This window comes from Bradyrhizobium sp. GCM10028915 (genome assembly GCF_042666195.1).
Lineage (GTDB): Bacteria > Pseudomonadota > Alphaproteobacteria > Rhizobiales > Xanthobacteraceae > Bradyrhizobium > Bradyrhizobium canariense_D.
Window position 1 is genome coordinate 139,435 of record NZ_JBHTFN010000043.1, and the last position, 56,768, is coordinate 196,202.

At 64.8% G+C, this 56,768-nt stretch carries 51 protein-coding genes and 1 pseudogene (2 of these 52 only partly in view); 23 read left to right on the forward strand and 29 right to left on the reverse strand.

Features of this window, described 5'->3' with window-relative positions; translation table 11 throughout:
* From ACFQX9_RS18920 to ACFQX9_RS18935, 4 genes are all read left to right on the forward strand, one after another.
* On the forward strand, positions 1-210 hold the end of the coding sequence (locus ACFQX9_RS18920) for a glycosyltransferase family 2 protein (RefSeq protein WP_026232850.1). Its footprint begins 738 nt before the window's first position; the window shows 210 of its 948 coding nt (coding positions 739-948); its start codon lies off the left edge, out of view; the stop codon is at positions 208-210.
* 67 nt (positions 211-277) lie between these two features.
* The gene (locus ACFQX9_RS18925) at positions 278-793 is read left to right on the forward strand and encodes a GNAT family N-acetyltransferase (protein WP_018454963.1); all 516 of its coding nucleotides are present in this window, start codon (positions 278-280) and stop codon (positions 791-793) included.
* Between the two features lie 37 nt (positions 794-830).
* Positions 831-1,532: a methyltransferase domain-containing protein gene (locus ACFQX9_RS18930; RefSeq protein ID WP_018454962.1), complete on the forward strand. Its 702-nt coding sequence runs from the start codon at positions 831-833 to the stop codon at positions 1,530-1,532.
* Between the two features lie 30 nt (positions 1,533-1,562).
* Positions 1,563-2,720: a hypothetical protein gene (locus ACFQX9_RS18935; RefSeq protein WP_240543335.1), complete on the forward strand. Its 1,158-nt coding sequence runs from the start codon at positions 1,563-1,565 to the stop codon at positions 2,718-2,720.
* A 22-nt stretch (positions 2,721-2,742) separates the two neighbouring features.
* Here ACFQX9_RS18935 and ACFQX9_RS18940 read toward each other — a convergent pair whose 3' ends face one another.
* The 7 genes from ACFQX9_RS18940 to ACFQX9_RS18970 form a co-directional block, all read right to left on the reverse strand.
* Entirely contained in the window at positions 2,743-5,103 is a 2,361-nt protein-coding gene (locus ACFQX9_RS18940) for a TonB-dependent receptor (protein WP_018454960.1), read from the reverse strand.
* Positions 5,104-5,250: 147 nt separating this feature from the next.
* A complete protein-coding gene (locus ACFQX9_RS18945; protein WP_018454959.1) occupies positions 5,251-5,655 on the reverse strand; it encodes a DUF2946 family protein in 405 nt (134 codons plus the stop codon).
* A gap of 221 nt (positions 5,656-5,876) precedes the next feature.
* Complete coding sequence (locus ACFQX9_RS18950; protein WP_026232849.1) at positions 5,877-6,890, reverse strand: alpha/beta fold hydrolase; 1,014 nt, start codon at positions 6,888-6,890, stop codon at positions 5,877-5,879.
* Between the two features lie 261 nt (positions 6,891-7,151).
* Complete coding sequence (locus ACFQX9_RS18955) at positions 7,152-9,215, reverse strand: hypothetical protein (protein WP_377790053.1); 2,064 nt, start codon at positions 9,213-9,215, stop codon at positions 7,152-7,154.
* A 7-nt stretch (positions 9,216-9,222) separates the two neighbouring features.
* On the reverse strand, positions 9,223-12,036 hold the full coding sequence (locus tag ACFQX9_RS18960) for a DUF4159 domain-containing protein (protein ID WP_377790055.1): 2,814 nt from the start codon (positions 12,034-12,036) through the stop codon (positions 9,223-9,225).
* On the reverse strand, positions 12,033-12,977 hold the full coding sequence (locus tag ACFQX9_RS18965; RefSeq protein WP_018454955.1) for a DUF58 domain-containing protein: 945 nt from the start codon (positions 12,975-12,977) through the stop codon (positions 12,033-12,035). The genes ACFQX9_RS18960 and ACFQX9_RS18965 overlap by 4 nt, the downstream gene beginning before the upstream one ends.
* Positions 12,977-13,975, reverse strand: coding sequence for a MoxR family ATPase (locus ACFQX9_RS18970; RefSeq protein ID WP_018454954.1), 999 nt, complete (start codon positions 13,973-13,975; stop codon positions 12,977-12,979). Before ACFQX9_RS18970 ends, ACFQX9_RS18965 begins: the two co-directional genes overlap by 1 nt.
* A gap of 280 nt (positions 13,976-14,255) precedes the next feature.
* Between ACFQX9_RS18970 and ACFQX9_RS18975 the strand changes: the two genes are divergently transcribed.
* From ACFQX9_RS18975 to ACFQX9_RS18995, 5 genes are read left to right on the forward strand one after another with little or no spacing between them, the layout of a single operon-like run.
* Positions 14,256-14,867 carry a DUF1285 domain-containing protein gene (locus ACFQX9_RS18975; RefSeq protein ID WP_377790058.1) on the forward strand — a complete coding sequence of 204 codons (612 nt, stop codon included), beginning with the start codon at positions 14,256-14,258 and terminating at the stop codon, positions 14,865-14,867.
* Positions 14,864-15,535: a CoA pyrophosphatase gene (locus tag ACFQX9_RS18980; RefSeq protein WP_027568565.1), complete on the forward strand. Its 672-nt coding sequence runs from the start codon at positions 14,864-14,866 to the stop codon at positions 15,533-15,535. The genes ACFQX9_RS18975 and ACFQX9_RS18980 overlap by 4 nt, the downstream gene beginning before the upstream one ends.
* Positions 15,532-15,795: a DUF6111 family protein gene (locus tag ACFQX9_RS18985; protein WP_018454951.1), complete on the forward strand. Its 264-nt coding sequence runs from the start codon at positions 15,532-15,534 to the stop codon at positions 15,793-15,795. Before ACFQX9_RS18980 ends, ACFQX9_RS18985 begins: the two co-directional genes overlap by 4 nt.
* Positions 15,796-15,804: 9 nt before the next feature.
* The gene (locus tag ACFQX9_RS18990) at positions 15,805-17,061 is read left to right on the forward strand and encodes a CCA tRNA nucleotidyltransferase (RefSeq protein ID WP_085352647.1); all 1,257 of its coding nucleotides are present in this window, start codon (positions 15,805-15,807) and stop codon (positions 17,059-17,061) included.
* The gene (locus ACFQX9_RS18995) at positions 17,058-17,825 is read left to right on the forward strand and encodes a sulfite exporter TauE/SafE family protein (protein WP_085352646.1); all 768 of its coding nucleotides are present in this window, start codon (positions 17,058-17,060) and stop codon (positions 17,823-17,825) included. The genes ACFQX9_RS18990 and ACFQX9_RS18995 overlap by 4 nt, the downstream gene beginning before the upstream one ends.
* 50 nt (positions 17,826-17,875) lie before the next feature.
* On the opposite strand, the gene ACFQX9_RS19000 is transcribed toward ACFQX9_RS18995, so the two are convergent.
* Entirely contained in the window at positions 17,876-18,295 is a 420-nt protein-coding gene (locus ACFQX9_RS19000; protein ID WP_240543334.1) for a nuclear transport factor 2 family protein, read from the reverse strand.
* Between the two features lie 41 nt (positions 18,296-18,336).
* Here ACFQX9_RS19000 and ACFQX9_RS19005 point away from each other — a divergent pair, with 41 nt between their 5' ends.
* A complete protein-coding gene (locus ACFQX9_RS19005) occupies positions 18,337-22,086 on the forward strand; it encodes a LuxR C-terminal-related transcriptional regulator (protein ID WP_377790061.1) in 3,750 nt (1,249 codons plus the stop codon).
* Positions 22,087-22,185: 99 nt separating this feature from the next.
* Here ACFQX9_RS19005 and ACFQX9_RS19010 read toward each other — a convergent pair whose 3' ends face one another.
* A complete protein-coding gene (locus ACFQX9_RS19010) occupies positions 22,186-22,401 on the reverse strand; it encodes a hypothetical protein (protein ID WP_018454947.1) in 216 nt (71 codons plus the stop codon).
* A gap of 390 nt (positions 22,402-22,791) precedes the next feature.
* Here ACFQX9_RS19010 and ACFQX9_RS19015 point away from each other — a divergent pair, with 390 nt between their 5' ends.
* Entirely contained in the window at positions 22,792-23,865 is a 1,074-nt protein-coding gene (locus ACFQX9_RS19015) for a TauD/TfdA family dioxygenase (protein ID WP_377790063.1), read from the forward strand.
* Between the two features lie 112 nt (positions 23,866-23,977).
* Here ACFQX9_RS19015 and ACFQX9_RS19020 read toward each other — a convergent pair whose 3' ends face one another.
* The 6 genes from ACFQX9_RS19020 to ACFQX9_RS19045 all read right to left on the reverse strand — a co-directional run bounded on the left by ACFQX9_RS19020 (position 23,978) and on the right by ACFQX9_RS19045 (position 27,695).
* Positions 23,978-24,184, reverse strand: a complete 207-nt coding sequence (locus ACFQX9_RS19020) for a YodC family protein (RefSeq protein WP_018454945.1) — start codon at positions 24,182-24,184, stop codon at positions 23,978-23,980.
* A 371-nt stretch (positions 24,185-24,555) separates the two neighbouring features.
* Positions 24,556-25,308, reverse strand: coding sequence for an HAD family hydrolase (locus ACFQX9_RS19025; RefSeq protein ID WP_231188798.1), 753 nt, complete (start codon positions 25,306-25,308; stop codon positions 24,556-24,558).
* A complete protein-coding gene (hemF, locus tag ACFQX9_RS19030) occupies positions 25,299-26,198 on the reverse strand; it encodes an oxygen-dependent coproporphyrinogen oxidase (protein WP_204513834.1) in 900 nt (299 codons plus the stop codon). Before hemF ends, ACFQX9_RS19025 begins: the two co-directional genes overlap by 10 nt.
* A 4-nt stretch (positions 26,199-26,202) precedes the next feature.
* The gene (locus ACFQX9_RS19035; protein ID WP_204514105.1) at positions 26,203-26,568 is read right to left on the reverse strand and encodes a 6-carboxytetrahydropterin synthase; all 366 of its coding nucleotides are present in this window, start codon (positions 26,566-26,568) and stop codon (positions 26,203-26,205) included.
* Between the two features lie 17 nt (positions 26,569-26,585).
* Positions 26,586-27,218 carry a 7-carboxy-7-deazaguanine synthase gene (gene queE / locus ACFQX9_RS19040; RefSeq protein WP_085352640.1) on the reverse strand — a complete coding sequence of 211 codons (633 nt, stop codon included), beginning with the start codon at positions 27,216-27,218 and terminating at the stop codon, positions 26,586-26,588.
* 18 nt (positions 27,219-27,236) lie between these two features.
* Positions 27,237-27,695, reverse strand: coding sequence for a tRNA (cytidine(34)-2'-O)-methyltransferase (locus ACFQX9_RS19045; RefSeq protein WP_018454940.1), 459 nt, complete (start codon positions 27,693-27,695; stop codon positions 27,237-27,239).
* A 288-nt stretch (positions 27,696-27,983) separates the two neighbouring features.
* On the opposite strand from ACFQX9_RS19045, the gene petA reads away from it, so the two are divergent.
* From petA to ACFQX9_RS19070, 5 genes are all read left to right on the forward strand, one after another.
* On the forward strand, positions 27,984-28,514 hold the full coding sequence (gene petA, locus ACFQX9_RS19050) for a ubiquinol-cytochrome c reductase iron-sulfur subunit (protein WP_026232845.1): 531 nt from the start codon (positions 27,984-27,986) through the stop codon (positions 28,512-28,514).
* Between the two features lie 62 nt (positions 28,515-28,576).
* Positions 28,577-30,649: a cytochrome b/c1 gene (fbcH, locus tag ACFQX9_RS19055; protein ID WP_018454938.1), complete on the forward strand. Its 2,073-nt coding sequence runs from the start codon at positions 28,577-28,579 to the stop codon at positions 30,647-30,649.
* A 144-nt stretch (positions 30,650-30,793) separates the two neighbouring features.
* Positions 30,794-31,468, forward strand: coding sequence for a dienelactone hydrolase family protein (locus ACFQX9_RS19060; protein ID WP_377790067.1), 675 nt, complete (start codon positions 30,794-30,796; stop codon positions 31,466-31,468).
* Between the two features lie 314 nt (positions 31,469-31,782).
* Positions 31,783-33,945, forward strand: coding sequence for an anthranilate synthase component I (locus ACFQX9_RS19065; protein ID WP_018454937.1), 2,163 nt, complete (start codon positions 31,783-31,785; stop codon positions 33,943-33,945).
* Positions 33,946-33,957: 12 nt separating this feature from the next.
* Entirely contained in the window at positions 33,958-34,497 is a 540-nt protein-coding gene (locus ACFQX9_RS19070) for an adenine phosphoribosyltransferase (RefSeq protein ID WP_007595035.1), read from the forward strand.
* Positions 34,498-34,520: 23 nt separating this feature from the next.
* Here ACFQX9_RS19070 and ACFQX9_RS19075 read toward each other — a convergent pair.
* The 9 genes and pseudogenes from ACFQX9_RS19075 to ACFQX9_RS19115 form a co-directional block, all read right to left on the reverse strand.
* Positions 34,521-34,852 (reverse strand): annotated as a pseudogene (locus tag ACFQX9_RS19075) (GIY-YIG nuclease family protein).
* 86 nt (positions 34,853-34,938) lie between these two features.
* Positions 34,939-35,607 carry a hypothetical protein gene (locus ACFQX9_RS19080; protein ID WP_018454935.1) on the reverse strand — a complete coding sequence of 223 codons (669 nt, stop codon included), beginning with the start codon at positions 35,605-35,607 and terminating at the stop codon, positions 34,939-34,941.
* A 60-nt stretch (positions 35,608-35,667) separates the two neighbouring features.
* Positions 35,668-36,423 carry a hypothetical protein gene (locus ACFQX9_RS19085; protein WP_018454934.1) on the reverse strand — a complete coding sequence of 252 codons (756 nt, stop codon included), beginning with the start codon at positions 36,421-36,423 and terminating at the stop codon, positions 35,668-35,670.
* Positions 36,424-36,628: 205 nt separating this feature from the next.
* Positions 36,629-37,873 (reverse strand): M48 family metallopeptidase, encoded by a 1,245-nt coding sequence (locus ACFQX9_RS19090; RefSeq protein ID WP_085361328.1) that lies wholly within the window; start codon positions 37,871-37,873, stop codon positions 36,629-36,631.
* Positions 37,874-37,905: 32 nt separating this feature from the next.
* Positions 37,906-38,466: a LemA family protein gene (locus ACFQX9_RS19095; protein WP_085352637.1), complete on the reverse strand. Its 561-nt coding sequence runs from the start codon at positions 38,464-38,466 to the stop codon at positions 37,906-37,908.
* A 138-nt stretch (positions 38,467-38,604) separates the two neighbouring features.
* Positions 38,605-39,585 (reverse strand): small ribosomal subunit Rsm22 family protein, encoded by a 981-nt coding sequence (locus tag ACFQX9_RS19100; protein ID WP_018454932.1) that lies wholly within the window; start codon positions 39,583-39,585, stop codon positions 38,605-38,607.
* Positions 39,586-39,645: 60 nt separating this feature from the next.
* Positions 39,646-43,110: a chromosome segregation protein SMC gene (gene smc / locus ACFQX9_RS19105; protein WP_085352635.1), complete on the reverse strand. Its 3,465-nt coding sequence runs from the start codon at positions 43,108-43,110 to the stop codon at positions 39,646-39,648.
* A gap of 217 nt (positions 43,111-43,327) precedes the next feature.
* Positions 43,328-44,002 carry a DsbA family protein gene (locus ACFQX9_RS19110; RefSeq protein WP_085352634.1) on the reverse strand — a complete coding sequence of 225 codons (675 nt, stop codon included), beginning with the start codon at positions 44,000-44,002 and terminating at the stop codon, positions 43,328-43,330.
* Between the two features lie 126 nt (positions 44,003-44,128).
* A complete protein-coding gene (locus ACFQX9_RS19115) occupies positions 44,129-44,623 on the reverse strand; it encodes a DUF721 domain-containing protein (RefSeq protein ID WP_018454929.1) in 495 nt (164 codons plus the stop codon).
* Positions 44,624-44,745: 122 nt separating this feature from the next.
* On the opposite strand from ACFQX9_RS19115, the gene mutY reads away from it, so the two are divergent.
* The gene (gene mutY / locus ACFQX9_RS19120) at positions 44,746-45,861 is read left to right on the forward strand and encodes an A/G-specific adenine glycosylase (RefSeq protein WP_377790071.1); all 1,116 of its coding nucleotides are present in this window, start codon (positions 44,746-44,748) and stop codon (positions 45,859-45,861) included.
* A 52-nt stretch (positions 45,862-45,913) separates the two neighbouring features.
* On the forward strand, positions 45,914-46,336 hold the full coding sequence (locus ACFQX9_RS19125; protein WP_018454927.1) for a PaaI family thioesterase: 423 nt from the start codon (positions 45,914-45,916) through the stop codon (positions 46,334-46,336).
* Between the two features lie 206 nt (positions 46,337-46,542).
* Here ACFQX9_RS19125 and ACFQX9_RS19130 read toward each other — a convergent pair whose 3' ends face one another.
* Positions 46,543-47,820, reverse strand: a complete 1,278-nt coding sequence (locus ACFQX9_RS19130) for a flavin-dependent oxidoreductase (protein WP_204513843.1) — start codon at positions 47,818-47,820, stop codon at positions 46,543-46,545.
* Positions 47,821-47,948: 128 nt separating this feature from the next.
* On the opposite strand from ACFQX9_RS19130, the gene ACFQX9_RS19135 reads away from it, so the two are divergent.
* A complete protein-coding gene (locus tag ACFQX9_RS19135) occupies positions 47,949-48,569 on the forward strand; it encodes a glutathione S-transferase family protein (RefSeq protein WP_026232844.1) in 621 nt (206 codons plus the stop codon).
* A gap of 125 nt (positions 48,570-48,694) precedes the next feature.
* On the opposite strand, the gene ACFQX9_RS19140 is transcribed toward ACFQX9_RS19135, so the two are convergent.
* Positions 48,695-49,612: a LysR family transcriptional regulator gene (locus ACFQX9_RS19140; RefSeq protein WP_377790074.1), complete on the reverse strand. Its 918-nt coding sequence runs from the start codon at positions 49,610-49,612 to the stop codon at positions 48,695-48,697.
* Between the two features lie 90 nt (positions 49,613-49,702).
* On the opposite strand from ACFQX9_RS19140, the gene ACFQX9_RS19145 reads away from it, so the two are divergent.
* Positions 49,703-50,146, forward strand: a complete 444-nt coding sequence (locus tag ACFQX9_RS19145) for a nuclear transport factor 2 family protein (RefSeq protein WP_085352627.1) — start codon at positions 49,703-49,705, stop codon at positions 50,144-50,146.
* Positions 50,147-50,486: 340 nt separating this feature from the next.
* Entirely contained in the window at positions 50,487-52,496 is a 2,010-nt protein-coding gene (locus ACFQX9_RS19150; RefSeq protein WP_377790076.1) for a methyl-accepting chemotaxis protein, read from the forward strand.
* A 59-nt stretch (positions 52,497-52,555) separates the two neighbouring features.
* Here the strand turns inward: ACFQX9_RS19150 and ACFQX9_RS19155 are convergent, their stop codons facing one another.
* The 3 genes from ACFQX9_RS19155 to ACFQX9_RS19165 all read right to left on the reverse strand — a co-directional run bounded on the left by ACFQX9_RS19155 (position 52,556) and on the right by ACFQX9_RS19165 (position 54,952).
* A complete protein-coding gene (locus ACFQX9_RS19155) occupies positions 52,556-53,242 on the reverse strand; it encodes a glutathione S-transferase family protein (protein WP_317244901.1) in 687 nt (228 codons plus the stop codon).
* A 132-nt stretch (positions 53,243-53,374) separates the two neighbouring features.
* Entirely contained in the window at positions 53,375-53,701 is a 327-nt protein-coding gene (locus ACFQX9_RS19160) for a hypothetical protein (RefSeq protein ID WP_018454920.1), read from the reverse strand.
* A 120-nt stretch (positions 53,702-53,821) separates the two neighbouring features.
* Positions 53,822-54,952 carry a site-specific DNA-methyltransferase gene (locus ACFQX9_RS19165; protein WP_085352624.1) on the reverse strand — a complete coding sequence of 377 codons (1,131 nt, stop codon included), beginning with the start codon at positions 54,950-54,952 and terminating at the stop codon, positions 53,822-53,824.
* Between the two features lie 400 nt (positions 54,953-55,352).
* Here ACFQX9_RS19165 and ACFQX9_RS19170 point away from each other — a divergent pair, with 400 nt between their 5' ends.
* Both ACFQX9_RS19170 and moaB read left to right on the forward strand, forming a co-directional pair.
* Positions 55,353-56,288, forward strand: a complete 936-nt coding sequence (locus tag ACFQX9_RS19170; RefSeq protein ID WP_085352623.1) for a neutral zinc metallopeptidase — start codon at positions 55,353-55,355, stop codon at positions 56,286-56,288.
* 134 nt (positions 56,289-56,422) lie between these two features.
* A protein-coding gene (gene moaB, locus ACFQX9_RS19175; RefSeq protein ID WP_018454917.1) for a molybdenum cofactor biosynthesis protein B crosses the window boundary here: on the forward strand, positions 56,423-56,768 show its 5' portion. Its footprint extends 218 nt past the window's final position; the window shows 346 of its 564 coding nt (coding positions 1-346); it begins with the start codon at positions 56,423-56,425; the stop codon falls past the right edge of the window.

Genomic DNA, 56,768 nt, shown 5'->3' on the forward strand with positions numbered 1-56,768 from the left:
CTGTCGATCGCTTTCGGATTGCCCGTGGTGATCACCTTCCTCGAAACCGGCCTGGTACCGCGCCTGCCGACCGCCGTGCTTTCCATGGGTCTGATGATCATGGCGCTGCTTTCGGCTTCGTCGGGGCTCGTGCTCGACACCGTGACGCGCGGGCGGCGGGAAATGAAGATGCTCGCCTACCTGTCCCAACCACCGCTCGGGCGGAGCTGAAATTGCCCCGGGGGCCGGGCGCAATCGTATGGACCGCTGCCCTCCAAGGTGATATCCCGCCGACGCGATGAACGATCTTTCCCTCACCATCCGGTCGGAAGCCGTCGGCGATGCTCAGGCGATCGAGCGGCTGCACGAACGCACCTTCGGACCGGGCCGCTTCGTGCTCAGCGCGTACCGCATCCGCGAGCACGTGGACCATGTGCTCGATCTATCCTTCACCGCCCGCGTCGGTACGTTGCTGGTCGGATCCGTCCGGCAATTGCCGATTTGCGTCGGCGACACGCCGGCGTTGCTGCTCGGGCCCCTGACGGTCGAGCCTCCGTTCCGCAGCCGCGGCGTCGGCCGGCTGCTGCTCGAGCGCGCGCTGAAGGATGCCAAGGCGCAGGGCCATCGCCTGGTGCTGCTGGTCGGCGACGAACCCTATTACAGCCGCGTCGGCTTCAAGCAAGTCCCCAAGGGACGCGTCACCATGCCGGGCCCGGTCGATTACAGCCGGCTCCTCGTCATCGAGTTGGTCGAGGGCGCGTTCGAAGGCGTATCGGGGCCGGTCGGTCCCGACTGGAGCAAGACGCGAACCTGACGCGCCCTCGCTTCGAAGCTCACATGAAGGTAGGGCAGTGCCGGTCGATCAGCAATATTACCGGGAAGTGGCGTCCGGGAGCACGGCGGAAAAGCTGCTGATCGCGGCGCGCGACCGCATCTACCAGGATTTCATCGCCCAGATGCAGCCGTCCTCGGCGGACGAGATCCTGGATGTCGGCGTGTCCGACGTGATCAACGACGGCGCCAACGTGCTGGAGCGAAGCTACCCGCATCAGCACAAGATCACGGCTTGCGGGCTCGGCGAAGGTATCGGGTTCAAGGCGGCTTTTCCGCTTTGCCGTTACGTGCAGATCGAACCGAATACACGGCTGCCGTTTGACGACAATGCGTTCGACGTCGCGACGTCCAATGCCGTGCTCGAGCATGCCGGCAGCCATGAAAACCAGGTGCTCCTGGTCGAGGAGCTTGGCCGCGTCGCGCGGCGGGTCTTCATCACGGTGCCCAACAGGTTCTTTCCGGTTGAGCACCACACGGCCATCCCGCTGGCGCACTATCTGGACGGCACCTTCAGGATCGCCTGCATGATCGCCGGCAAGTCGGAATGGACCGACGAGCAGAACCTGATCCTGATGACGCGAAAACGGCTGCTGGGGCTCGCCGCGCTGGTTGCCGAGTCTGCGAGTGCCAAGTCGTCCAACCCCATGTCCGCGGCTGTGGGCTACACCGGTTTGTCGCTCGGCCCGCTATCGTCCAATCTCTATCTTGCATTCCGCTGAAGCAGCGCCTCCCGCCCCAGCATGATCCCGATGAAGAAGATCCACACCAGCAAAGCCTTCTTCGTCGTGTTGTTTCTCGCGGTGCTGGTCGGCCATTTCTGGACCATGATGCGATGGAACGAGGCGCGCGGCGTCTATGACGACATCTGCTACCTGCGGCAGGCGCATCTGTTCCAGAGATTCGGGCTGGTGGAGGGATTCGACACCAGCCTCACCCGCGACGACGATGGCTATCAGAAAGCAAAGCTGAAGGAGATCGGCTACCCCGACTGGAACGATACGACCGCGGCGCCATGTCACAATCTGATGCCGGCCACGGGGAAGGTCGTCATTCAATACCCGCCGGGCGTCGGCCTCGTGTTGGCGTTGTTTCCGCCAGGGCACCAGGTCGCGCCCATGTACATGCTGGCGACCATTGTCGTCCTGGGCTTTGCGCTGTTTGCGCTTTCTCTCGCGCGCAGCATGAGGTTGGTCCTGATGGCCGGGACGTTCGGCTGTCTTGCGATCTACCTGATGGTCAATCCGGTCAAGGCGAGCTATTCGATGGCCCCGACGGTCGTCGTGTGCGCGCTCGTAGGATGTCTCACGGCGCGATGGCTGGCGGGCCCGCGATCTCAACCGAATATCTGGCTGCTGGCGCCAATCGGTTTCCTGCTCGGATTGACCGTCGACTTTCGATTGGCCAACCTTTTCCTGGCGTCGGGCTATGGTCTCTTTCTCCTCGTCGCGTTTCTTGCGAAGCGGACGATGTCCCGGTTCTTGCAGGGGCTTGTGTTCGGCGTCGCGTTGCTGGCCGGCGTGATCCCGACCATCGTCTCTTACGCCGTCAACGCCGGCAGTCCGTTCGCATCGACCTACGGCAACAATCCCGATGTCAGGCCACTGGATTTTTCGTTCGCGGTGGTCCGGGACTATCTGGCCGATCCGCTCCAGACCTTGCTGATCGTCATCGGAATCGCAGGCTCGATCTGGCTGTTGCGGCAGGCGAACGGCATTCGCCGCGTCGCGCTGCTCACGATCGCCAATCTGGCGCTCAACCTCGCCTTCTTCTTCACCTATCCGATCGCGACGCCGTACTACACGATCCCTATTTCTCTCCTGACATTGTGGACCCTGCTGTTTGCCGTGCTGTTTCAGGAGGCATCAGAGGGGGCCCCCGAAGCGGCCGCCTCAGCCACAGCACGATGAAGTCCGGCTAGCAATCGCGCTTTCAGAACTTGAAGTTCGCGAACGCCCGTACCCCGATGCCGGGCATCAACACCTCGTCCTTGGTGTAGGACACCGAGTTGCGGATGTTTTCGTTCAACAGATTGTTGCCGACGAGGCCGAGCAGCATCTCGCGCGCGCCGAATGCATTCGGGTTGAGCTTGGTCTTGTAGCTCACCTCGGCCTTCAAGAGATTGTAGCCCGGCGTCGGCGTCTCCGCGATCACCGCGACGTTGTTCTGAGCGAAGGCGTGCAACAGATTAACGCGCATCAGCCAGTTGTCGTCGCGCCAGAACACGCCGCCGCCCAGTCTCACCGGCGGAATGCGCGGCACATTGGTGCCGTCGGTGAAGGTGGCCCGGACCACGTCGAACTGGTTCTCGATGCCCCAGATGCCGCCCTGGAATGCACCGACGTCGAGCTGCGACTGGAATTCGCCGCCGCGGAAGTTCGCGTCCCGCTGCGAATAGACCGCCTGGTTCACCTCGGCGCCGGGCGTGCCGCACGAGGCAAAGTCGTCGTCGCACATCACGCCGGTGAGACGGCGATAGATGAAGTTGTTGAAATGCGTGTAGTAGACCGTCGCCTCGAAGCGGAACGGCCCCGTTGCCTTGCGCAGGCCGACCTCCACGGATTTCGCGGTCTCGATGGTGAGGTTGGGGTTGCCGATGTCGAAGGTCGCGGTCGCATCATGTGCGCCGCGCGAGAACAGCTCCGCCGCCTTCGGCGCGCGCTCGACGTATTGCGCGGTGATGCTGCCGACCAGGCCGCCCGGCAGGTCCTGCAACAGGCCGATGCTGCCGCTCTTCGGCGTGAAGGACGGATTGCGACCGATACCCGCCTGTGGCGTGCCGTCGGGCAGGAAGTCCGCGGGAAAATCCGGCGTCGTGCCGTGCAGCTCGACATGCTCGATGCGGCCGGCGATCTGCGCCCGCGTCGCTTCCGTGAACTTGAACTCGTTGAAAGCATAGCCCGCAACGCGCGTGCTGTTGTTCGGGTCCCACAGGCCGTTAAACAGCGTGCCCGGATTGTCCGGGCTCGGCGCGCTCAATTCCTGATGGCCGACCTGGAAGCCCAGCGCCGTCGTTACCTCGGCGAAGCGCGCGTTGAACGGCATCAGCTGCACCTCGGTGCGGATCTCCTGCTCCTTGTTGGTGAAGGTTTGCCGCACGCCGTCGGTGTTGGGATCGGCGGGATCGGCAAGCCCGATCTCGTTGTGTCGGTAGTCGGTCGCGCCGGCCCAGAAGCGAACGACATCGATGGCCGTAGCGTCGGGATGGTACTCGCCCTTGACGTTGATCTTGGTCTGATGGCCGTCGATGCGCGTGTTGTGGTCGGCGCCGTCGACGCCGGGGATGTGGTAGAGCGCGTCGTTCTGCGTGATCGCCGCACCGATATAGCCGCCCTGGAAGAAGTAGGAGCCGCCGATCGAGGCGCCGTCCGAGCGCGTCGCCGAGTTGGGCTGGCGTCCGTTGGCGACGGACCGGGTCTGGTCATTCAGGTACGGGTAGCTCGGGATGCTATAGTCGGTGGTGTTGCGGCCGTAGACGTCGGCATGGAAGGCAAAATTGCCGCCGCCGGTGTCGAGCAGCACGCCGCTTTCGACGCCGCGGTCGACCGAACTGAACGCGCTGCGCGTCTCGGCGCTGACGCAAGGCGAAGTCGCGGCCGCTGCGAGCGGCGCCTTGACCGGCAGGCCGAAGCTCTGGAACGGCTGGGCACCGCAGTTCGGCAGCGCATCCGGAATCCGGTTGTTGGTGGCGCTGACGACGCCGCCGATCGAGGTCGAGCCATAGCGCAGCGCAGCCGGCCCGCGTACCACCTCGACCTGGTTGGTCGCGAGCGGATCGATTGGAACGAAGTGATCCTCGCCGAGATCGGAGGCGCCGCCGGCATTGGTGCCGTTCTCGACGATGCCGACGCGGTTGACGTCAAGTCCCCGGATGATCGGCCGGCTGGAGGCGCCGGGCGCGAAGCTCGATCCGGTGATGCCGGGTTTCGAGAACAGGAGGTCGCCGAGCTGGCCGCCGCCCTCGCGGCGGATCTCTTCGTTCGGCACCACCGTGACCGTCGCGAACTGGTTGGTCACGATGGGCAGCACGCCCTGCTGAGGTGCGGCCGGCGTGGAGGTTGCCGGCGTGGCGTCCGCAGCGCGTTGGTGGCTGCGTGCCCGCGCGGTTCGGGTGGGACGACCGGGGTTGCGGGTCGGCACCACCGCCCTGCGCACGATGGGGCTCGGAGCCGTCACGGTGACGGCGGGGATCTCGGTCGATGACTTATCCTCGGCCAGCGCCGAGGTGGCGGCGCCGAGCAGGAGCAGGCTTGCTCCGCCAAGGCGCTGCGCGCGCCGCAATTTGAATGACATGGTCCTGATTCCAGTCAGGCGCCGTCCGCATGTTCGTCTGCTGATCGGAGGCGGCCTGCCGTCGCTGCGCGACGGAATTCGACTTCAGCTGCTCCCGGGAATGCGCCTGAAAGCGGCGAGCCCGGGCGTGATCAAGCGTTGTGGAAGTCAGGACGCGGGAGGGGCGCGGGGCTGGAATGCCGTACCGGCCGATTTCAGGTGGACGAATTCGGCGTCGGTGGTGCGGTAGAGCAGGTCGATCGCCTGCGGCAGCAGCAACACAGGCGGCGCCGCGAACAAGACGGTGCCCGCCATCGCGACCAATGCGCAGATCGCGCAATTGTCCTCGCCCGGTTGCTCCCTGTCGGGAGCCAATGGCGATTGCCTCTCGACCGCGGAACGGTCGATCGAAGCGGGAGCTTGGGCGCCGTCGGTCTGCTGCAGCGAGGACTGGGCGAGGGGAGCCGCCTGGGCGAACCAATGGCTGTGGCCGAACGTCAGCGCGAACTGCACCAGCATCGCGAAGATCGCGAGCCGGGCGCCGTGCCTGATATTCGACCGGAACCACTTCATCTGGAAACGCCACCCCACATCGCGAGGTATCATCCCCTGATCCCGCGATGTTATAATGTAACATCGCGCAATCCGTCAGCGGATGTCAACCGCTGTCGAGCCGACCCGAGCGGGCCGGCTCCTTGCCGTGTCGTGCAGGCAACTGAAAGCCTAGGCTGAGGACCTGTCAAACGGCTTACGCGGACGGCGATTGGACTCAGTGTCAGCGCGAGCAGGTGGCATCAGAGCTTTTTGCTCCGGAGCCAGGTGCGGATGGCCTCGATGTGTTCTGCCTTGCGCTCCAGCGGCAGCCAATGCCCTGCGGGCATGCTCGTTACGGTCAGGTCCGGGCAGGTGGCGCGCATCGGGTCACCTTGGCGATTTCCGGTGATGCTGCAGATCTGATCAAAGTCGCCGTTAACGAACAGCACCGGCTGCGACAGGCGGCCGCCATTGAGTGCCTTGCGCGCATAGGCGATGTTGGCGTCGTCGTTCATGTACCACGCGCAGGATGGGCGGAAGCCATGAGCCTTGAACGTCTGCACCAGCACGTCGAAGTCCGCCGGCGGCCAGAGAGCCGAATCGGGCTCAGTCGGCGGAGCGCGGTGCGCGGCGCCAAAGCGCCCTCCATTGCGCGTGACCATCGCATTCGGCGAAACCTTGCCGATGCCGGCGGGGTCGCCTGGCCGAAAGATCGACGCCAGCGATGCTGCCAAGTCTGCATCGAGGTCGGCGACTGCCGCCTCGAAGTGCGTGTTGTAGTAACGGTAGTAATCCCATTGGCCATCCGGATATTGGTCGACCGGATAAATCGTCCGGTCGACCAGCGGGACGACTGTGCGCAGGGCGTGCCCGTCGGGTTGATATGCCAGCGAGGTCAGCACGACTCCGCGGCTGCGCTTTGGCTGATGCGCGACCAACTCACCGACCACAACACAGCCCCAGTCGTGGCCAACCCAGATCGCAGGCTTGCCGCCCAGGTGATCATGGAGTTCGGCCATGTCCGTCACGATTTCCTCGATGGTATAGGCGTCGTTGGCTGCAGGCGTGGAAGAGCCGCCGTAGCCGCGCAGATCGGGAGCGACGCAGTGCCAACCGTCGGCGGCAAACGCTTCCATCTGCGCGCGCCACATCAAACTGATGCTCGGCCAGCCATGGACGAAAATCATCAACGGTCTGTCGACCGGCCCGCACTCGATATAGCGCGTTGTCTGACGAGGCGAGCTGAACGTGCGCTGGTGAAGTGGGTCTGTCATGGTCGAGTAACTCCGCTTCTCATCGAACGCTCGCACTGTTTAAGTGCTGCGAAGGGCTGCGTTCAGAACTGCTCTTGTCCGCTGCGGGCGATGCCTGGACAGGGACACGCCTGCCCAGGGTCGAGGAAGAACCGCCTCCAGATTTCACAACGTGCTACATGCGACCGAGTTCGGGGTCGAAGGCGTTATGGAGCTTCCGGCGAAGAAGTGACGATGGGATTTATCCGACTAACGGGAAGCGAAGGGACGCGCGTAAGCCGCCTAGCGCCCCTCGCGCATCCACGTCGCAGCAAACGCGCCGAGCAGCAGCAACAGCCCGATCAGGCCGGCGAAGATCGGCAGCACGCCGACGCCCTTCACCACGCTGGCGTCGCGCATCCGCACGCCCATCCAGCCGTCGCCATGGAAGACGCTCGCCGAGCGGACCGGCAGAATGCGCGGCAGCTCGACGCTGGCGCCGTCGACCACGCGCACGGCGTCACCGCCGGTCGCCTGGGTCAGCGGCTTCAACGTTTCGGTGGTGGAGGTGACTTCCGAAAACTCCTTCGGATTGGTCGGGCCGACATTGATCAGCGCCTTCAGCGTGCCGTCGGTGGCCTGCCACAGCCCGAGCTCGCTCGCCGGCAGGCTGGCGCGCCATTCGCCGGGATCTCCGGCTGCAAGCGTCAGGTCGCGCGACACGCCCGACGGCGAGGTCACACTCACCGGCTGGACGCTGTCCGCCATGGTCTGGCGCACCACCACGAGATTCTTGCCCTGCACCTGCAGGCGCAACGCTTCCTCGTCCAGATCAGGCTGCTTCATCAGCCAGTGCGACATCCGCCGCAACAGGTCGAGATGCGGACCGCCGCCTTCATAGCCGCGCGCCCACAGCCAGATGTGGTCGGAGAGCAGCAGCGCGACGCGGCCCTCGCCGAAACGCGACAGGAACAGCAGCGGCTTGCCGTCGACGCCCGTCATGACGGGCGGGTTGACCGCATTGCGGGTATCGACGGTGCGGAAGAACCTGCTCCAGCGCGGCGGCTCGGAGGCGGAGCCCTCGAGGCCACGCGTGACGGGATGGCGTTTGCCGACGTCGGACAGATGCGCGTAGAACGGCTTTTCCGTCACCCCGACCGGTTCGGCGGGCAGCACCGAATCCAGCGGCGTGCGCCAGATGCTGGTGTTGGAGGCGTAGTCGGGGCCGGCCGAGACCAGCACCGCGCCGCCGGAACGCACGTAGCGTGCGATGTTGTCGAAATAAGCGATCGGCAGCACGCCCTGGCGGGCATAGCGGTCGAAGATGATCAGCTGGAATTCGTTGATCTTCTGCTGGAACAGCTCCCGGGTCGGAAACGCGATCAGCGACAATTCGTTGATCGGCGTGCCGTCCTGCTTCTCCGGCGGCCGCAGAATGGTGAAGTGGACGAGATCGACGCTGGCATCGGACTTGAGCAGATTGCGCCAGGTGCGCTCGCCGGAATGCGGCTCGCCTGAGACCAGCAGCACGCGCAGCTTGTCGCGCACACCGTCGATGGCGACGACGGCGCGGTTGTTCACCGGCGTCAATTCCCGCTCGAGCGGCGAGGCCTCGATCTCGACGATGTTCGGCCCGGAATGCTTAATGTCGACGTCGACGCTTGCGGCCTGGCCGCTCGAAAGCGTGCGCTCGTTGATGACCTCGCCGTCCCTGCGGACGGTGACCTTGGCGCGCTCGCCGCTGACGCCCTGGTCGTCGAGGCGGTAGGTGATGGTCTGGGGCTGCCCGACGATACCGAAGCGCGGCGCGGCGATGACCGCAATACGGCGGTCGCGCTCGTCCTTCTGCCCCGTGATCAGCGCATGCACCGGCGCCTGGAAGCCGAGCCCGGCGGCGTTGGCCGGAATGTCGTGGACGCGGCCGTCGGTGATCAGGAACGCACCGGCGACGCGGTCGACCGGCACGTCCGACAAGGCCGAGGCCAGCGCCCCGAACAGCTTGGTGCCGTCGGTCTCGCCGTCAGCCTGTCCGGCATCGACGACGCGGACCTCGAGCCCCTTGATCTTCTTCAGGCTGTCGACCAGCGCTTCCTGCGCCGTTGCGGCCTCGCGATTGCGATTGCCGAAATTTTGGCTCGGGCTCTTGTCGACGACGATGGCGGCGACCGAGGTGAGAGGATCGCGGTCCTCGCGGGTGAAGGAGGGATTGGCGAGCGCCAGCAGGAACAGCGCCAGCGCGGCCACGCGCACGGCAGCGCCGCGCGCACGCGCCAGCAGCAGCACCAGCGCGATGACGACGATTGCGGCCAGCGCGAGCCACAGCACGATCGTGGGAACAAGCGGCGTGAATGCGATGCCGTAATTCATATCGATCCTACTGCCCCAGCCGTTCGATCAGGGCCGGTGCGTGCACCTGGTCGGCCTTGTAGTTGCCGGTCAGCGTGTACATCACGATGTTGGCGCCGGCGCGGTAGGCGAATTCGCGCTGGCGGGGGTCGCCGCCGATCACCGGCAGCATGGACTGGCCGTCGGGCCGCACGGCCCAGGCGCCGGCCAGGTCGTTCGAGGTGATGATGATCGGCGAGACGCCGTCGCCGCCGCGTGCCGGCCGCTGCGCGCTGTCCTCGTCGTCTTCGCGCGGCAAGGTCTCGACCCAGGTCTGGCCGGTGCTGAAGCGGCCGGGGAAGTCGCGCAACAGATAGAAGGTCTTGGTCAGCACGTGCTCCCGCGGCACCGGCTCCAGCTCGGGCACGTCGAGCGAGGACAGGATCTCGCGGAGCGTCTGCATGGCCGGGGTCTGCGCGGCGCCGTTCGCGCCGGGCGGGGCTTCGACCGCGTCGCGGGTGTCGAACAGCACGGTGCCGCCCTGCTTCATATAGGCGTCGATCTTGTTGATGGCGTCCCGCGACGGCTTGGGCGCGCCCGGCACGATCGGCCAGTAGATCAGCGGGAAGAAAGCGAGTTCGTCGCGCGCCGGGTCGATGCCGACGGGATCGCCGGCCTCAAGCGCGGTGCGCTGCGCCAGGAACAGCGTCAGTCCGGATAGCCCGGCCCTGACGATGGAATCGACGTCGGCATTGCCGGTCACGACATAAGCGAGGCGGGTCTGCGACACCGCCTTCATCGCGAACTCGTCGGACCCGCTGTCCGCATGCGACGGCGTCGGCACGAACGAGGCGAGACCTGCGAGCACCAGCCCAAAGACGATCATCGCGGGCGCGGCGCGGCGGCGCACCAGCGCGGCAAGGCCGCCGCCGAGTACCGCGACGATGATGGCGTCGATCAGGAACAGCGCGAGCGCCGTCGATAGCAGCCAACCGCGCAAGTCCTGCGGCTCGGCGTTGGTGTAGGTGGCATGCCGGGCGCGCAGGCTCGCGGTGTTCAGGGCTGCGATACGGTCGGCGCTGGCAAGCGTGTTCACGGCGAGCGGTCCTTCTGCCGGACCATAGAAGCCCGGCGGATGATCGGGTGTGGCGCGGTCGCGATAATCCGCGGGCAGCGGCTTTGCGGCGGCCGGCGGCGGGCCGAAGGCGCCAAAGCCATCGAGGATGTGCAACGGCGCCACCGTTTCCGCGCTCGCCTCAGTGGCAACGCCTGGGCCCGGCTTGGCGGTATAGCCGGACATGTCGACGACACGTCGCAGGATTTCGACGAAGGTGCCCGACATCGGCAGATCCGACCAGCGCATGTCGGCGCTGACGTGGAACAGGCTGACGACGCCCTTGCCGCGATGCTCGCCTGTTACCAGCGGCGTGCCGTCTTCCAGCGACGCCCAGCTTTTGGTGGCGAGCACGGCGTCGGGCTCGGCCAGCACCTGGCGGCTTATGGTGACGTCCTTGGGGACCACGACGCCGGCAAACGGACCATCGGCGGCAAAGGAGGCAAGATGTTGCGGCTTTTCCCAGGTCAGGCTGCCGCCGAGCGTCCGGCCGCCCTTGCGCAGCTTGACCGGGACGAGATCGTCCTCGGCCTGCGCCAGCCGCGGACCGGCGAACCGCACCAGCACGCCGCCCTGGTCGATCCAGGCATTGAGACGCTCGCGGATTTCAGGGGCGATGGTGCCGACATCGGCAAGGATGATCATCGGCAGCTTCTGATCGAGGAACTGCGTGATGCCCTGCTGCGGCGAGCCCTTGTCGGCAAGCCGCACGTCGGCGAACGGCGCCAGCGCACGGGTGAGATAGAAGGTCGGCGCCAGCAGCGGCTGCGCGGTCTCGCTGGTCGAGCCCGAGACGATGCCGATGGCGCGGCGGCGCCAGCGCTTGTCGAGCAGCTGCACTGCGCCGGCGGAGCGCTCACCGGCAATTTCCAGCCGCGTGATGTCGTTGCGCAGCTCGACCGGCAGATCGAACGACGCTTCGGTTTCCTTGTCCTGCGGGCCGAACGAATAACGCGCCTCGCCGATCGGCGAGGCCTTCTGGTCCAGCGCGCGCACGGTGCCGATGGCGATGCCGCCGTCGGTGCGCAGCACCTTCACCGTCATCCTGGCTGCGGCGTTCTCGGCCGCGACCAGGGCTAGGGCTGAGGAGGTGCCGCCTTCGAACACGGTCAGGCTGCGATCGCCGATGGTCTTGCCGAGGCCAGTCACGAATTCCTCGCCGCGACCGGTATCGACGCTGTCGGAGAGCCAGGCGATCTCGCAGTCGCCGGTTGCTTTCAGGAAGCGATCGATTGCGGTCAGGGTCTCGACGCGTTCGATCGAATACGGCTTTGGCGTCAGCTGCCGCAGCGCGACGCGCGCGGCGCCCGCCGGCATCAATGTGATATCGCGGTTCGGCTCGGACAGCGGCACCAGCGCGATCGCACGGCGGTCGTTCTCGGCACTGGCGATCAATTCGTCGGCGGCCCTGATCCGGATGTCCCAGTTCGAGGCCGCGCTCCAGCCGTCGTCGAACATGATCATCAGCGGCGCCTTGCTGGCGGCCGCGCCTGTTTGCGGATTCCAGATCGGACCGGCGGCGGCGAAAATGACCAGTGCCGCAGCCAGCAGCCGCAATGCGGTCAACCACCACGGCGTTCGCGACGGGGTCTCTTCGCGCGGTGCGATGTCGAACAGCAGGCGCGTCGGCGGAAACTCGATCCGGCGCGGCCGCGGCGGCATCACGCGCAACAGCCACCACAGCACCGGCAGGCTGACGAGGCCGATCAGGAGCAGCGGTTCGGTGAAGGCGAGCGGCAGTCCCATCATGCTGCCGGCCCCGCCTTGATCGTTGTGGTGCGCGCGCCCGATTTGCTCACCTGCATGCCGGCATGCAGGAACAGCAAGAGCTCGGCGGCCGAGCGGTCGGTCGCATGCGTCGTGAACAGCCAGTCGAGCTTGTTGGTCTCGGCGCGGATCTGGTCGCGGTGCAGCGCGAGCCGCGCGGTGTAATCCTGCGCCCAGCTCTCGGCGCGGCCGGCGGTGATCACGCCGAACCCCTCGGGCTCGACGAACTCGACGCGGCCGGAATAGGGAAATGATTCCTCGGCGGGATCGACGACCTGCACCAGCGTGCCATGCGCGCCGGAGCCGGACAGGCCGGCGAGCGTGGTCCTGATCTCGGAGAGCGGCGACCAGAAGTCCGACAGCACGATCGTCTCGGCCAGCGCCGCGGGCACGAAGGAGGGCGGCAGGCTCAAGCGATCGGCATCGTCATGCAGCATCGCCTGCGCCATCTTGTCGATGACGCTGCGGCTCGCGGTCGGTGCCATCAGCCCGGGAATGCCGACGCGTTCACCGCCGGAGACCAGCAGCTCGGCCAGCGCGAAGGCGACGATCAGCGTCCGCTCGAGCTTGGATTCACGCGCCTGCTTTGACGCGAACGCCATCGACGGCGAGCGGTCGGGCCAGATCCAGACCGTGTGCGAGGCTTCCCATTCGAGCTCGCGGACATAGAGGAGATCGTCGCGCGCCGAGCGCCGCCAGTCGACATTCTGCGACGGTTCGCCGGAGACGAAGCGGCGGTATTGCCAGAAATTTTCGCCGGAGCCGGCGCGGCGGCGGCCGTGCAGGCCGTGGATGACGTTGGCGGCGATACGGCGGGCCTCGAGCACCAGGCGCGGCAGCGAAGCGGCGAGCGTGCGGCTTTCGCCATCGGCACGTCGGATCGCGATGACCTCCTTTGCTGTGTGCCCGTTCTCCGCCGCCATCAACCGATCCGTGTCTTCAATTGCCGGATCACGTCCGGAATCGTGCGGCCTTCGGCGCGCGCCTGGAACGTCAGCGCCATGCGGTGCTTCAGCACGGGCTCGGCGAGGTCGAGCACGTCGTCGATTGAGGGCGCGAGGCGGCCGTCGATCAGCGCGCGAGCGCGCACCGCGAGCATCAGCGATTGGCTGGCGCGCGGGCCCGGTCCCCAGGCGATGAACTTGCTGGTGTCGCCGCCGTCCGGACCCGGACGGGCCGAGCGCACCAGCGACAGGATCGCCTCGACCACGGAATCGCCGACCGGCAGGCGCCGGATCAGTCGCTGCGCGGTGATGAGTGCATCAGGTGTCATCGAGCCCTTCGCCAGCGTCTCGTCGGCGCCGGTGGTCTCGAACAGGATGCGGCGCTCGGCGTCGCGGTCGGGATAGTCGACGTCGATCTCCATCAGGAAACGGTCGAGCTGGGCTTCAGGCAGCGGATAGGTGCCTTCCTGCTCCAGCGGGTTTTGCGTGGCGAGCACGTGGAACGGCTTCGGCAGATCGTGACGCGCGCCGGCAACGGTGATGTGCTGCTCCTGCATCGCCTGCAGCAGCGCCGACTGCGTGCGCGGGCTGGCGCGGTTGATCTCGTCGGCCATCAGCAGTTGCGCGAACACGGGGCCGGAGATGAAGCGGAAGGCACGCTTGCCGGAGGTGCTCTCGTCCAGCACTTCGGCGCCGAGAATGTCCGACGGCATCAGATCGGGCGTGAACTGGATGCGCTTGGCATCGAGGCCGAGCGTGATGCCGAGCGTCTCGACCAGCTTGGTCTTGGCGAGACCGGGGACGCCGATCAGCAGCGCATGGCCGCCGGAGAGGATCGTAACCAGCGTGTTCTCGATCACGCGATCCTGGCCGAAGATGACGGACGCGATCGCATCCTTTGCCGCGCGAATCTGGCTCGACACCTGCTCGGCCGAACGGACGATTCCGTCTTCGAGCTTCTCGACACTCTCCGCCATCCGTTAGCTCCTTCAGCCTGCCATGCAGCTCGCTTGCGTCGTCATGTCATCACGTCCTCAACTCAAGACGTGGGCCCTATGCTAGACTTGCAGGAAGGCCATGTATTCGTTGAATTAACCTATCCCCACCTTATCGGCTTAGGGATATGTAGGGCATCACGAAGTGGCGACCTCCACACCGGACGAATGCGGGGTGGAACCGAGTACCCGGATACAACGTAAACCTGCACCAATCGTGCCAAATGACCGATCGTGCCAAATGACAAAGTCAGGGCAAACCATGGCGAACCAAGGGCAGAGCGCCGATCGCGGTCTTGATGGGCTGACTGCCGCTGCCAAAACTGCTGCCGATGCCGAAGGCGCCAAAAAGGGCCTGCCTCCGGTGCATTTGTGGAATCCGCCGTTTTGCGGCGATCTCGACATTCGAATCGCGTCAGATGGTACTTGGTTCTATTTGGGGACGCCAATCGGCCGTCATGCCTTGGTTCGCCTGTTCTCGACCATCCTCAAGCGCGAAGGCGACAAGCATTTCCTCGTCACGCCGGTGGAGAAGGTCGGCATTCGCGTCGACGACGCGCCGTTCATGGCGGTCGAGATGCAGAAGGACGGCGATGCCAACCATCGCGTGCTCCGCTTCCGCACCAATGTCGACGACTGGGTCACCTGCGATGCGGCGCACCGGCTGCGCTTCGAGCAGGCCAAGGACGGCGGGCTGACGCCCTATCTGCATATCCGCGCCGAGCTCTGGGCCAAGGTCACCCGCGCGCTCTATTACGATCTGGTTGACATGGGTGAGGAGCGGATGGTCGATGGCCAGCCGATGTTCGGTGTCGAGTCGGCCGGCGAGTTCTTCGCCATGGCCGATGCGGAGCAGGTGAGGGCCGCGCTTTGAACAAGCCTATCTCCAGGAACGATCCCGCCGTGATCGGTGCGGCGGATTTCTTCGCCCGCTCCGCCGCGCGGCTCGGCTTCGACGTTCCGCCCGGCCTCTACGATCCCAACATCATTCCGGCCTCGGGCGATCCCGGCACCGACAAGATGCTCGAGATCATCGCGCGCGAGCAGCCGGTGCGGCCGGCGGCGGTCTTGATCGCGGTGGTCGATCATCCCGAGCCGACCATTCTGCTGACGCAGCGTTCGGCGCATCTGAACGACCATGCCGGCCAGATCGCATTCCCCGGCGGCAAGATCGACGCAACCGACCGCTCGCCGCTCGATGCGGCGCTGCGCGAGGCCGAGGAGGAGGTCGGGCTGTCGCGCGACTTCGTCGAGCCGATCGGCTATCTCGATCTCTACGGCACCGGCTTCGGCTTCCGCATCCTGCCGACGGTGGCCAGGGTGCGCCCGGGCTTTGAGCTGACGATCAACCATTCCGAGGTTGATGATGCGTTCGAAGTGCCGCTATCCTTCCTGATGAACCCGGCCAACCACCAGGTGCACAGCAAGGAATTCCGCGGCATGGAGCGGTCCTACTACGCGATGCCGTTTGCCGAACGCTACATCTGGGGCGCGACGGCCGGCATGCTCCGTGTGCTCTATGAGCGGATCTATTCGTCATGATTCGGCCGATCCTGACCGAGATCGGAATCTTCCTCGTTCCCTTTGCCGTCTATGCGCTGTTCCTGGCCGCCACGCGTTCCGGCCTGTTCGTGCAATCGTCCTGGCCGATCACCATCGTCGCGCGTCTCATGCTGGCGGCGCTCGTGCTGGTGATCGCCGGGCTGATCGGCTTTGCGCATTTCTCCGGCGCCGCACCGGATTCGACCTATGTCCCCGCCCATGTCGAGAACGGCAAGCTCGTGCCGGGCGTGGAAAGATAGGGCCGGCCGATGAGCGCGGTGCCCATGCTCGCCGATGCGCCCTGGCTGATTTCGGGTGGCACCGCGCGCGTCCTGCAATTGCTCAATGCGGATGGCGAGGAGGCGCGGGTTGTCGGCGGCGCCGTGCGCAACGCGCTGCTCGGCCTCGTCCCCGGCGACATCGACATCGCGACCACGGCGCTCCCGCACGAGGTGATGCGGCGCGCCAAAGCTGCCGGCATCAAGGCTGTGCCGACCGGCATCGACCACGGCACCGTCACCCTCGTCATCGACGGGCAACCTTACGAAGTCACGACGTTGCGCGAGGATACCGAGACCTTCGGCCGCAAGGCCAAGGTCGCGTTCGGCCGCGACTGGGTGAAGGACGCCGAGCGCCGCGACTTCACGATGAACGGGCTCTCGGTCGATGCCGACGGCGTCGTCCACGATTACGTCGGAGGCATCGCGGATGCGGCCGCGCGGCGCGTGCGCTTCATCGGTGATCCCGACCAGCGCATCGCCGAGGATTTCCTGCGCATCCTGCGCTTCTTCCGCATCCACGCCGCCTTCGGCGCCGGCGATCCCGACCGCGACGGCTATCTCGCCTGCATCCGGGGACGCGCCGGCCTCGCGAGCCTCTCGGCCGAGCGGCTGCGCATGGAGACGCTGAAGCTTCTGGTCGCTCCCGGCGCGTCCGCCGCCGCGCTTGCGATGGCCGATGGCGGATTGCTGCAGGCGCTGACCGGCGGCGTGGTCTACACCGGACCGCTCGCGGCGATGATCGTGATCGAGCGCGAGCTCGGCCTCACCGCAAGCAGCACGCGGCGCCTCGCCGCGCTGGCGATCGCGGTGACTGAAGACGCCAAGCGCGTCGCCACGCGCCTGAGGCTCTCCAATGCGGAAACCAAGGCGCTGGATTCGATGGGGCACCGCTGGTGGCGCTTGGCCACCAAGGACGAAGCCGATGCGCGGCGGCTGCTCTACCGGCTCGGTGCGGATCGCTATCACGATCGCGTGTTGCTGGGCTGGGCGAGAGCCGGCGGTGACGTCGGCTCGTCGCGATGGCGTGCGCTCGCCGAGCTGCCGCAGCGCTGGACTGCGCCGAAATTTCCGCTTCGCGCCGCCGACTTCATCGCGCGCGGCATGGCGGAAGGACCCTCGCTCGGACATGTGTTGACGCTCGCGGAGGACGCTTGGCTTGCGGCGGATTTTCCCCTAGAGGAAGCCGCACTCGCTTCCATCGCCGATCAAGCTGCGGCACGCGTCAGCCGCGATGAGAGAACGTGACCATCGTCTCAGGCTTCGCCGACATCTCGATCTTTCAGCTCCTGCTGGTCGCGTTGATGGCGTTGTTTGCTTCGATTATCGGTGGTCTCGCCGGCTACGGCACCGGCGCCTTGATGCCGCTGGTGCTGGTGCCTCTCGTCGGCGCCGAACCGGTGGTGCCGATCATCGCGATCTCCGCGATCTTCACCAATTCCAGCCGCGCGCTCGCCTATCTCCGCTATGCCGATCGCCGCCGCGCGCTGATCGTGCTGGCCTGTGCCGCACTGACGACAGCGCTTGGTGCCTACGGCTACACACGGCTGACCAATGCGGGCGCGGCGCTGGTGATCGGCTCCATGCTGATCCTGAGCGTGCCGCTGCGCCGTGTGCTCCGCCGCCGCCAGGTCAAGATCGGCGACACTGGGCTTGCGGCCGGCTCGGTCGGCTATGGCGTGCTGGTCGGCGGCACCTCCGGCTCCGGCGTGATCCTGCTGTCGCTGCTGATGGCCGCGGGCCTGGAAGGCGCGGCCGTGATCGCGACCGATGCCATGATCTCGCTCGGCACCGGCCTCATCAAGATCTCGGTGTTCGGCCTCGCCGGCGCCGTGACCGCACAGGTGCTCGCCTTTGCGCTGCTGATCGGAGCAATCGCAATCCCCGGCGCGTTCCTGGCAAAAGCCTTCGTCGAGCGGATGCCGGTGCACATCCACACCGCGATCCTCGACGTCGCGGTGATCACCGGCGGCGTAGTGATGATCTCGGCTGCGGCGAGGCAGCTCATCTAATCAATCGGATGTGGCGCTGTCCCGCTGCCAGTTTGGTTCACGCCGCGGGTCTAGTGTGAGGGACTGCAGTCCAGTTCCTTGATCCTGCCGGCGGCGTCAAATGCCAAAAGTGCACTCATGACGCCAGCACTGGTGAGGTACGAGATAATGGTGCCGTCGTTGCGCCAGGGATTGAGATCATCCAACGTGCCTGCCGGATATTTCCGGAGGTGATCGACCCAATAGGCACGAAGTGCTTCGCGGCCGGTGATGGTTTGGCTGCCGGCGCAGCCGCAGTGGACCACGGCGTCCTCGGCATGAAGTTCCAAAATCGCTTCGATATCGCCCGCGCGATAGGCATCAAGCCAGTCGACCGCAACGGCCATCGGGTCAAAGGACATATTTTTCACTCGCATCGCGTCCAAATCTGGGTCAGGCTCTGGAACCGCCAGGCCTTTTTTGATTTTAATATCCCACCCGGGCACGGCCATATGGCGAACGACATAGGGGACCGGGCCGAGGGCCAAAGTCGATGTTGGACACGTCCGCCAGGCAGGGGATACTCAAGCCCATCCGGCTCGTGATCGTCGATCCACAGCCGATCGTTCTGCAGGGACTGAGGTCGGTCCTCGGGACGCAGCCGGACTTCGACGTTGTCGCATCGTCCAGCGATCGGACAAGCTGCCTCGAAGCAATTCGGAAGCTGACACCTGACGTCGCGCTTCTTGCCGACAAGGTGCCGGATCTGACGGTCTCCGAGATCCTCGCGATTGTGAAGGCGGAGAAGCTCTCCACGCGCCTGGTGTTCTTCACCGAGTCCGATACCGACCACGATCTGACTTCAGCCATCGCAGCCGGCGCCTGCAGCGCAATTTCGAAGTATGCCTCTCCCGCCACGATGCTGCGATCGCTGCGGCTGATGACGAAGAGCGGCGTGGCACTGGAGAAGTCCGATCTCTCCGCACCCGGCAAGGAGGCGGACGGCGATAGCAAAGTCGAAGGGATGCTGGAGCTGTTGACGCAACGGGAACGTCAAATCGCACGACTCGTGGCGGAAGGAATGTCGAACAAGGAGATCGCGCGTCAGCTCAACGTTTCCGACGGGACGGTCAAGGTCCACTTGTACAATATTTTCCAGAAGCTTGAGATCACCAACAGAACTGTGCTCGCGACCATCGCATTGCTGCAACGGCCCTCCGGTCTGGCCGCGCTCTCCCTGGCATTTCTGGCGCTCGCAATTGCGGACGAACTCAAGGCGTCGGAAGCGAACGACATCTTCCCGGATGAGAACGGCGTCGGCCACGTGGACGAGCACGCGGGGTACGAGCCCTGGAAAAAAGGGATTCTCCGGCACCTCGTCGTCTGGGAATCCGGCGAGCCGCCCACGCAGGCCCAGAGAGACTTGTTCGCCAAGGCCGCCCAAATCACCAACCCGGCGGCGGCAATGGAAGCGCTACGCGCGGCCGAGCAATCCGGGGGCGCGAAAGCGTGGACGCACCACGCTCCTGCTGGATCGGGCGCGCCCGATCTTCCCGTGCCCTTACTGCGAGGAGCAAACGACATACAGGTCGGAGTTGACCCGGCCCCGGAACATCAATTCCCGCGGCTTCTTTCCAATGCGATGTCGATGCATGGAGGGTATGGCAACTTTGCTATTCTCACCGGTGCGTTGATCTACGCACTGGAGGATCCCCATCTCGCCGCCCACGCGCATGACCTTCGTCAAGCGTCGATCGACAGCATCCTGGCCGTCACTGAAGAGAGTGCGACCACAAAACTGGCCGCGATCACCCATGCTGCCGCCAATCATGCCGACAATTCAGCCCCGGGTTTCCTTTCGCACGATGTCCGCCTGTCTTTCGCCGCTGTGACCACTGGAAACGGCAACCTCGCTGAAGGCGCTCTGGGCGAAAAGGGCCCGGGCGATGCGGGTGACAATCTCCATAAATTTGTTGGCGCGGACCCTGGTCACGATGCCGGTGTCGGCGGGGGCGGCGACGTTGAAAAAATTGTTTATCGCTCCCCGATTGACTCCGAGTCTAACCAGTTCAAGTCGACCTCTTCCGACGCCGTGTTCGATTTCGCATCTGGGCCGGGCAGGATCAATCTTGCGGCTTTCGGAGCGCTTGCCTGGCTGCACATGACGGCGGCAACCAAGTCTATACCGCCACATACACTCGCCTGGGTCTACGACTCCGCAAGCAACGAGACGATCGTCTATGTGAATGCGACCGATCATATCCTTGATATCGGCGATCGCGGCCTGCTGGAAATCCATCTCGAGGGGATTGTGGCCGTTGCGGAGGCGGATGTCGGCTCCGAGCCAGATGGCGCGGCTGTTGCGACCACCTTGGAGCAGCTCGAAGCCGCGCTGATACCGGCGATCGCAACCGATGAGGCCGCTCTGACGAAGGATCATGTCCAAACCAGTATCGAGGGGAGCGAGAGCACCCTCGGGACGGCTGGAGCCTGGGCCCTTCTGGCCAACAACGGCTCGGGTTTCCATTTCGGGCAGGGCCGGACCGGCTTGGGAACGTCGACGAGGCTCAGAAGCTCCAGCGACGCGTCGGCGGATGCAACGGAAGAGAGCGATGGTGCGTCTGCCGCGTCGGCTCACGCATCATCCATCGAGCTTGCTCATAGCGCGACGGCCCCGGCAGCGGCAAATGTCGCATCGAACAGTGGTCCGACCAACGCGGGCAACGGCGTTTCGCCGACGGGGCCCAACGAGATCGGCCAACCCAGCGTCGTAACCGCCGACAGCGCGGGGCACGGCAACTCGCAGCACGCTTCGGACCCATCGACTGAAGCTGGCTCCAAACCGGGCAACGGCGTCGGCCATGACGCCGAGCATCACGATAAGGCCTCGGACGCTCCAGGAGGGTCAGCGAAGAACGCAGAACCAGACGGCGCGGAACACGGCAAAGCGGGGCACTCAAATGCTGCAAAAGCACCGGACGCAGCCGAGACCGATCCGGACGTCGCAACGGCCGCCGACGCGGGTCACGGCAACTCGAAGCACGCTTCGGAGCCGGGGTCTGCAAAGGCGGCAGCCGACGAATCGACTGAAGCTGGCTCCAAAGCGGGCCACGGCGTCGGCAATGGCGCCGAGCATCACGCTTCGGCTTCGGAAGCTCCGGGAGGGCCAGCGAAGAAGGCCGACCCAGGCGGCGCCGAACACGGCAAATCCGGGCACTCCGCCGCCCCAAACGCACCAGACGCAGGCGAGATCGATCCGGGCGCCGCGATAGCCGCCGGTGCAGGCCACGGCAACCCGCAGCACGCATCGGAGCCAGGATCTGCAAAGGCGGCAAGCACGGGGTCGACGGAAGATGGGGGCAAACCCGGCAACGGCGTCGGCAATGGCGCCGAGCATCACACTAAGGACCCGGAGGCTCAGGGAGGGGCAGCGCAGAAGGCAGAACCAGACGGCGCGGAACACGGCAAATCCGGGCACTCAACCGCTGCAAACGCACCAGACGCAACCGAGATCGATCCGGGCGCCGCAACGGCCGCCAGCACGGGTCACGGCAATGCGCAGCACGCTTCAGAACCAGAATCTTCGAAGGCGGCAGCCAGCGAATCGACTGGAGCTGGCTCCAAAGCGGGCAACGCCGCCGACCGTGGTGGCGAGCATCACGCTTCGGCTTCCGAAGGCGCGCAAACACCAGCGACAACGGCAGAACCAGACGGCGCGGAACACGGAAAATCCGGGCACTCAGCCGCTGCAAGCCCGCTGGACGGAGCAGCGATCGATCCGGCCGCCGCAACGCCCGCCAGCGCGGGCCACGGCAACTCGCAACGCGCTTCGGAGCCAGGATCTGCAAAGGCGGCAAGCACGGAATCGACGGAACATGGAGGCAAACCGGGCAACGGCGCCGGCGATGGCGCCGAGCATCCCTCTTCGGCTTCGCAGGCTGCGGGGACCGTGAAGACAGCAGAACCAGCCACCGTGGACCACGGTAACTCGCAGCACGCTGCGCAATCTGCAGCAATCGCAGACGACGCACACGCGGCCAAGGCTGCGTTCGAAACCGGCGGCGCAGACCAGGGACCGGTATTCCGGTTCGATAGCGGCGTAGCTCCTTCTGCTTTCGTCGAGATAGTCGGACTGAAAGAGTTCAATCATCCGCTGGATGCGCACGTTCCGCCCGGTCAGGAAGAAGGCCTCGGGTTCAACGTCAAGCTCGTCCCTCATGCACTGAACGGACACGCGGACGATCACGGCACCAACAGCCCGCACCAAGCGATTCTACCTGCGCATCATGATTTGCTGATCTGAACCGCTGCATCGTCATTGACCGAAAATGGCAACTGTCACCGTAGCCACGGCTCAGGAACGCGACGCCTTTGGCGGATCAGCCTGATGGGGAGCAGTTGTTCAGGGTTGCAGCCGTGAGAGCAGACGTTGCCGATCCTGATCGCGACCTCGCTGCTCCATGCGCATCCGTTCAAGTTCGCCTTCAGCTTTGGTTGTGTCCTCGTTCTGGCGCTTCATTTCGATGATCAGCGCCTCCTGCTCGGCGAGCCGGCGTTCTCCTTCGACGACGTCGCGCTCGATCTGCCTCAGCTCATCGTATATCGCCGTCGTGTACATCGCGATCCTCGCGCGGCCGTGCTGCGAAGCACGCCGCAGAGTAGGTTTCGCTTCGTGCAGGGCCTTTATCGGGCGCGCGGTGCGGCTATGACCACAGCGCGACGCGTATGGCTTTTAACTCAGCCAGCTTCGCGAACGTTCCGGCTGATGCCATTTTTTCCCGGGCTTTGATCGATCGCACGAGAGGCCATGTTGTTAACCGATCCCCTTGGCGGAAGCGGATCGCCAACTGCCCGGAACGGATCTCGTCAAGCGAGCGCACCCGTTGTCGGCGACAGTGCACTCGGCCCAGGGCTGCGCGTCAGCCAAGTTGCAAACAAGCGGTCGGCACAATATCGTCGATCGTCCGCGCCGATGTCTGACGTTCAATCTCCCTCAGGAACCAACCCTATGAATGTGGTCTCACTGCCCAGCGGGATCCATCGCCCTCCAGGGAAGGTCGATATCCCATCCGCCTGGGAGGGGGCTGAGATGAAAGCCAATCCTGATCGATGGTTGATATCGCTTGCTGCCGGCGAAATCGCCGAACTCGAGGGCGTGGCTGAAACATATCTTGGCAGAAACAAAAAAATCGCCGAGATCACGAAGGAAAGCTTTCCGCTTCCCCATCTCGGCGCGCACCTGGAAGATCTCAAGAAGAAGCTCCTGGTAGGCATTGGCTTCGAAGTGATCCGCGGCCTCCCGGTGGCAAAATACAGTCAGGAGTTTGCCGCTACGATCTTTTCCGGAGTGGGCGCCCATCTTGGATCGGCGCGGTCTCAGAATGCAGCGGGCCACATTCTCGGTCACGTCCGTGACACCGGCGCCGATGCTAAGGATCCGAACACCCGAATTTATCAAACCTCGGAACGGCAAACATTCCACACGGATTCGTCCGACGTGGTTGGATTGTTATGCATTCGCGAGGCGAGGGAGGGAGGGGATTCTCTCCTTGTCAGTACGACGACAATCTACAACGAGATGTTTGACAGACGTCCCGACCTTGCCGCTCTCTTGTTTGATCCGATCGCGACGGACCGACGAGGCGAGGTGCCGGAGAACGAAAAGCCATATCTTGAAATCCCGGTGCTGAATTGGCATGCGGGGTTCCTGACCGGGTTTTATCAGCGCCAATATATCGATAGTGCGCAGCGCTTTCCCGATGCGCCGAGACTGACGCCGGCTCACGTCGAGGCGCTCGATCTTTTTGACGCGCTCGCAAATGATCCCGCGCTGCATTTCGGCATGCGGCTTCAGCCGGGCGACATGCAGTTCGTTTACAATCATGCCTTGCTGCATGACCGGACCGGATTCCGCGATTGGCCCGATGCAGGCCAGAAGCGTCATTTATTGCGCCTTTGGCTCAGCATGGAAGGCGACCGGCCGTTGCCCGATTGCTTCAAGCAGCGCTATGGCTCGATCGAGATCGGTAACCGTGGCGGCATCATCACCAAAGGGACCAGTTTGAACGTTCCGTTGGATTGACGTTCGAGCATCCAGCGATGTCCGCTCTCGTGCCGATATGGACAGAGGAGCGGACACCAAGTTGGGCGGAGCCGAGCACCCCGACCTAATGAGGACGCGGCCTCAGCCGCGCTTACTCCTCGTCTTCGTCGTCTTCATCCTCGTCTTCGTCGTCGAGCTCTTCCAGGTGCTCGAGCACCGCAAGCGGGAGCGTCTCGCGAAACAGATCGCCCTCCGCGCCCATCCAGAGACAGATCACGTCGTCGCCCTTCACGTCCGCGACGGTGAGCGGCTGCCCGCCGGATTTCAGCATGACGATATCGCCGGCTTTTAGTTCCATGGATGGTCCTTTCGGGTTGATTGACGGCGAAGCTAGCAAACCGGCATGACATGCCGATCACGGGCTACTCGGTCAGTGGATGTGTTGCGGTAGCGCGCATCCGCCGGCCAGACTGCTGAAACGTCGATCAGAGAGCTTTAGGCCGGAGCGATCCCATCACGAGAGGCAATGGTGCCTGTTCGATGGATGGCACAAGGGCTCTTCCGTCCCGTGCGTCGCGACCATGACACCATGCGCCTGTTTTGCCCGACGGCGCAAATGATTTCGTCAGATCCGCAGTTTGCGCTTGCCGCAAGTCTTTGATTTTGCTGCGGCCGTCTACTGTGCATGGGGTTGTTTTCGACGTTTTTGTTTGCGCACCCCGATTGCAGTCAGTCCGGCACCAGTTCTGTCAGCGAGCGGATGATGCGGTCGGGCTTGACGATCGTGCCTTCGGGCAGGCCGTCGCCATGCACGTCGATCCAGATCGCATAGATGCCGAGACGCTGCGGCGTCACGACTTCCCATTCCAGATTGTCGCCGATCATCCATGTGTCCTTGGCGGTGACGCCGAGCGCCTCCATCGCGTGCAGATAGGCACGCTCCTCGGGCTTGCCGAAACCGTGCTCGCCCTCGATCTGGATGTGGTGGAAGCGGTGCGCCAGCTCGAAGCGTTCGACCTTGGCGCGCTGGGTGTCCGCGGCGCCGTTGGTCACCAATGCGAGCTTGATGCCGAGCGCCTTGAGCCTGTCGATAGCGTCATGCGCGCCGGGGAAGACGAACATCTCCTCCTCGCGATAGGCGGTGAAGCGGTCGGCCAGGCGAATGGCGAGGTCGTCGGGCAGGGCGCGATGACCGGCGGCCGCGAGCGAGGCGAAACCGCCCTTGACGGTGAGATGCCGGGCCTCGGCGAGCTTCATCCGCCAGGAAGCGTCCGCATTGGCCCAGAAATTCTTCGCGAAGGCCAGGACGGTGCTCGCGACCAGTTGCGGCGGCAGCGGCGCGAGTTCCTCGGCGAACTCCGCTGTGATCGTGTTCCAGGCGATCTCGGGCCGCGCATAGGCCGACAGGATGGTATCGTCCATGTCGATCAGCATGGCGCGCGGCAGCGGTCTCATCGCGGGCTTCATCGTCGTCATGGCCATTTCACCACCGGTGGCAGCGACGACAGGATCGAATCCACATTGCCGCCGGTCTTGAGACCGAAGATGGTGCCGCGGTCGTAGAGCAGGTTGAACTCGACATAGCGGCCGCGCCGGATCAATTGCTCCTCGCGATCCTCCGCGGTCCAGCTTGTCGCGAAATTGCGCCGCACGATGTCGGGATAGACCTTCAGGAAGGCGCGGCCGACATCCCGGGTGAAGGCGAGGTCAGCGTCCCAGTCGCCGCTGTCGTGCCAGTCGTAGAAGATGCCGCCGATGCCGCGCGCCTCTTTGCGGTGCGGCAGGTGGAAATACTCGTCGCACCACTTCTTGTACTTGTCGTAATCGGCGATGCCGTTCGGCTGGGTGCAGGCCTGTTTCATTGCGGCGTGGAAGGCGATGCTATCGGCATCGTCCTGCGTGCGCCGGCGGTCGAGCACCGGCGTAAGATCGGCGCCGCCGCCGAACCAGGCTTTGGTGGTGACGACGAAGCGCGTGTTCATGTGCACCGCCGGCACGTGCGGATTGCGCAGATGCGCAATCAGCGAGATGCCGGAGGCCCAGAACTTCGGGTCGTCCGCCGCGCCCGGAATTTGCGCGCGAAACTCTGGTGCGAATTCGCCGTGCACGGTGGAGCAATGCACGCCGACCTTCTCGAACAGGCGGCCGGACATCATCGACATCACGCCGCCGCCGCCGGCCGCGCCGGTATGATCGGTGCGCTGCCAGGGTGTGCGTTTGAAGCGGCCGGCCTCACCGGGATAAAGGCTCTCGGGGGCATCGTCCTCCAGCCGCTCGAAGCTCGCGCAGATGTCGTCGCGCAAGGCTTCGAACCAGGCGCGTGCGCGCGTCTTGCGGTCTTCGATCGAGCTCGGGTCCAATGTGGATGTCATTCCGTCAGCCCTGCGGACCGTAATAGGTGCAGCTCTCGTTGCAACTGTCGCGATGGATGCTGACGCGGGTGAGCTTGCCGATAGGGGCCAGCCGCTCCCAGACGAAGCGCGAGAGGTTTTCCAGCGTCGGTGTGCCCAGCGCCTCGATCTTGTTGAGGTACTTGTGATCCAGCGTCATGCGCACATCCTCGATGGCGCGCTGGACCAGGCCGAGATCGACCACCATGCCGGTTTTGGGATCGGGCGTGCCGCGCAGCGTCACCTCGGCGCGGAAGGAGTGGCCGTGGATCTCTTCGCTGGCCGCGCCGAATGTCGTTCCCGACAATGAGTGCGCCGCCTCGAAGCGAAACGATTTCGTCAATTCCCACATCTGTTCGAAAACCAATCCTATCTGATACCAAGCGACTTATGCGTCTGCACGCTGAGCCGCCATTGCGGATGATTGAGGCAATAGTCGATGGCGCCCGCGGTGTTTTGGGCGACCTCGGGCCCGTCCATCGGCTGCAACGAGAAGCGCTCGAAGGCGAGATCCGCGAAGGCCTCCGGCATGGCGAGCGGTTGTGGATAGACCAGCTTCAGCTCGTGGCCGCGCCGGATCACCAGATCGCTGCCGCCCTTTGGGCTGACGCAGATCCAGTCGAGCCCCTCGGGCGGGGCGATGGTGCCGTTGGTCTCGACGCCGATCTCGAAGCCGCGGGCATGGAGCGCGTCGACCAGCGCGGTATCGACCTGGAGCAGCGGCTCGCCGCCGGTGAGCACCACATAGCGGTTGTCGGTGGAGGCTGTCCATTGCGCGGCGATGGTGTCTGCGAGTTCCGCGGCCGAGCCATAGCGACCGCCGAGGGTGCCGTTGGTGCCGACGAAATCGGTGTCGCAGAATTTGCAAGTGGCCTCCTGACGGTCGGCCTCGCGCCCGCTCCAGAGGTTGCAGCCGGCAAAACGGCAAAACACGGACGCGCGCCCGGCATGGGCGCCTTCGCCTTGCAAGGTCAGGAAGATTTCCTTGACCGCGTAACTCAACCGTCTCTCCTCAACATTTCAAACTTGCGGGTTCCGGAGCTGCCTTAGCGCTTCGCCTGCGGCCATCGCCGCGGTCATGGCGACATTGAGCGACCTCAGCCCCGGAGCGATCGGGATCACCAGCCGCGCGTCCGCCGCCTCGACCACCGCCTCGGTGACGCCGGCGCTCTCGCGCCCGAATAGCAGGATGTCCGCCGTCTGGTAACGGAAATCGCGGTAGTCGGTCGCCCCCTTGGTGGTGAACAGCAGCAGGCGAGCGCCTTGCGCCGCCCGCCATTGCTCGAACTTTGACCAGGAGTCATGCCTGACGATGCTGACCTGATCGAGGTAGTCCATTCCCGCCCTGCGGAAATGCCGGTCGGAGACCGGGAAGCCCGCCGGTTCGATGATATGGGCGGCCATGCCCAGACAGGCGCAGAGCCTGAGAATCGTGCCGGTGTTCTGGGGGATGTCGGGTTGGAAAAGCGCTATCTGCATGGGCTGTGCATGGGTTGTATCGGTTCGGTGCGGGCCGGAAATGTCTCAATAAAACATCGCTGGCCGCGGAATTCGTGCATTGCACGCTCCCGCGCCGATAGCGGGCTTGCGCTCGCCCGGCAAGGGTGCCAATAGAACGATTCTGGACTGCTGTTTTCGCCTTGTTTTGGTGGGGGCACGTGAAGTTCTGCCGCCGCGGGGGGCCGCGGGCGCCGGCAGGCTGTTCCGGGGACCTTGGGGGCTCCCGGAGCGGTTCCGCCGGCTGCATAAGAAGAAAGGGTTGGAATCGTGACGACAGCGTCTTCGGCGGACCATCCGACACGCCGTGATTTCTTATTCGTTGCAACGGGGGCAGCTGCAGCAGTAGGGGGCGCAGCCGCGCTCTGGCCCTTTATCTCCCAAATGAATCCCGATGCGTCGACCATCGCCGCTGGTGCGCCGATCGAGGTCGATCTCAGCCCGGTTGCCGAGGGGCAGGACATCAAGGTGTTCTGGCGCGGCAAGCCGATCTATATCAGCCACCGCACCAAGAAGCAGATCGACGAGGCGCGCGCCGTCAACGTGGCGAGCCTGCCCGATCCGCAGTCCGACGAGGCCCGGGTCAAGTCCGGCCATGAGCAGTGGCTGGTCGTGATCGGCATCTGCACCCATCTCGGCTGCATCCCGATCGCCCATGAAGGCAATTACGACGGGTTCTTCTGCCCCTGCCATGGTTCGCAGTACGATTCGTCCGGCCGCATCCGCCAGGGGCCCGCGCCCGCGAACCTGCCGGTGCCGCCGTACCAGTTCGTTTCCGACACCAAAATCCAGATCGGCTGAGCTTCGGGCCCTCGTCCGAAGCTTCGCGCCGTCTCGTCGTATTATTTCCTCAGGATCGCATCATGAGCGGACCATCCGACTACCAGCCGAGCAATCCGGCCCTGCAATGGATCGAGCGACGTCTGCCGATCCTCGGCCTCATGCACTCCTCCTTCGTGGTCTATCCCACCCCGCGCAACCTGAACTATTGGTGGACCTTCGGCGCCATCCTCTCCTTCATGCTGGGGATCCAGATCCTGACCGGCGTGATCCTGGCGATGCACTACACGCCGCATGCCGACCTCGCCTTCAAGTCGGTCGAGCTGCTCGTCCGTGACGTCAATTACGGCTGGCTGCTGCGCAACATGCATGCCGTCGGCGCCTCGATGTTCTTCGTCGCTGTCTACGTCCACATGCTGCGCGGCCTCTATTACGGCTCCTACAAGGAGCCGCGCGAGGTGCTGTGGATCCTTGGCGTCATCATCTACCTCCTGATGATGGCGACGGGCTTCATGGGCTACGTGCTGCCGTGGGGCCAGATGAGCTTCTGGGGCGCCACCGTCATCACCAATCTGTTCTCCGCCATCCCCTATGTCGGCGAGAGCATCGTGACGCTCTTGTGGGGCGGTTATTCGGTCGGCAACCCGACGCTGAACCGCTTCTTCTCGCTGCACTATCTACTGCCGTTCCTGATCGCGGGCGTCGTCGTGCTCCACGTCTGGGCGCTGCATGTCTCCGGCCAGAACAACCCTGATGGCGTCGAGCCCAAGACGGAAAAGGACACTGTTCCGTTCACGCCGCATGCAACCATCAAGGATATGTTCGGCGTCTCCTGCTTCATGCTGCTCTACGCCTGGTTCATCTTCTACATGCCGAATTATCTCGGCGACGCCGACAATTACATTCCGGCGAACCCGGGCGTGACGCCGCCGCACATCGTGCCGGAATGGTATTACCTGCCTTTCTACGCGATCCTGCGCTCGATCCCGAACAAGCTCGCGGGCGTGATCGGGATGTTCTCGGCGATCATCATCCTGTGCTTCCTGCCCTGGCTCGACGCCGCCAGGACGAAGTCGTCGAAGTACCGTCCGCTGGCCAAGCAGTTCTTCTGGATCTTCGTCGCGGTCTGCATCCTGCTCGGCTATCTCGGCGCGCAGCCGCCGGAAGGCATCTATGTGATCGCCGGCCGGGTCCTGACGTTCTGCTATTTCGCCTACTTCCTGATCGTGCTGCCGCTGCTCTCGCGGATCGAGAAGCCGCGTCCGGTGCCGAACTCGATCTCGGATGCCGTCCTGGCCAAAACCGGGAGCAGGTCGACGCCGATGGTGTCGAGCGCGATCGTGCTTGCGCTGGCGGGCGCGTTGTTTGCGGGCTCAGCCGACAGCGCGCGCGCCTCCGAAGGCAGCGACAAGCCGCCGGGCAACAAATGGTCGTTCGCCGGTCCGTTCGGCAAGTACGATCGCGGCGCATTGCAACGCGGCCTGAAGGTCTACAAGGAAGTCTGCGCCAACTGTCACGGCCTGTCCTACGTCGCCTTCCGCAATCTCGCGGAAGCCGGCGGTCCCGGCTATTCGGTCGCGCAGGCTGCAGCCTTCGCCTCCGACTACAAGGTCAAGGATGGTCCGAACGACGCCGGCGACATGTTCGAACGCGCGGGCCGGCCGGCGGATTATTTCCCCTCGCCATTCCCGAACGAGCAGGCGGCGCGTGCGGCGAACGGCGGCGCGGCGCCGCCGGATCTGTCGCTGATCACCAAGGCGCGTTCCTACGGCCGCGGCTTCCCGATGTTCATCGTCGACTTCTTCACCCAGTATCAGGAGCAGGGTCCGGACTACGTCTCGGCGCTGCTCCAGGGCTTTGAGGACAAGGCGCCCGAAGGTGTGACCATCCCGGAGGGCTCCTACTACAACAAGTACTTCCCGGGCCACGCCATCAAGATGCCGAAGCCGCTCAGCGACGGCCAGGTCACCTATGACGACGGCTCGCCGACCACTGTCGCGCAGTATTCCAAGGACGTCACCACGTTCCTGATGTGGACCGCCGAACCGCATATGGAAGCGCGCAAGCGCCTCGGTTTCCAGGTGTTCATCTTCCTGATCATCTTCGCCGGCCTGATGTACTTCACCAAGAAGAAGGTCTGGGCAGACTCGCACTGAGGGGCCCGAGGCGAGAATGAAGAGGCCCCCGCAAGGGGGCTTTTTTGTTGGGCACGAGAGTGTGTTGTCAGGCGCGATTGCCTATCGCCCGCTCAAACGCCAAAATGCCGCCAACCGCTCCCCAAAAACTCGTCGGAGGACACCATGGGAACCGCCATCACCTTCAAGCGCCCGGACGGCAAGGACGCATCGGGCTATCTCGCCAATGCCGCGCGCGGCAACGCGCCGGGCGTGGTGGTGATCCAAGAATGGTGGGGCCTTTCGGACCAGATCAAGGGCCTCTGCGACCGCTTCGCGCTCGCCGGTTTCGATGCGCTGGCGCCAGATCTCTACAAGGGCAAGGTGGTGCCGTATCACGACACCGACGCCGCCGGCAAAGAGATGAACTCGCTCGACTTCATGGACGCCACCACGCAGACGGTGCGCGGCGCCACGCAATATCTGTCGCGCAACGGCGCCAAGGTGGGCCTGACCGGCTTCTGCCTCGGCGGCGCCGTCACCATCATCGGCGCGGTGCATGTGCCGGAGCTCGCCGCCGGCGTGGTGTTCTACGGCATCCCGCCAGAGCAGGCGGCCAAGGCCGCCGACGTCAAGATCCCGCTTCAGGCCCATTTCGCCAACAAGGACGATTGGTGCACGCCGGAGCTGGTCAACGGTTTCGAAAAGGCCATGAAGGCCGCCGGCAAGTCGCTGGAGCTGTTCCGCTATGACGCCGAGCACGCTTTCGTCAACGAGCAGCGCCAGGCCGTGCACGACCGGGAAGCCGCCGAGCTCGCCTGGGGCAGGGCGACGGAGTTTTTCAGGAAGCATCTGGGGTAGGTGTGCTGCGCCAGTCGCGCTACCATTTCAGTGTCGCCCCGGCCTGGTGCGCAATTGCCCGGCCTTCGCCGGGACGACTGTGGTGATCGGCGTTGAGCAGCCAGCCCAGCCAGCCTTGACGTCGTCCCCGCGCCATGGTGAGTATCCGCCCATGAGCACCGCCGTCCGCCCATCCCGTCTTTGGTGGCGCACCTCCTGAGAGGTGGCCGGTGCGATTTATTCTCCCAAAATCGTCTGAGGTCGCCCACGCAGTGCGGCGGCCTGATCGTTTGTCCTGTGTGGCGTTCCCTCGACAAGTTTCGTAAGAGGACCCCATGAACAGGACCGTCTTTGCCCTTCCGGCTCGAAGCGACTACGTGACCCGCGCAGGGCTTGCGATCACGCGCGTGGCGGAACAGTTTTCCGGCGGCGCCAACCGGCTCGACGATCTCGTCAGCCTGCTCGACCGTCGCCGCGGCGTGGTGCTGTCGTCGGGGACGACCGTGCCCGGCCGCTACGAGAGTTTTGACCTCGGCTTCTCCGATCCGCCGCTCAAGCTCGAGACCACCGGCGTCAATTTCAAGCTGGAAGCGCTGAACGCGCGCGGGGAGGTCCTGATCGCCTTCCTTGCGGATGTCTTGCGCGAGCCCTGCGTCGTGATCTCCGAGAAGACGCCCACGCGCCTTGCGGGTCATATCGTCCGCGGCGAAGCCCCGATCGACGAAGACCAGCGCACGCGGCGCGCCAGCGTGATGTCGCTGGTGCGCGATCTCGTCGCCGCTTTCTCCGCCAATGACGACGGCGTGCTCGGCCTGTTCGGCGCCTTCGCCTACGACCTCGTGTTCCAGATCGAGGACCTCGTGCAGAAGCGCGCGCGCGAGAGCGACCAGCGCGACATCGTGCTCTACGTCCCCGATCGCCTGCTCGCCTATGACCGCGCCACCGGCCGCGGCGTCGTGCTCACATACGATTTCGCGTGGAAGGGCAAGTCCACCGCGGGCCTGCCGCACGAGACCGCCGAGAGCCCCTACCTCAAGACACCGCGCCAGGGTTTTGCCGATCACGCCCCCGGCGAATATCAGGCCACTGTCGAGACCGCGCGCGCTGCCTTTGCGCGTGGCGATCTGTTCGAGGCGGTGCCGGGGCAGCTCTTCGCCGAGCCCTGCGACCGCTCGCCGGCGGAAGTGTTCCAGCGGCTCTGTGTCATCAATCCGTCGCCCTACGGCGCGCTGATGAATCTCGGCGAGGGCGAATTTCTCGTCTCGGCCTCTCCGGAAATGTTCGTGCGCTCGGACGGACGCCGGGTCGAGACCTGCCCGATCTCGGGGACGATCGCGCGCGGTACCGATGCGATCGGCGATGCCGAGCAGATCCGCCAGCTCCTGAACTCCGAGAAGGACGAGTTCGAGCTCAACATGTGCACCGACGTCGACCGCAACGACAAGGCGCGCGTCTGCGTTCCCGGCACCATCAAGGTGCTGGCGCGCCGGCAGATCGAGACCTATTCAAAACTGTTCCACACCGTCGACCATGTCGAAGGCATGCTGCGTCCCGGCTTCGATGCGCTCGACGCCTTTCTCACCCACGCCTGGGCCGTCACCGTCACTGGCGCACCAAAACTCTGGGCGATGCAGTTCGTCGAGGATCACGAGCGCTCGCCCCGCCGCTGGTATGCCGGCGCGATCGGGGCGGTGAATTTCGACGGCAGCATCAACACCGGCCTCACCATCCGGACCATCCGGATGAAGGAGGGCCTCGCGGAAGTGCGTGTCGGCGCCACCTGTCTGTTCGACTCCGATCCCGCCGCCGAGGACCGCGAATGCCAGGTCAAGGCCGCGGCCCTGTTCCAGGCGCTGCGCGGCGATCCGCCGAAGCCGCTGTCGGCCTTTGCGCCCGACGCCACCGGAAGCGGCAAGCGGGTACTGCTGATCGACCATGACGACAGCTTCGTCCATATGCTGGCCGATTACTTCCGCCAGGTCGGCGCCGACGTCACCGTGGTCCGCCATGTGCATGCGCTCGACATGCTCAAGCAGAAGCGGTGGGATTTGCTGGTGCTGTCGCCAGGGCCGGGCAGGCCCGAGGATTTTGGGATCAAGAAGACCATCGACGCGGCGCTGGAGGACAAGCTGCCGGTGTTCGGCGTCTGCCTCGGCGTCCAGGCGATCGGCGAGTATTTCGGCGGCGAGCTCGGGCAGCTCACGCATCCCGCCCATGGCCGGCCCTCGCGGGTTCAGGTACGTGGCGGGCGGCTGATGCGCAATCTGCCGAACGAGATCGTCATCGGCCGCTATCACTCGCTGTATGTCGAGCGCGACAGCATGCCGGAGGTGCTATCCGTCACCGCCAGCACCGAGGACGGCGTCGCCATGGCGCTCGAGCACAAGACCCTGCCGGTCGCCGGCGTGCAATTCCATCCGGAATCGCTGATGTCGCTGAGCGGCGAGGTGGGCTTACGAATTGTCGAGAACGCGTTCCGCCTGGATGCGTCGCGCTGATTGAGAGGCACCATGACTTTTGACCATGATCTGAAGGCGAGCGTCCGCACCATCCCGGACTATCCGAAACCCGGGATCTTGTTCCGCGACATCACCACGTTGCTCGCAGATGCGCGTGCGTTCCGCCGTGCGGTCGACGAACTCGTCAATCCCTGGGCCGGCAACAAGATCGACAAGGTCGCTGGCATGGAAGCGCGCGGCTTCATCATCGGTGGCGCGGTGGCGCACCAGGTTTCGGCCGGCTTCGTGCCGATCCGGAAAAAAGGCAAGCTGCCGCACACCACCGTGCGGATCGCTTACTCTCTCGAATACGGCATCGACGAGATGGAGATGCATGTCGACGCCATCCAGCCGGGTGAGCGTGTGATCCTGGTCGACGACCTCATCGCCACCGGCGGCACCGCGGAAGGTGCGGTGAAGCTGCTGCGCCAGATCGGCGCCAATGTGGTCGCCGCCTGCTTCATCATCGATCTGCCCGATCTCGGCGGCGCCGCCAAGCTGCGCGCGATGGACGTGCCGGTGCGCACGCTGATGACGTTCGAGGGGCACTGAGGGCACGGCACGGCTGGCGACGTTCAGATCGGCTCGGCCTTTAGCTCCGACAGCCAATGCAGCATGCGCTCTTTGAGGAGCGCATCCTGACATAGTCGCTCGCCTCATCTTTCAGCCGCTCGCATTCGCCGAGTGTCAGGCCTGCCTCACCGTGCATGTTCCACGCAGTCTGGAGTCTACGGCAGGTGTGGCTACCCTGGCGCAGCGAGAACCAGATGCGATTCTGGATTGTCTCGAGGTTCGAGGCTTGGCCGACCCAGGCCTCGCCCGAGGCCGCGCAGCGGACGACGTAGATGCCGGCAACGGTCTTCCGCTCCTTATAGGCGGCGATTGCTGCTTTACGGTCGATGCTCACGGTGAAGAGGCCTTGCTGAGGAACGATGGTGCGTACACTCAGTAACCGCAACGTCGCTGGGCGTCAATATTATCCGGGTAAAATGTTCAGGACCGTTGCAGGATCAGGCTGAGCTCGAGTTCGCGGAAGGCGAGGTAATTGCGCCGGGTCCATTGGTGCAGCTCGGTCGAGGCATCCTTCTCCTGGCGAAGATAGCCGGTGAAGGAGAAATTCAGGCGGCTGATATAGGTCTTCAGGAATCCGGGCAGCGCCGGCAGGCGCAGCAGCCGGCCGCCGGCCATCGCTTCCGGCAGCTCGCCGCGCACGATGTGCTCGTTGTCCACCGTGATCAGGTTGATCCGCGGGATCTGTTCGCGCAGCATCTCGTGGGCGCGGGCCGAGACGCGGTCGGTGTCGGCGACGAACAGGATCATCGGCGCGACGTGGCGGCGCGCAGCCTCTTTCAAGAGGCCGATCTCCTCCGTCATCTTGAAGAACTCGTCAAAGGCGTGGAAGCCGAGGTCGATCACCTTGGCAAGCCCGTCATCGACGATGACACGATCCATCAGCTGCATCTTGCCGTAGGTGTCGATCACGTCGGCGGTCTCGGTGATCGTTGGCAGATAGTCGAGCAGCGACGGCTCCTTCAGGTTGACGTCGAAGGCCACGACGTTGCCGTTCTTGAGCAGCAAAAATTCGCTCAAAAGCCGCGCCAGCAGGGTCTTGCCGACCTGCGGGCGGGGCGAGCAAATGATGTAGAGGGGCGTTGCGGACATCGATAGCTATATCAGTCGAACTTGGCGACCAATCCAGCCGTATCCGCCCGGCTTGCGCAACTATTTTTCGCTGTTGCGGGCCCCGGATTTCGTCGAGCCGACGATATCGGTCAGCCGGATCCGATCGAACTCACTCCAGACGTTCGCCAGCCAGTGTCGGACATAACCACGCAGCACGAAGGAGTAGTTGGCGGCCTCGTCGTTGACGCCCTTGTTGGCGACGAATTTCAGGAATGGGACGGAGGACACCTCGACCTGCTCATAGGCCATTTCGTTGAGCTTGGGGATGGTCAGCTCGGTCGCGTCCTTGATGCGGTTGAAATACGATTGGTAAGTCGACTGATCCCACTGGAAGAACTGAGTATCGTTGATGAAGTTCTTCACCAGGAAATATTTCGCGCCGCCCATGAAGCCCGCGGTCTCGGCGATCTCGTCCAGCGAGGCGATCGAGGGTCCGAGGATGTGGAACACGGCAAAGGTGATCTGGCCGGCCTTGGCGGCGTCGAGGAATCCGATGTCGCGCAAGGAGGCGAGCGCCGGCGAGAGCAGGCCGGCCCGGACGTCGATCACGGTGACCGACGGGCTCGTCGCGTTGAGCGTATCGAAGATCTTCATCTGATCCGACGTCGTCGTCATGTCGACGATCTCGGTGATGTCAGGATGGAAGCGCTTCAGGGTTCCGCGCGGCGATTCGGTGTCGAAAGCGCGCGTCGGCACGTTGTTGGCGGAAAAATAATCGAGCAGGGTGCGCGACACCGTGGTCTTGCCGACCCCACCCTTGTCCGCGCCCACCACAACCACTGCCGGCTTTGCCATTGCTGTCCCCTAACGCGCGCCCCCGATCGCGAGGTTGCAATCGGACGGGCCCCAAATCGATGTCGCAGACATGTCCCAAGTCTGCTGTTGGGCGCGAACATGGCAGAAACAAGGGAGAATTCAATTCCGCAGGGCCCAGTTATGGCAATTCCCGAGGTTTTTCCCAAGCACGACGAATCCTGCCGGGCATGGCGTCAAATCACGCTCAATGGCGGCCCCAAGGACCCAAGGAATTGCCCAAGGGATTGCTTACTCGATTGCCTATCGGGTTGCTGCTGGCGGTTCCGGCGGAGCTGGGTGCGGGCAGGGGCGGCGGACTGGCCGCGCCGCCTACGTCGTTCCAGGGCCCCTGGCGCGGTGGCGGTCGGACGCCCTGCTGGTCGGCTTGCGTGTCTGGCTCCTCGGCCTCGTCGGCGGAAAGCGGCAGCGGGCCGGGATCATGGCCGCCGGCGAACTTGACCAACGCGTCGACTCGCGACTGCACCGAGGGGTGGGTCGCGAACAAATCGGCAAAACCCTCGCGCGGATTGTCGACGCAGAGCTCCATCACTGCCGAGGTTGCGCCCGGCAGCTCGCCGCGGTTCTCGATCTTGCGCAGTGCCGAGATCATGGCGTCCGGATTTTTCGTCAGCTCGACGGAGCCTGCGTCCGCGAGATATTCGCGCGAGCGCGACAGCGCGAGCTTCACCACCTGAGACAACAGCCAGGCCACCACGATCAGCACGACCGCGATGATGATGACGATCACCGCGCCGCCGCCCGAACTCTTGCTGTCGTTCGACGACGAGGACGATCGTGACGAGGAGGAGCCCGACGACCATGAGCCGCCGGAGCCGGAGCTCCAGCTGAAATTCGTGAACAGGCGGAAGAACAGTTCGCCGAAGAATCCGACCACGCCCGCGATGATGACGGCGACCACCATGAGCTGCACGTCGCCGTTCTTGATATGGGTCAGCTCGTGACCCAGCACCGCCTCGATTTCCTGGTCGTCCAGCGCATTGAGGAGACCGGTGGTGACGGTGACCGAATATTGCCGCGGGTTGAGGCCGGTCGCGAACGCGTTCAGCGCCGGGCTTTCCATGATCTTCAGCTTCGGCATCGTGATGCCGCGCGAGATGCAGAGATTTTCAAGCAGATTATAGAGCCGCGGCTGCTCCTGCCGGGTGACGTCGTGGCCGCCGGTCACCGCATCGATCATCGACTGGTGGAAGAAATAGGCGATCACGATCCAGGTCGCTGCCACGACGGTCGCAACCGGTGCGGCGACTTTCAGATCATAGAAGGCGCGTCTCAGATAATGGAGGACGGTCTCGTCGCCATTGATGACGGCTTCGGCGATCAGCGCGCCGGCATAGACCAGCACGTAGACCAGCGCGAACAGACCGGCGAGCAGGAGCATCGAACGAAACTTGTTCGAGGCGATGTGCGTGTAGAGACCATACGCGGCCATGACGCGATGCCCTGCCGGCCTATCGGCTCAACTCAGAATTTCACCTGCGGCGTGGCCTCGACCTCGGTGCGGCTGGCGCCGAGATCGAAGAAGTCCTTTTTGGTGAAGCCGAACATGCCGGCGAACAAGGCTGCCGGCATCTGCTGGATGCCGGTGTTGTATTCCTGGACCGCGCTGTTGAAGAAGCGTCGGCTGGCCGCGATCTTGTTCTCGAGATCGGACAGCTCGCTGGCGAGCTGCTGGAAATTGGCGTTGGCCTTGAGGTCGGGATAGGCCTCCGACAGCGCGATCAGTCGGCCGAGCGCGCCGGAGAGCTGGGTCTCGGCCGCGGACACCTGCGCCGGTCCCTGCGCCGACATCGCCGAATTGCGCGCCTTGATGACGTCGTCGAGCGTGCCGCGCTCATGCGAGGCATAGCCCTTCACCGTCTCGACCAGGTTCGGGATCAGATCGTGGCGCTGCTTGAGCTGCACGTCGACGTCGGCAAAGGCCTGGCCGACGCGCTGGCCCAGCGCCACCAGCCGATTGTAGGCGGCGAAGGCAAAGAACACGAGGACGACGATAACGCCGAGAACGATCCAGCCGGTCGACATGGAGAACTCCTGAAGGGGGAAGAAGGCGGGCGCTAGGGTAGACCAAATTGACGCCGAGCGAGAGCCCGGTACAGACGAGAGGTAAGACTTGGTCGGATGAGGGACTATCCGAGTTCAAGGCGAAAGCGCCGGAGCAGGTTAACTTTCGGACAGGATGGCATCACCCCAGCGCCAGCGGCGGGCGCTTGCATAGGCGACCTTGTCCCGCCGTGGGACTTTGGCGAGTTCGACGCCTTGCTCGGTGCAGAGCTTTGCCGTGATCTCGGCCTTGCCGAGATCCGGCGGCGCCAACACGCGCGCGGCGCGGGTGGCGGGAGGCCTACGGGTTAGCGCCACGTAGATGAATCGCTCGTCCTCGAACGGCACCTCGGCGCCCTTGATTTGGCGGTGAGCCTGCGAGCGCGGCAAGCGCTGGGAGAAATGGCACCAGTCGGGCGCCGTCAGCGGACACGGCTTTTCGTGCGGGCAGGGTGCGGCGACATAGGCGCCCGCCGCGATCAGTTGCTGGCGCAAGGTGAGGATGCGGGCGTAGCCGGCGGGCGTGCCGGGCTCGATCACGACCAGCACGTGGCGCGCTTTCGCCCACATCGCTTCCGCGAGCTTGCGTTGATCGCCCTCGCTGAGCTCGCCGATGACATAGCTCGCGACGACGAGATCGGCTTGCGAAACCTCAGCGAGGTTCGCGCCGGCATCGCCCGGCAGATAGCGGCAATTCGCCAGACGCGTGCTGTCGCGCGCCAGTTCGAGCGCGAGACGGCTCAGCGTGGCGTTGGCATCGAGCAGGGTGAAGGATTGCAGCGACGGAAAAGCTTCCGCAGCGGCCCAGCTCGCGGTGCCCGGACCTGCGCCGACGTCGAGCAGCGTTTCCGGACCGAGGTCCGGTGCGACCTCGGTCAGCGCATTCAGACTTGCCGCCACCGCAGCGTAGGTCGCCGGCATCCTCGCGAGCGCATAGGCGAGCGCATCGGCCTCGGACTTGATCGTGCCGGAGCCGCCCCCTGCACGATAGGTGGTCGAGATTTTCTGCGATCGCTGCGCAGCGTCGGTGCGCGAGAACCCCTGGAGCTTGCCGTCGAGGGCCGCTTTCAGTTCGGCGGGGAGGGTGGGTGAGATCATCATTCGTGGTCATCATCCGCTTGCGCGGATGACGACGTCAATGGGTGCGTGACGGGAGCGGACTCACGCCACGTTCTGGTCGAGAATGTCCACCGCCTCTTGCAGGTTCACCGACACCAGTTGCGAGACCCCGCGTTCGGCCATGGTGACGCCGAACAGGCGGTTCATCCTCGCCATCGTGATCGGGTTGTGGGTGATGATGATGAAGCGCGTGTCGGTCGAGGCGGTCATCTCGTGCAACAGGTTGCAATAGCGCTCGACGTTGTGGTCGTCGAGCGGCGCGTCGACTTCGTCCAGCACGCAGATCGGCGAGGGATTGGTGAGGAACACCGCGAAGATCAGCGCCATCGCGGTCAGCGCCTGCTCACCGCCGGAGAGCAGCGATAGCGTCTGCGGCTTCTTGCCCGGCGGCTTGGCGATGATTTCGAGGCCGGCTTCAAGAGGGTCATCGCTCTCGATCAAATGCAACGCGGCTTCGCCGCCACCGAACAGCTCGACGAACAGGCGCTTGAAGTGGTTGTTGACGACCTCGAACGAGGTCAGGAGCCGCTCGCGAGCTTCCTTGTTGAGGCTCTGGATACCCTGGCGCAACCGCTTGATGGCCTCGACGAGGTCGTCGCGCTCGGTGACCAGACCATTATGCTGGGTCTCGACCTCGCGCAGCTCTTCCTCGGCGCGCAAATTGACCGCGCCCAGGCGCTCGCGATCGCGGCGCATCTTTTCGAGGTCTTCCTCGATGTCGTGCAGCGGCGGCAGCTCGGCGCCGGGCTCGATCTCGGCGAGCCCGGCAACGGCCTGCGGCTCGACTTCGAGCATGTCGCGGATCTCGCGCTCGATGTCATCGAGCCTACGCCGCGCGCTTTCCATGCGCTCCTCGGCGCGGGCGGTGGCCTCGCGCGAGCTCGACAGCGCCTCGAGCGTCAGCTTGGCGACGCGATCGGTTTCGGCCATCGCGGTTTCCGCGCTGGCGAGCGCGTCGGCGGCCATGCGGCGGTCGTTTTCGGCATATTCGATCTCGGTGATCAGCGCGCTGCGCTTCTCCGCGAACACGGCCGGCGCGTTCTCGAGATCGCTGCGCTCGATTGAGACTTCGGCGATGCGCGCCTGGATGGTGTCGATGTGGGAGGCCGCGCTCTCCTTGCGGTTCTGCCACTCGGTGCGTTCGGCGAGGATCGCCTGCACGCGGCGGTCGGCCAGCTCGGCTTCGCGCGCCAGCGCCTGTGCCTCGGCCCGGACCTGGGCGGCCATGCGACGATGACCTTCGATGTCGCTGCGGACAGCGGCGAGACGGGTTTCGGTGTCCTCGCTCGACGGCAGCTCGGAGATCCCGGCTTCGGCGTATTCGTAGGCGGCTTCGGCCTCGGCGCGGTCGGCGGCCAGACGGCTGTGCGCTTCCGACAGCGTCGCCTTGCGTGCAGCGTGGCGGCTGATCTCGCGCTCGACCGTGGCATGGCGCTCGCGCGCGACGTTGAGTTCGCGCTGCGCAGCGCGCCAGGCTTCGCGGCTCGCACCTTCGGTGCTGGCGGCCATCTGCAGCTCGGCCTCGGCGTTCTCCAGCGCCTGACGCTTGATCTGCGCGTCGATGCGGGCCTGCTCCAGCTCGTTCTCGATGTCGATGAGGCGGGCGCGCTCGGCAAGCCGCCTTGCTGCGCCGGTCGGCGCGTGGGCGGCTGCGACAAAACCGTCCCAGCGCCAGACGTCGCCTTCGGGCGAGACCAGCCGCTGGCCGGTCTTGAGCTGCGAGACCAGCTCGGCGCCGCGCTCGCGCGGCACCACGCCGATCTGCGCCAGGCGGCGGGTCAGCTCGGCCGGGGCCTGCACGTGGCTGGCGAGAGGCACGACGCCTTCGGGCAGTTCCGGATCGCCGTCGGTGACGCCGGCATTGGTCCAGCGCATCGGCGCGGACGGATCGACCGGGGCGTCCAGATCGTCCCCAAGGGCTGCGCCGATCGCCTTTTCAAATCCCTTGTCGACGGTGATGCCGTCGATGATCGGCGGCCACAAATTCTTGGTCTCGCCGTTGAGGATCTTGGAGATCGTGCGCGCCTCGGTATCGAGCCGCTGCACGCGCTTGTCGGCTTCGACCAGCGGCGAGCGCGAGGATTCCAGCGTCTGCCGCGCGGCGACGTGCGCGGCTTCGCTGGCCTGAGCGGCGGCTTCCGAGGCCGCCAGCGTCTGCTCGGCGCTCTCGACCGTCGCGGTCAGCTCGTCGAGATCGCCGAAGCCGCCGGTCTCCTCGGTGAGCTTCTGCTCTTCCGCCGCGACGTTCGAAATCTCCTGGTCGAGCCGGGCGAGCTTGTCGCGGTGGGTGCGAACGTTGGCTTCGAGTTGGTTGCGCTTGGCGGTGAGGTCTGCGAGCGCGGTGGTGAGTTCGGCGAACTGCTGCTCGGTTTCGGTCAGCACCGCCTCGGCTTCGGCGACACGTTCATCGACGCCGGAGCGTTTCTCGACGCGCGACTTGATCTCTTCCTTCAGCTCGGCATCTTCGGCGTCGAGGCGCTGCAGCGCGACATCGGCATCCATGGTCTGCTGCTGGGCACGCGAGATATCGCCTTCGAACTGGGCGAGGCGCCGCTCGAGCTCCGCGACGCGCTCCTTGGCGCGCTCTTCCTCGCGGTCGAGCAGCTCGCGGGCGTTGGTCAGGCGCTGAAGCCCCGCCGCGGCGCGCGCTTCGGCATCGCGCAGCGCCGGCATTTCGGCGGCACGGATCGCCTGGATGCGGGCGGCCTCGGCCTGGTGCTGGGTACGCTCCGCCATCTCCCGGACGGCGAGATCGTGGGTGTGGCCAGATTCGTTGACGTCGGCATGGGCGCCGATCCAGCGCAGATGGAACAGGGTTGCTTCGGCCTTGCGGACCTTGGCCGCAACTTCGCGGTAGCGCACGGCCTGGCGGGCCTGCTTCTTCAGGCCTTCCATTTGCCCTGCGAGCTGGCCGATCACGTCCTCAACGCGGGTGAGGTTGGTTTCGGCCGCCTTGAGCCGCAGCTCGGCTTCGTGACGGCGGGCGTGCAGGCCGGCGACGCCGGCGGCGTCTTCCAGGACGCGGCGGCGCTGCTCGGGCTTGGCCTGAATGATCTCGCCGATCTTGCCCTGGTGGACGAGGGCCGGCGAGCGCGCGCCGGTGGCGGCGTCGGCGAACAGAATCTGCACGTCGCGCGCGCGCACGTCGCGGCCGTTGATGCGGTAGACCGAACCGGCCTCGCGCTCGATGCGGCGGGAAATTTCCAGAAGCTGGCTGTCGTTCATCGCCGCCGGCGCGGTGCGATCGGAATTGTCGATCGTCATCGTTACTTCGGCGTGGTTGCGCGCGGGGCGATTGCCGGAGCCGGCGAAGATCACCGCGTCCATGTCGGCGGCGCGCAACGACTTGTAGGAGGTCTCGCCCATCGCCCAGCGCAGCGCCTCGACGAGATTCGACTTGCCGCAGCCGTTGGGCCCGACCACGCCGGTCAGGCCGGGCTCGATGACGAAGTCGGTGGCCTCAACGAAGGACTTGAAGCCGTGAAGGCGCAGGCGGGTGATTTTCATAAGCACGCATCTCTGTTGGCAGGCGCGAATCCCCCTGCCGGGACAATACCATGGAAGGCAATGTCGGTATCCGGGCGAGTCGCGCGAGGCGCCTCATGCGGCTGGACAATGGCCGCGGTGCGCTGCGAGGGCAACCGGCGAAAGCCGCTTTTCCCAAGGGATTTATGCCGGGAAAGATACGGCTATCGAGATGCGAATCAGGATTGCGCCGTGCGAATCAGCTCTTGAGCAGCGGATTGATCTTCTTGGCGAATTCCTCGAACGAGGTCTCGCCCTTGATCTTCTCGCCGTTGACGAAGAACGTCGGCGTCGAATCGACCTTCAGAACGTCGCTGGCATATTTCTGGTCGGCGGCGATCTTGTCGAGCAGCGCCTGGTCCTTCAGGCAGGCCTCGACCTGCTGCTGGGTGAGACCGGCCTGCTTGCCGATCCGCGTCAGGGTCTCCGTGGTGTTCTTCACGACCCAATCGTTCTGCTGGCGGAACAGCATGTCGGTGACGGCAAAGTATTTCGGCGCGTCGCCATTGGCGATGCAGCGCGACAGCATCGAGCCGGCGGCGGCTTTGATGTCGAGCGGGAACTCGCGGAAGACGTAACGCACCTTGCCGGTGTCGATGTATTCCGACTTGATCTTGGGAAACACTTGCTCATTGAAGGCCGCGCAATGCGGGCAGGTCATCGAGGCGTATTCGGTGATGGTGACGGCGGCGTCCGTCGGGCCCAGCGCCATGTCGGGCAGCGACACCGGTTTGGCCACGTCACCAGCCGCTGCCTGCGCCATGGCTTCAGGGATCATGGCATCGGAGATGAATCGCAGCGGAGAGAACCCGGCGAGCGCGGCAAGCCCGGTCAGCGACAGCATCGAGGTGAAGGCGCGGCGGGTGATGATCAAGGTCGGCTCCCGGATTGGCGTGGTCTCGCCCGAATTCCCATTCAGACGGCCTGTCGCTAGCTTGAAACGTCGTTTGAGGCAATGGCGAGCGGCAAGGACAGGTCCAGTTTGGCCGCAGAATAAGGCTCAATTTCGCTTGATGGCGGCCCCGAGGCGCGCCAGCGCCGACTTCAATTGTTCATCTTCGATATCGCCCAGGCGCTCAGCCACCTCGGCCACCGATTTGGCGTCCGGCGGGCCGGGCCGGGTCGGCCGGCGGGCGCGTGATAGCGGAGCCTGGCGAAAGGCCAGCTTGCCGACCGCGCTCCAGCCGAAGAAGCGGTTGACCCGCTGCAGGATCACATCGGCGGAGTGCTGGATCTCGAGCGCCATCGGCCCCTCGACCCGCAGCACCAGCGTCGCCGGCTCCTGCGGCTGACCCTCGACCGGCCGCGGCCATTGCATCTTGAGCGGCTCGGCGTGCGCCGCGATCTCCGGCCCGGCAATCTGCGCCCATCGCGTCACCAGCTCGCGCGCGGCAAATCCCTGCTTGGCATAGGCCTCGGCAAAGACGTCGTTGAGCAGGAGCGATAGCGGCTTGGCGCTGATGGGACCGGGTTTGATGGGTCGAAGCTTGGACATGGGACCTTATAGCACTCCGGGGCGTCGGCCGCAGGCTCTTCACCGCGAAGAAAAACGTGGATGCCCGCGACAAGCGTGGGCACGACGTGGAGAGATCGACGCATTGCCGTTACAGTGCGGACATGAGCCCCAAATCCGCCCTCAAGGCGAAATCGGAACCAGTTCCGCCGGAGACCCCATCGCGTCCGCTCGCGCTGCTCCAATGGTATGACCGCCACCGCCGCCGATTACCCTGGCGGGCTCCGCCCGGCGAAGCATCCGACCCTTACCGCGTCTGGCTGTCCGAGATCATGCTGCAGCAGACCACAGTGAAGGCGGTCGGGCCCTATTTCGAAAAATTCGTCTCGCGCTGGCCTGATGTCACCGCGCTCGGACGGGCCTCGCAGGAGGACGTGCTGCGGATGTGGGCCGGGCTGGGCTATTATTCTCGCGCCCGTAATCTCCATGCCTGCGCGGTCGCGGTGACGCGCGAGCATGGCGGCACCTTTCCCGACACCGAAGTGCGTCTGCGCGCGCTGCCGGGCGTCGGGCCCTATACGGCGGCAGCGATCGCGGCGATAGCGTTCGATCGACGCACCATGCCGGTCGACGGCAATATCGAGCGCGTGGTCTCGCGGCTCTTTGCAGTTGAGGAAGAGCTCCCGCAGGCCAAGCCGCTGATTCAGGAGTTGGCTGCGACGCTGCTTGCCGATTCTCGCGCCGGTGATAGCGCGCAGGCGCTGATGGATCTGGGCGCCTCGATCTGCACGCCGAAAAAGCCGGCCTGCTCGCTATGCCCGCTGAACGAGGGCTGCACGGCGCGCGGGCTGGGAACGCAGGACACGTTTCCGCGCAAGGCCGCGAAGAAGAGCGGCGCGCTACGGCGCGGCGCCGCTTTCGTTGTCACGCGCGGCGACGAGCTTCTCGTCCGCACCCGTCCCGAAAAGGGGTTGCTCGGCGGCATGACCGAAGTACCGGGGTCGGACTGGCTGGCCGGGCAGGACGACGCCAAGGCAAAACGGCAGGCGCCCGAGTTGAAGGGGCTGTCGCGCTGGCAGCGCAAGGTCGGCGTGGTCACCCACGTCTTCACGCATTTTCCGCTGGAACTGGTGGTCTACACGGCGAGGGTGGAAGCGCGGACGCGGGCACCCGCCAGCATGCGCTGGGTGCCGATCGCCACGCTCGCCGATGAAGCATTGCCCAACGTCATGCGTAAGGTGATTGCGCATGGATTGGACCCTAGCAGCCCATCCTGCTGACAAAATGCTGGCAGCAGGCCTGCGTTAGCTGTGGTAGGCAACGGAGGCTCGCATGATCAAGACCGCGCTCGACAACTTTCCCAGGCCGCCCTGTGCCGAGCTATTGGGGTGGCGCCTGCTCGATGCCCGACCCAGGGAAGGCTGGATCAAGCTCGCCTTCGACGGCAAGCCGGAGTTCTGCAATCCGGCCGGCTTCATCCAGGGCGGCATGCTCTCGGCCATGCTCGACGACACGATGGGCCCCGCCGTGCTGGTGATGAGCGAGGGCAGGCTCTACACCACCACCATCAGCATGACCGTGAATTTCCTGGCGCCCGCAAAGCCCGGACCGATCATCGGCGAGGCCAAGGTGACGCAGCTCGGCAAGACGATTGCGTTCGTCGAGGCAAAGCTGATGGCAGAGGACGGAACGCTGCTGGCGACGGCGACGGCGAGCGAGCGGCTGCTGGAGGCGGCGAGGGTGGTGGGCAAATAGCTGCCGCGCAGTCTTTTTTCCTTCTCCCCTTGCGGGAGAAGGTGGCGCGAAGCGCCGGATGAGGGGTTTGTCTCGGCGAGTTCAAATGAGAGTTAGACTCGCGGAGACAGACCCCTCATCCGAGTGAGCTTGCGTCTAGCGGCGTCGCTGCCCTCTCCCGCAAGGGGCGAGGGCGCATCAACGTGCGTCTCGCTTCGTGCGAATACTCATTTCGTCGCGCGCGCGTCCTTGCTCACGATCGGCGGCTTCGCATTCAGCGCTTCCACCTGGAAGCCGGCGACGCGCTTGTAATTGGCGGCAACATCCTCGAGCTCCTGTTGCGACAGCACGTCAGTGACGACCTTGTAGCCGTCGGGCGCGCGCTCCTCGACCAGCTGCATCACCTGCTCGGGGCCGTTCTTGCGGTTGAGCAGGACGAGACTGGTGGTTGCAGGCCGCCGCTCGGCCTCATAGGCGAGCAGGGCCGCTTGCGTCGGGCCGTGCGCCAGGATCTCGCGCGTGATGGTGCGCGCATCGAGGATCGCCTGCGAGGCGCCGTTGGATCCGATCGGATACATTGGATGTGCGGCGTCGCCCATCAGCGTGACGCGGCCGAAAGTCCATTGCGATACCGGATCGCGGTCGACCAGCGGATATTCATAGGCGTGCGGGCAGTTCTTGATCAGGCCGGGCACGTCGAGCCAGTCGAACTGCCAGCTCTCGAACCAGGGTAAGAACTCCTCCAGCCGCGCGGTGCGGTTATAGTCCTCGCGCCGCCATTGATAGGTCGGCGGCATGTGGCGCTCGGCAACCCAGTTGATCAGATGGTTGCCCGCGGCGTCCGGTTCCTTCGAGATCGGATAGCAGACGAATTTCAGGATCTCGTGACCGGCCATGATCATGGTGCGGCCGCTGAGGAAGGCTTTTGCGGGCGTGACGCCGCGCCAGAGGATGCGGCCGTTCCAGATCGGCGGGCCTTCGTCGGGATAGAGTTTTTCTCGCGCGGCGGAATGGATGCCGTCCGCGGCGATCAGGATCGTGCCGTCGTAAGTCCCCGCGGCCTTGCCGGTGGCCTTGTCGACGAAATCGGCGCGCACGCCGTCGGCGGTTTCGCTCCAGCCGGTAAGATGATGGCTGGTGAGGATGTTGTCGCGGCCGAGGCGCTCGATGGCGGTGTCGAGCAGCAATTGCTGGAGCGTGCCGCGATGGATCGAAAACTGCGGCCATTTATAGCCGGCCTCCAGCCCGCGCGGCTCGCTCCAGATCGGCTTGCCGTGCTTGGAGAAATAGGCAAGCTCGCGGGTGCGCACGCCGCTGGCATCGAGCTTGTCCATCAACCCGAGCTCGATCAGCTCGCGCACCGCATGCGGCAGCACGTTGATGCCGACGCCGAGCGGCCGCAGTTCGGCGACGCTCTCGAACACTTTTACGGGAATGCCGATTCCGTGCAGGCTGAGTGCAAGCGTCAGCCCGCCGATGCCGCCACCGGCGATGAGTACGGTCATGGGAAAGCCCCTCCAACTCGGGGCGTCTTGGCACAGCCGGGCGCCGGTGGGCAACTGCGAAGAGAGGTTCGTGCTATGGACCTCGGGGCCCGCAGCCGTTACCTTCCGGCTTTCCGATGAGGTCCGACATGCTCAAGCTCTACTACGCCACCGGCACCTGCGCGCTCGCCACCTACATCACCCTGGAAGAAGCCGGCGCCGACTACGCGGCGGAGCGGCTGAGCTTCAAGGACAACCAGCAGAACAGCGTGGAGTACCTCGCGATCAACCCGAAAGGCCGCGTGCCCGCGCTGGTGACCGATCGCGGCGTTTTGACCGAGACCCCGGCGATGCTCGCCTATCTCGCGCAGACCTTCCCCAAGGCGAAGCTCGCGCCGCTCGACGATCCCTTCGACTTCGCCCAGGTCCAGTCGTTCAACTCCTACCTCTGCTCGACCGTGCACATCAACCATGCCCACAAGATGCGCGGCGCACGCTGGGCGAGCGAAGAGAGCTCGTTCGCCGATATGAAGGCGATGATCCCGAAGACCATGGGCGCCTGCTTCGCCCTGATCGAGCAGAAGATGTACAAGGGCCCCTGGGTGATGGGTGAGCAATACACGATCTGCGATCCCTATCTTTACACCCTGTCGACCTGGCTCGAAGGCGACAGCGTCGACATCAACGCGACGCCCAAGATCGCCGACCATTTCAAGCGCATGTCCGACCGCCCCGCCGTGCGCAAGGTGATGGACGCGCAGAAGGCGTAGGGCTCTTCTTGTAGGGCGGGCAAAGGCGCGAAGCGCCGTGCCCATCATCTTCACTTCAAAAGGAGTGGTGGGCACGCTTCCGCCTTCGCTCTTCGAGCTACGGCGGACAAGTCGCTTTGCCCACCCTACGAAGCCTTCCGCTTCTCCAATTCCCGTCCCGCCTCCAGCATTAGCCGCCGCAACCAGATCGAGCCCGGATCCATCTGGGCGCGGGTCGGGTAGAACATGAACTGCTCGTCGATGCCGGGGTCGAGCGGCGGCGTCACCGTGACGAGACCGAGCTGCTTGGACAGCGCCGCGATCAGCCGGCGCGGCACGAAGGCGACGAGGTCGGTGCGGGCGGCGACGTGCATCGCTTCGAGATAACCCGGGACGACCAGAGCGATGTGCCGGTCGATGCCCTTGCTGCGCAGCCAAGTGTCGATCAGGTCCTCCGGCTGGCCCCGGATGATCACGCCGACATGGCGCGCGGCCAGGAACGTCTCGCGCCGCCTCAGCTTCGTGGCCATCGGATGGCCGCGCCGCACCGCCAGCGCGTCGCTGTCGGTGTAGAGCAACTGGCGGTGAAATCCCTTGAAGACGTTGCCGATCGAGATCACGAGATCGATGGTGCGGGCGAACTCGGCGTGGAAAATCGCCGGTCCTCGCCACGGCACCACGTCGATGCGGACGTTGGGGGCGGCCTGCGTCACCTTTTCCATCAAGGGCGGCATCAACAGCTCGACCGCGAGGTCCGGCATCATCAGTCGGAATTGCCGCTCGCTGCGCGCCGCATCGAATTCATCCGATACGAACAGCCCGCGCACCTGGTCGAGCGCCTGCGCCAGCGGCGCGCGCAAGGCTTGCGCCCGCGGCGTCAACTCCATCCGCGCGCCTGTGCGTACCAAGAGCGGATCGCCAAGGATGTCGCGCAGACGCTGGAGCGCATGACTCGCCGCCGGCTGCGACAGCCCGATCCGCAATGCGGCGCGGCTGACGCTGGCCTCGCGCAGCAGCGCGTCGAGCGCGGTCAGGAGATTGAGGTCGAGCGAATTCAAATTCATGAGGCGAATAGATATCATATCCACTATCGATTTGAAGAATTTAGCACCGGCGGCGATGATTTCCGTGTTCTCACCAAAGGAGATGCCGCCATGAGCGCGAGCGCCAACAAGAAACTGATGCAGGATATCTTTGCAGCCGCCGCCAGCCCCGATCCGGCTGCGCGCGACCGTGGCTTGTTCACCGAAAGTCTTGCCGACGACGCCAAATGGATCGTGACCGGCCAGTATTCCTGGTCCCGCACCTTTTCGGGCAAACAGGCGATCCTCAACGATCTGCACGGCTATGTGCGGACCCGCCTTGTCGACCGGACGCGGACGGTCGCTCATCGCTTCATCGCCGACGGCGATATCGTCGTCGTCGAAGCAAAGGGCGACAATGTCACGCCAGAAGGCGTGCGCTACGACAACGACTATTGTCTCGTGTTTCGTCTCGAGGACGGCAAGATCAAGGAGATCCGGGAATATTGCGACTCGGTGCTGACCGAGAAGGCCCTTGGTCCGTTTCCACAAACGGCCGTGAGGGCCGCGAGCTGAGCGGATCGAGCAGCGTCGCCTCCGTCGACCGGTGCCGTCCGCCGCGGTCCGCGAGGGGCGTGTTGGTCTGGCGCAGGCCGGACCAGCTGCAGCGGCCTGCATGCCGCTGCGGGCTTCTCGCTAAAACCTTGCTCACCTGCCGATAAAATCAGCAGATGTTGTACCATCCGACGGATGCGCGCGCGAAAAATTTGAAGGTTCAATTAACGAGTGTCCCCCATTGTGTCGCGGTGCAGCGTGGGTCGCGAACAACGCGACGCGCGGCTGCCAGAGTGGCCGGTGACGATCGCCGGATTAGGCCGGCCGCTCGAATTGACACGCATCTGGGTGGACAGTGGGAATGCCGAGTTTTCGTTTGCGGATCAGGGGACGCCTGTACGCAGGTTTCATGGCCTTGGTGGCGGTTGGTCTTGTGATGGCGGTGGTCGCCATCTGGAATTTGCGATCCGTCCAGGATCAGGTCGCAAAACTCTCCGCGTTGTCGGACAGCACGGCGCGCGTCCTGGAGATATCGACCCATCTTCAGGCCATCCAGCGGGCCAATCTGCGCTACATTTACGACGCCAACGAGCCTGCGATGCGGGAGGCTGCCGAGCGAGAGGCCGCGGCGACCGGGCTGTTGCAGCTGGGAGCAAAGGGCACCCTCTCGGAGGAGCGGCGGAAGCTCTACGACGATCTGATCGCCGACATCGCCAAAATGAAAAGCCTGCGCGACAGTCTCGGCGACGCCGTCAACGAGGCGCGGACCGGCAAGGCGACGCTGTTGCCGAGTGGCGAAGAGCTGACCGTCAAGATGGCCAAGCTGGTCGATGTGGCCCGTGCCGCCGCCGACGACGACACGGTGTCGCTCGTCGCGGACCTCGAGTCCCGGGTCCTGCTGGTTCGAATCGCGAACTGGCGCTTCCTCGCTCTGCGCGACGCCAACGGGCCCACCGCCTTCAGAACCAATGTCGACAGGGCGGTGCAGCGGCTGGCGGCCGTCGAAAGGAGCCCGCAGGCGGCGGACCTTCGCTCGTCTCTGACGCCTGTGAAGACCGTCCTTGGTATCTACAAATCCGCGTTCGAAACCACCTCTGCGGCGATGCTGCGGTCCGACGAGATCTACCACAAGGATCTCGCACCGCTCATCTCCGCCAGCATAGCCAAGCTCAAGGTCGCGGAAACCGCCTTGAAGACGGATTACAATGATTCGCGTACCGCGGCCGATGCTGTGATCGACGGCACGACCTCGCTGCAGGAGATCGCGGGCGGCCTCGCCGTCCTGTTCGGACTGATCGTCGCCTTCCTGACCGCCCGCAGCATCGTGCGGCCGCTGACCTCGATGACGCGCGCAATGGGGCTGCTTGCCGGCGGCAATCTCGCCGTCGAGATCCCCTCGCGCGGCAAGGTCGACGAGATCGGCGACATGGCCAAGGCGATCGACGTCTTCAAGACAAACATGATCGAGACCGAACGGCTGCGCCAAGAGCAGACCGCAACCGAGGCCCGGCAGGCCGAGAGCCGCAAGGCCGACATGGCCCGGCTCGCCAGTCAGTTCGAGCAGGCGGTGGGCGAGATCGTCGATACCGTATCCTCGGCATCGCACGAGCTCGAGGGCTCGGCCGGCACCCTGACCGCGACCGCGAGGCGCGCTCAGGATCTCTCCACCGAAGTGCAATCCGCCTCCCAGGAAGCCTCGGCCAATGTGCAGGCGGTCGCCTCCGCGACCGAGGAGTTGTCCTCCTCGGTGACGGAGATCGCGCGCCAGGTGCAGGAATCGGCGCGCATAGCGGGCGAAGCCGTCGGTCAGGTGAGCAAGACCAACGCGCGCGTCAGCGAGCTCTCCAAGGCTGCAGCCCGCATCGGCGACGTGGTCGAGCTGATCAGCACCATCGCCGGCCAGACCAACCTCCTGGCGCTGAACGCCACCATCGAGGCGGCGCGCGCGGGTGAAGCCGGCCGCGGCTTCGCCGTAGTCGCCTCGGAGGTCAAGGCGCTCGCCGAGCAGACCGCGAGGGCCACCGGTGAGATCGCCCAGCAGGTCTCGGGCATCCAGGCTGCGACGGAGGAGTCGGTCGGCTCGATCAGGGAAATCAGCGGCACCATCGAGCGGCTGTCGGAGATCTCGTCGACGGTCGCCGCCGCCGTGGAGGAGCAGGGTGCGGCGACGCAGGAGATCTCCCGCAACGTCCAGCAGGCGGCCCAAGGCACGCAACTCGTGTCGTCCAACATCGGCGACGTGCAGCGCGGGGCGTCCGAGACCGGCTCGGCGTCTTCGCAGGTGCTCTCGGCGGCACACTCGCTGTCGGCCGACAGCAATCGCTTGAAGCAGGAAGTCGCCAACTTCCTGAGCTCGGTCCACGCCGCCTGAGCCTCAAGAAGCAAAAGGCCACGCGCATGCGCGTGGCCTCGCATTGTGACCTGAGACGATCAGGCGACTTTCGTCGTCATGTGCTTGAACATGTTGCTGCGCGCCTCGTCGTCCATTTCCGCCTTGAAGGTGAACTTGTCCTTCAGCGCGATCGCGCGCGTCGCCGCAGGCCGCGCCGAGATCTCGTCCACCAGCCGCTTCACGTTCGGGTATCGCGCGAAGGCATCGTCGCCGAGCTTGAACGGCACCATCCGCGCCCACCCCCACAGCGCCATGTCGACGATCGAATAGCTCTCGCCGACCATATAGCGGCGGCCTTTGAGGTGGCCGTCGAGAATCTTGTAATGGCGATCGGTCTCGAACTGATAGCGGTTATGCGCGTAGTCGTGGTTCTGGTCTTTCGGCGCAAAATGCTTGAAGTGCACGGCCTGGCCCGAATACGGCCCGACGCCGGTGGCGACGAACATCAGCCATGACAGCATCTCGCCGCGAACATTGGCGGCCGGCAGGAATTTGCCGGTCTTCTCGGCGAGATACAGCAGGATGGCGTTGGAATCGAACACGATGGTGCCGTTGTCGTCGATCGCCGGCACCTTGCCGTTCGGATTGATCTTCAGGTAGTCCGGCGTGAACTGCTCGCCCGTGCGGGTGTCGATCTTCACCGGCTCGAAGGGCAGGCCGGCCTCTTCGAGATAAAGCGCGACCTTGGTCGGGTTCGGCGAACCGTTGAAATAGAATTTGAGCATCGGGCATCTCCCCTGTGTTTGTTGGCTGAGAGTGGAGTCAGCAACATGTCCGCAAGCGGCCTTGTCTTGCCTGAACCTTATCGGGGAGGGCAACCGGCGAGTTTGCCGGGCGGCGTCTGCGCGTCACGCAGATCAGCCGGCGTAACAAAGGCCGATCGCCGCCGTAATGACCATGGCCGCGCCCACGACCTCCAGGCGCAACCCGAGCCGGGTAGCGATATGCATGTCGGAGGCCCGCGCCGCGCGCTCCGATCCGCGCGCGTAGCCGTGAACGATGACGTCGTGATTGAAGCTGTCGTGGGCCTCGTTGCTGCTGGCGAGCCCGACACAGACCACGAGCACGCCGAACAAGGCGAGGCCGAAAAATCCCAGCAGCGCGATCAGGAACATCGGAAACATGCCGACCAGAAAGATCGGCAGCAGCGGCACCAGCAGCAATGTCTCGGACTGTCGTCGCATGGCTCGACCGGTCAAGACGGGGCGTAGGCGGTCAATCTAGTCCCGCCGGCCGCTGTATTCAACCAGTCTCGTCATCCGGGGCCGCGCCAGGAGGCGCGCTCCGGGACGACGAAAGGAAGGCTACCCCGCCGCCATGCCGGCGCGGATCTCGGCGCGCAGCTCGTCGATCAGCTTAAGACCCTTCTTGGTCTCGATGTGCCAGAAGGTCCAGCCGTTGCAGGCTTGCGCGCCCTGCGCCACTGCGCCCATGCGGTGGATGGAGCCGACCTTGTCGCCGAACATGATGGCGCCGTCGGCACGCACCAGCGCGCCGAGTTTCTTCTTCGCGTCGAACAGCTTGGTGCCGGGCATGATCATGCCACGCTCGATCAGCTCGGAGAACGCCACACGCGGCGCTTCGCGCGCCGTCATGAACGGGGCGAGGCTTGCCTCCGGAAGCGGCTCGATCGCGGCGATGCGCGCTTCGGCCGCTTTCGCATAGGTCTTGTCGCGCTCGAAGCCGATATAGGAGCGGCCGAGGCGCTTTGCGACCGCGCCGGTGGTGCCGGTGCCATTGAAGGGATCGATCACGAGATCGCCGGGTTTGGAGGACGACAGCAGCACGCGCGCCAGCAGGCCTTCCGGTTTCTGCGTCGGGTGCACTTTCTTGCCGTCGGCGCCCTTGAGGCGCTCCTCGCCGGTGCAAAGCGGGATCAGCCAGTCGGACCGTGCCTGCACGTCCTCGTTGGCGGCCTTCAGCGCCTCGTAGTTGAACGTGTAGCCCTTGGCCTTCTCGTCCCGCGCGGCCCAGATCATGGTCTCGTGCGCATTGGTGAAGCGGCGGCCGCGGAAATTCGGCATCGGGTTGGTCTTGCGCCAGACGATGTCGTTCAGCAGCCAGAAGCCGAGGTCCTGCATGATCGCGCCGACGCGGAAGATGTTGTGATAGGAGCCGATCACCCAGATCGTCGCCGACGGCTTCATCGCGCGGCGGGCGGCGAGCAGCCAGGCGCGGGTGAAATCGTCATAGGCGGAGAACGAATCGAACTTGTCCCAGTCGTCGTCGACCGCATCGACATGAGATTCGTCGGGGCGCTTGAGATCGCCCTTAAGCTGGAGATTGTAGGGTGGATCGGCGAACACCAGGTCGACCGAACCAGCCTGAAGCTTCGACATCTCGGCGACGCAATCGCCGAGGACGATGCTGTGCGAAGGAGACTCAAAATTTGTGCGGGGCGCCCTTGCAGACGCCCCGCGACGCGACTCTACCATGACTCAAGAACTCTGACTCAGGCGACGCTGTCGGCGACGCGGGACCAAACAACCGACTGACCGTTACATTGAAGCGGCAAAGTAAAAATCGACTTAACCCGTGGCTTTCGTGAACAGCCCTCACATCGCGCCTTGCACGCGGCTCGCTCCGCGCATTCTCCATGTTTTGCAGTGTATTTCGCGTTTCTTCGCGTTGCGGCTGTGATCGGAGCGCAAAAAGACTCAAAATTCCTCTCGGAAAAAATTGCTCGATGCCCGGAAAAAATTGCTGGCATTGCCATGCTGTCGCACTAGGCAATAATTGCCGAGCGGGATATTGATTAACGCAACGGAAACGTATGTGGCGCGTTGAGCTTTCGCGCTTTCGCGCCGAATTGAGCTAGGACCGAGGGAAGCCGCCATGCGCTACGATGATTTCCGCCGCAGCGACGACATCGAGGATCGTCGCGACGATGGTGGCGGCGGCGGTGGAGGAGGCGGGTTCGGCCTCCCCATGGGCGGCGGCGGGCTTGGGATCGGTACCATCATCGTGCTCGGCTTGGTCGGCTACGCCTTCGGCATCGATCCGCGCATCCTGATCGGCGGCGCCGAGATACTCACCGGCGGCGGCCAGGCGCCGTCCTACCAGACCGATCGCCAATCGTCGTCCAACGCCAAGCGCGGCGCGCCGACCGACGAGATGGGCAGCATGATCTCCGGCATCCTCGGCGAGATCGACGATCGCTGGAGCGAGATCTTCCAGGCCTCCGGCCAGTCCTTTACCGGTCCAAAGGTCGTGCTGTTCCGCAACGTCACCAATGGCGGGCGCTGCGGCCGGGCGGAGTCGGCGATGGGACCGTTCTATTGTCCGCCCGACAGGACCATCTTCCTCGACACCGGTTTCTTCCGAGAGGTCGAGACGCGTTTTCGCGGCTGCTCCGGCAAGTCGGCCTGTAACTTCACCACCGCCTACATCATCGCCCATGAGGCCGGCCATCACATCCAGAACCTGCTCGGCATCATTCCGCGCGTGACGCGGCTGCAGCAGCAGGCCGGCAGCAAGGCGGAGGCCAATGCGCTGCAGGTGAAGGTCGAATTGCAGGCCGACTGCCTGTCCGGTGTCTGGGTCAATCGCGAGGCGAAGAAGCGGCCGAACTTCCTGGAGCCGGGCGACATCGACGCCGCACTCACCACGGCGAGCGCGATCGGCGACGACACGCTGCAGCGCCAGTCCACAGGCCGCGTCGTGCCCGATTCCTTCACCCACGGCTCGGCGGCGCAACGCAAACAATGGTTCATGACCGGCTACCAGCAGGGCACCGTCCAGGCCTGCAACACGTTTGGGGGCGGACAGTAGGGGTTATCCGTCATCCTGAGGTGCTCGCCAATTGGCGAGCCTCGAAGGATGGCGAGCCCGTGGCCCATCCTTCGAGGGCGCAAGAGCGCGCACCTCAGGATGACGTCAGTGGTCTGTGAAGAAGGTGCGTTGCAATGACCTCCATCGACGAAACAAAACAGTTCGTCCCGCTCAACATCGCGGTGCTCACCGTGTCGGACACGCGCGCGCTGGCGGATGATAAATCCGGCCAGACCCTGGCCGACCGTCTCACCGCTGCCGGCCATCATCTCGCCGCGCGCGAGATCGTCACCGATGACGTCGAGGCGATCCGCACCGTCATCCGCCGCTGGATTGCGGACGCAGGTGTCGACGTCGTCATCACCACCGGCGGCACCGGTTTCACCGGGCGCGACGTCACGCCGGAGGCGATCGAGCCCTTGTTCGAGAAGCGCATGGACGGTTTCTCGATCTCATTCCACATGCTGAGCCACGCCAAGA

Bases quoted from the DNA above. Each gene is read 5' to 3' on its own strand.
- ACFQX9_RS19045 (WP_018454940.1), bottom strand. From the start codon at position 27,695: ATGCAGATAGCGCTTTTCCAACCCGACATCCCCCAGAACACCGGCACG.
- ACFQX9_RS19000 (WP_240543334.1), bottom strand. From the start codon at position 18,295: ATGGCCGTGCCCGGGTGGGATATTAAAATCAAAAAAGGCCTGGCGGTT.
- ACFQX9_RS19015 (WP_377790063.1), top strand. From the start codon at position 22,792: ATGAATGTGGTCTCACTGCCCAGCGGGATCCATCGCCCTCCAGGGAAG.
- ACFQX9_RS18990 (WP_085352647.1), top strand. From the start codon at position 15,805: ATGAGCGCGGTGCCCATGCTCGCCGATGCGCCCTGGCTGATTTCGGGT.
- ACFQX9_RS19165 (WP_085352624.1), bottom strand. From the start codon at position 54,952: ATGGTAGAGTCGCGTCGCGGGGCGTCTGCAAGGGCGCCCCGCACAAAT.
- ACFQX9_RS19020 (WP_018454945.1), bottom strand. From the start codon at position 24,184: ATGGAACTAAAAGCCGGCGATATCGTCATGCTGAAATCCGGCGGGCAG.
- ACFQX9_RS18950 (WP_026232849.1), bottom strand. From the start codon at position 6,890: ATGACAGACCCACTTCACCAGCGCACGTTCAGCTCGCCTCGTCAGACA.
- mutY (WP_377790071.1), top strand. From the start codon at position 44,746: ATGAGCCCCAAATCCGCCCTCAAGGCGAAATCGGAACCAGTTCCGCCG.
- ACFQX9_RS19010 (WP_018454947.1), bottom strand. From the start codon at position 22,401: ATGTACACGACGGCGATATACGATGAGCTGAGGCAGATCGAGCGCGAC.
- ACFQX9_RS18985 (WP_018454951.1), top strand. From the start codon at position 15,532: ATGATTCGGCCGATCCTGACCGAGATCGGAATCTTCCTCGTTCCCTTT.
- ACFQX9_RS19065 (WP_018454937.1), top strand. From the start codon at position 31,783: ATGAACAGGACCGTCTTTGCCCTTCCGGCTCGAAGCGACTACGTGACC.
- ACFQX9_RS18965 (WP_018454955.1), bottom strand. From the start codon at position 12,977: ATGGCGGCGGAGAACGGGCACACAGCAAAGGAGGTCATCGCGATCCGA.
- ACFQX9_RS19125 (WP_018454927.1), top strand. From the start codon at position 45,914: ATGATCAAGACCGCGCTCGACAACTTTCCCAGGCCGCCCTGTGCCGAG.
- ACFQX9_RS19090 (WP_085361328.1), bottom strand. From the start codon at position 37,873: ATGGCCGCGTATGGTCTCTACACGCACATCGCCTCGAACAAGTTTCGT.
- hemF (WP_204513834.1), bottom strand. From the start codon at position 26,198: ATGACATCCACATTGGACCCGAGCTCGATCGAAGACCGCAAGACGCGC.
- ACFQX9_RS18955 (WP_377790053.1), bottom strand. From the start codon at position 9,215: ATGAATTACGGCATCGCATTCACGCCGCTTGTTCCCACGATCGTGCTG.
- ACFQX9_RS19080 (WP_018454935.1), bottom strand. From the start codon at position 35,607: ATGTCCGCAACGCCCCTCTACATCATTTGCTCGCCCCGCCCGCAGGTC.
- ACFQX9_RS18940 (WP_018454960.1), bottom strand. From the start codon at position 5,103: ATGTCATTCAAATTGCGGCGCGCGCAGCGCCTTGGCGGAGCAAGCCTG.
- ACFQX9_RS19070 (WP_007595035.1), top strand. From the start codon at position 33,958: ATGACTTTTGACCATGATCTGAAGGCGAGCGTCCGCACCATCCCGGAC.
- ACFQX9_RS19145 (WP_085352627.1), top strand. From the start codon at position 49,703: ATGAGCGCGAGCGCCAACAAGAAACTGATGCAGGATATCTTTGCAGCC.
- ACFQX9_RS18935 (WP_240543335.1), top strand. From the start codon at position 1,563: ATGAAGAAGATCCACACCAGCAAAGCCTTCTTCGTCGTGTTGTTTCTC.
- ACFQX9_RS19140 (WP_377790074.1), bottom strand. From the start codon at position 49,612: ATGAATTTGAATTCGCTCGACCTCAATCTCCTGACCGCGCTCGACGCG.
- ACFQX9_RS19085 (WP_018454934.1), bottom strand. From the start codon at position 36,423: ATGGCAAAGCCGGCAGTGGTTGTGGTGGGCGCGGACAAGGGTGGGGTC.
- ACFQX9_RS19025 (WP_231188798.1), bottom strand. From the start codon at position 25,308: ATGGCCATGACGACGATGAAGCCCGCGATGAGACCGCTGCCGCGCGCC.
- ACFQX9_RS18945 (WP_018454959.1), bottom strand. From the start codon at position 5,655: ATGAAGTGGTTCCGGTCGAATATCAGGCACGGCGCCCGGCTCGCGATC.
- ACFQX9_RS18975 (WP_377790058.1), top strand. From the start codon at position 14,256: ATGGCGAACCAAGGGCAGAGCGCCGATCGCGGTCTTGATGGGCTGACT.
- ACFQX9_RS19150 (WP_377790076.1), top strand. From the start codon at position 50,487: ATGCCGAGTTTTCGTTTGCGGATCAGGGGACGCCTGTACGCAGGTTTC.
- ACFQX9_RS19160 (WP_018454920.1), bottom strand. From the start codon at position 53,701: ATGCGACGACAGTCCGAGACATTGCTGCTGGTGCCGCTGCTGCCGATC.
- ACFQX9_RS19170 (WP_085352623.1), top strand. From the start codon at position 55,353: ATGCGCTACGATGATTTCCGCCGCAGCGACGACATCGAGGATCGTCGC.
- ACFQX9_RS19095 (WP_085352637.1), bottom strand. From the start codon at position 38,466: ATGTCGACCGGCTGGATCGTTCTCGGCGTTATCGTCGTCCTCGTGTTC.
- ACFQX9_RS19115 (WP_018454929.1), bottom strand. From the start codon at position 44,623: ATGTCCAAGCTTCGACCCATCAAACCCGGTCCCATCAGCGCCAAGCCG.
- ACFQX9_RS19130 (WP_204513843.1), bottom strand. From the start codon at position 47,820: ATGACCGTACTCATCGCCGGTGGCGGCATCGGCGGGCTGACGCTTGCA.
- ACFQX9_RS19135 (WP_026232844.1), top strand. From the start codon at position 47,949: ATGCTCAAGCTCTACTACGCCACCGGCACCTGCGCGCTCGCCACCTAC.
- ACFQX9_RS19005 (WP_377790061.1), top strand. From the start codon at position 18,337: ATGTTGGACACGTCCGCCAGGCAGGGGATACTCAAGCCCATCCGGCTC.
- ACFQX9_RS19060 (WP_377790067.1), top strand. From the start codon at position 30,794: ATGGGAACCGCCATCACCTTCAAGCGCCCGGACGGCAAGGACGCATCG.
- ACFQX9_RS19155 (WP_317244901.1), bottom strand. From the start codon at position 53,242: ATGCTCAAATTCTATTTCAACGGTTCGCCGAACCCGACCAAGGTCGCG.
- ACFQX9_RS19100 (WP_018454932.1), bottom strand. From the start codon at position 39,585: ATGATGATCTCACCCACCCTCCCCGCCGAACTGAAAGCGGCCCTCGAC.
- ACFQX9_RS18925 (WP_018454963.1), top strand. From the start codon at position 278: ATGAACGATCTTTCCCTCACCATCCGGTCGGAAGCCGTCGGCGATGCT.
- ACFQX9_RS19035 (WP_204514105.1), bottom strand. From the start codon at position 26,568: ATGTGGGAATTGACGAAATCGTTTCGCTTCGAGGCGGCGCACTCATTG.
- smc (WP_085352635.1), bottom strand. From the start codon at position 43,110: ATGAAAATCACCCGCCTGCGCCTTCACGGCTTCAAGTCCTTCGTTGAG.
- ACFQX9_RS18970 (WP_018454954.1), bottom strand. From the start codon at position 13,975: ATGGCGGAGAGTGTCGAGAAGCTCGAAGACGGAATCGTCCGTTCGGCC.
- ACFQX9_RS18960 (WP_377790055.1), bottom strand. From the start codon at position 12,036: ATGATGGGACTGCCGCTCGCCTTCACCGAACCGCTGCTCCTGATCGGC.
- fbcH (WP_018454938.1), top strand. From the start codon at position 28,577: ATGAGCGGACCATCCGACTACCAGCCGAGCAATCCGGCCCTGCAATGG.